This window comes from Streptomyces caelestis (genome assembly GCF_001279005.1).
GTDB classification, from domain to species: Bacteria; Actinomycetota; Actinomycetes; order Streptomycetales; family Streptomycetaceae; genus Streptomyces; species Streptomyces heliomycini.
The window spans coordinates 1-54,071 of the sequence record NZ_LGCN01000236.1; the positions used below are offsets into that span (position 1 = coordinate 1).

At 72.5% G+C, this 54,071-nt stretch carries 41 protein-coding genes, 9 tRNA genes, 2 pseudogenes and 1 riboswitch; of the genes and pseudogenes, 23 read left to right on the forward strand and 29 right to left on the reverse strand.

Features of this window, described 5'->3' with window-relative positions; all coding sequences use genetic code 11:
• Positions 1-266 precede the first annotated feature (266 nt).
• The gene (locus ADK41_RS30965) at positions 267-2,393 is read right to left on the reverse strand and encodes an asparagine synthase-related protein (protein ID WP_030820459.1); all 2,127 of its coding nucleotides are present in this window, start codon (positions 2,391-2,393) and stop codon (positions 267-269) included.
• 715 nt (positions 2,394-3,108) lie between these two features.
• Here ADK41_RS30965 and ADK41_RS30970 point away from each other — a divergent pair.
• From ADK41_RS30970 to ADK41_RS30985, 4 genes are all read left to right on the forward strand, one after another.
• Positions 3,109-4,533, forward strand: a complete 1,425-nt coding sequence (locus tag ADK41_RS30970) for a hypothetical protein (protein ID WP_030820456.1) — start codon at positions 3,109-3,111, stop codon at positions 4,531-4,533.
• Positions 4,534-4,587: 54 nt separating this feature from the next.
• On the forward strand, positions 4,588-5,844 hold the full coding sequence (gene lhgO / locus ADK41_RS30975) for an L-2-hydroxyglutarate oxidase (protein WP_078661811.1): 1,257 nt from the start codon (positions 4,588-4,590) through the stop codon (positions 5,842-5,844).
• A gap of 453 nt (positions 5,845-6,297) precedes the next feature.
• Entirely contained in the window at positions 6,298-7,152 is an 855-nt protein-coding gene (trmB, locus tag ADK41_RS30980) for a tRNA (guanosine(46)-N7)-methyltransferase TrmB (RefSeq protein ID WP_030820452.1), read from the forward strand.
• 29 nt (positions 7,153-7,181) lie between these two features.
• Positions 7,182-8,507 (forward strand): PrsW family intramembrane metalloprotease, encoded by a 1,326-nt coding sequence (locus tag ADK41_RS30985; RefSeq protein ID WP_030820450.1) that lies wholly within the window; start codon positions 7,182-7,184, stop codon positions 8,505-8,507.
• Positions 8,508-8,609: 102 nt separating this feature from the next.
• Here ADK41_RS30985 and ADK41_RS30990 read toward each other — a convergent pair whose 3' ends face one another.
• The 5 genes from ADK41_RS30990 to ADK41_RS31010 all read right to left on the reverse strand — a co-directional run bounded on the left by ADK41_RS30990 (position 8,610) and on the right by ADK41_RS31010 (position 13,156).
• Complete coding sequence (locus tag ADK41_RS30990) at positions 8,610-9,629, reverse strand: M23 family metallopeptidase (protein ID WP_030820448.1); 1,020 nt, start codon at positions 9,627-9,629, stop codon at positions 8,610-8,612.
• Positions 9,630-9,640: 11 nt separating this feature from the next.
• Positions 9,641-9,798: riboswitch (cyclic di-AMP (ydaO/yuaA leader) on the reverse strand.
• 328 nt (positions 9,799-10,126) lie between these two features.
• Positions 10,127-10,200: transfer RNA gene (locus ADK41_RS30995), tRNA-Met, on the reverse strand.
• A gap of 62 nt (positions 10,201-10,262) precedes the next feature.
• Positions 10,263-11,396, reverse strand: coding sequence for a dihydrofolate reductase family protein (locus ADK41_RS31000; protein ID WP_030820446.1), 1,134 nt, complete (start codon positions 11,394-11,396; stop codon positions 10,263-10,265).
• A 73-nt stretch (positions 11,397-11,469) separates the two neighbouring features.
• Positions 11,470-12,129 carry a response regulator transcription factor gene (locus ADK41_RS31005; protein WP_030820444.1) on the reverse strand — a complete coding sequence of 220 codons (660 nt, stop codon included), beginning with the start codon at positions 12,127-12,129 and terminating at the stop codon, positions 11,470-11,472.
• A gap of 31 nt (positions 12,130-12,160) precedes the next feature.
• Entirely contained in the window at positions 12,161-13,156 is a 996-nt protein-coding gene (locus tag ADK41_RS31010; RefSeq protein ID WP_030820443.1) for a HAMP domain-containing sensor histidine kinase, read from the reverse strand.
• 415 nt (positions 13,157-13,571) lie between these two features.
• Between ADK41_RS31010 and ADK41_RS31015 the strand changes: the two genes are divergently transcribed.
• Positions 13,572-13,844, forward strand: a complete 273-nt coding sequence (locus tag ADK41_RS31015; protein ID WP_030820441.1) for a DUF3040 domain-containing protein — start codon at positions 13,572-13,574, stop codon at positions 13,842-13,844.
• Positions 13,845-14,877: 1,033 nt separating this feature from the next.
• A complete protein-coding gene (locus ADK41_RS31020) occupies positions 14,878-15,237 on the forward strand; it encodes a hypothetical protein (protein ID WP_030820439.1) in 360 nt (119 codons plus the stop codon).
• 97 nt (positions 15,238-15,334) lie between these two features.
• On the opposite strand, the gene ADK41_RS31025 is transcribed toward ADK41_RS31020, so the two are convergent.
• From ADK41_RS31025 to ADK41_RS31060, 8 genes and pseudogenes are all read right to left on the reverse strand, one after another.
• Entirely contained in the window at positions 15,335-15,643 is a 309-nt protein-coding gene (locus tag ADK41_RS31025) for an SCO5918 family protein (RefSeq protein WP_030820437.1), read from the reverse strand.
• 50 nt (positions 15,644-15,693) lie between these two features.
• Entirely contained in the window at positions 15,694-16,098 is a 405-nt protein-coding gene (locus tag ADK41_RS31030) for a CBS domain-containing protein (protein WP_030820435.1), read from the reverse strand.
• A gap of 45 nt (positions 16,099-16,143) precedes the next feature.
• Positions 16,144-17,599, reverse strand: a pseudogene (locus ADK41_RS31035) (DEAD/DEAH box helicase).
• Positions 17,600-17,945: 346 nt separating this feature from the next.
• Positions 17,946-18,149, reverse strand: coding sequence for a cold-shock protein (locus tag ADK41_RS31040; protein WP_014145516.1), 204 nt, complete (start codon positions 18,147-18,149; stop codon positions 17,946-17,948).
• A 966-nt stretch (positions 18,150-19,115) separates the two neighbouring features.
• Positions 19,116-19,188, reverse strand: a tRNA-Lys gene (locus tag ADK41_RS31045).
• Positions 19,189-19,341: 153 nt separating this feature from the next.
• On the reverse strand, positions 19,342-21,492 hold the full coding sequence (locus ADK41_RS31050; RefSeq protein ID WP_030820432.1) for a DEAD/DEAH box helicase: 2,151 nt from the start codon (positions 21,490-21,492) through the stop codon (positions 19,342-19,344).
• A gap of 249 nt (positions 21,493-21,741) precedes the next feature.
• Complete coding sequence (locus ADK41_RS31055; protein ID WP_030820430.1) at positions 21,742-22,284, reverse strand: hypothetical protein; 543 nt, start codon at positions 22,282-22,284, stop codon at positions 21,742-21,744.
• A 98-nt stretch (positions 22,285-22,382) separates the two neighbouring features.
• A complete protein-coding gene (locus tag ADK41_RS31060) occupies positions 22,383-22,733 on the reverse strand; it encodes a metallopeptidase family protein (RefSeq protein WP_030820428.1) in 351 nt (116 codons plus the stop codon).
• Between the two features lie 84 nt (positions 22,734-22,817).
• Here ADK41_RS31060 and ADK41_RS31065 point away from each other — a divergent pair, with 84 nt between their 5' ends.
• The 7 genes from ADK41_RS31065 to ADK41_RS43610 all read left to right on the forward strand — a co-directional run bounded on the left by ADK41_RS31065 (position 22,818) and on the right by ADK41_RS43610 (position 29,685).
• Complete coding sequence (locus ADK41_RS31065; RefSeq protein WP_030820426.1) at positions 22,818-24,395, forward strand: metallophosphoesterase family protein; 1,578 nt, start codon at positions 22,818-22,820, stop codon at positions 24,393-24,395.
• A gap of 80 nt (positions 24,396-24,475) precedes the next feature.
• Positions 24,476-24,548, forward strand: a tRNA-Glu gene (locus ADK41_RS31070).
• A gap of 37 nt (positions 24,549-24,585) precedes the next feature.
• Positions 24,586-24,660: transfer RNA gene (locus tag ADK41_RS31075), tRNA-Asp, on the forward strand.
• A 24-nt stretch (positions 24,661-24,684) separates the two neighbouring features.
• Positions 24,685-24,758 (forward strand) — tRNA-Phe (locus tag ADK41_RS31080).
• Between the two features lie 108 nt (positions 24,759-24,866).
• On the forward strand, positions 24,867-28,847 hold the full coding sequence (hrpA, locus tag ADK41_RS31085) for an ATP-dependent RNA helicase HrpA (protein WP_030820424.1): 3,981 nt from the start codon (positions 24,867-24,869) through the stop codon (positions 28,845-28,847).
• Positions 28,848-28,966: 119 nt separating this feature from the next.
• Positions 28,967-29,041: transfer RNA gene (locus tag ADK41_RS31090), tRNA-Asp, on the forward strand.
• 446 nt (positions 29,042-29,487) lie between these two features.
• Positions 29,488-29,685, forward strand: a complete 198-nt coding sequence (locus ADK41_RS43610; RefSeq protein ID WP_078661809.1) for a DUF6274 family protein — start codon at positions 29,488-29,490, stop codon at positions 29,683-29,685.
• A gap of 450 nt (positions 29,686-30,135) precedes the next feature.
• Here ADK41_RS43610 and bldC read toward each other — a convergent pair whose 3' ends face one another.
• Both bldC and ADK41_RS31100 read right to left on the reverse strand, forming a co-directional pair.
• On the reverse strand, positions 30,136-30,342 hold the full coding sequence (gene bldC / locus ADK41_RS31095; RefSeq protein ID WP_003949541.1) for a developmental transcriptional regulator BldC: 207 nt from the start codon (positions 30,340-30,342) through the stop codon (positions 30,136-30,138).
• A 539-nt stretch (positions 30,343-30,881) separates the two neighbouring features.
• Positions 30,882-31,724 (reverse strand): hypothetical protein, encoded by an 843-nt coding sequence (locus ADK41_RS31100; protein ID WP_030820422.1) that lies wholly within the window; start codon positions 31,722-31,724, stop codon positions 30,882-30,884.
• Between the two features lie 220 nt (positions 31,725-31,944).
• Here ADK41_RS31100 and ADK41_RS31105 point away from each other — a divergent pair, with 220 nt between their 5' ends.
• Both ADK41_RS31105 and ADK41_RS31110 read left to right on the forward strand, forming a co-directional pair.
• Positions 31,945-33,033 carry a Leu/Phe/Val dehydrogenase gene (locus ADK41_RS31105; RefSeq protein WP_030820420.1) on the forward strand — a complete coding sequence of 363 codons (1,089 nt, stop codon included), beginning with the start codon at positions 31,945-31,947 and terminating at the stop codon, positions 33,031-33,033.
• 318 nt (positions 33,034-33,351) lie between these two features.
• Positions 33,352-33,600, forward strand: a complete 249-nt coding sequence (locus ADK41_RS31110) for a DUF3073 domain-containing protein (RefSeq protein ID WP_030820419.1) — start codon at positions 33,352-33,354, stop codon at positions 33,598-33,600.
• Between the two features lie 127 nt (positions 33,601-33,727).
• Here the strand turns inward: ADK41_RS31110 and purM are convergent, their stop codons facing one another.
• The 8 genes from purM to purS all read right to left on the reverse strand — a co-directional run bounded on the left by purM (position 33,728) and on the right by purS (position 42,640).
• The gene (gene purM / locus ADK41_RS31115; RefSeq protein WP_030820418.1) at positions 33,728-34,795 is read right to left on the reverse strand and encodes a phosphoribosylformylglycinamidine cyclo-ligase; all 1,068 of its coding nucleotides are present in this window, start codon (positions 34,793-34,795) and stop codon (positions 33,728-33,730) included.
• Positions 34,796-34,828: 33 nt separating this feature from the next.
• A complete protein-coding gene (purF, locus tag ADK41_RS31120) occupies positions 34,829-36,355 on the reverse strand; it encodes an amidophosphoribosyltransferase (protein WP_030820417.1) in 1,527 nt (508 codons plus the stop codon).
• 62 nt (positions 36,356-36,417) lie between these two features.
• A complete protein-coding gene (locus tag ADK41_RS31125) occupies positions 36,418-37,203 on the reverse strand; it encodes an META domain-containing protein (RefSeq protein ID WP_030820416.1) in 786 nt (261 codons plus the stop codon).
• A gap of 49 nt (positions 37,204-37,252) precedes the next feature.
• Positions 37,253-38,050 carry a maleylpyruvate isomerase family mycothiol-dependent enzyme gene (locus tag ADK41_RS31130; RefSeq protein WP_030820415.1) on the reverse strand — a complete coding sequence of 266 codons (798 nt, stop codon included), beginning with the start codon at positions 38,048-38,050 and terminating at the stop codon, positions 37,253-37,255.
• 9 nt (positions 38,051-38,059) lie between these two features.
• The gene (locus tag ADK41_RS31135; RefSeq protein ID WP_030820414.1) at positions 38,060-39,283 is read right to left on the reverse strand and encodes a hypothetical protein; all 1,224 of its coding nucleotides are present in this window, start codon (positions 39,281-39,283) and stop codon (positions 38,060-38,062) included.
• A gap of 137 nt (positions 39,284-39,420) precedes the next feature.
• The gene (purL, locus tag ADK41_RS31140; protein WP_037803497.1) at positions 39,421-41,679 is read right to left on the reverse strand and encodes a phosphoribosylformylglycinamidine synthase subunit PurL; all 2,259 of its coding nucleotides are present in this window, start codon (positions 41,677-41,679) and stop codon (positions 39,421-39,423) included.
• Positions 41,676-42,380: a phosphoribosylformylglycinamidine synthase subunit PurQ gene (gene purQ / locus ADK41_RS31145; RefSeq protein WP_030820413.1), complete on the reverse strand. Its 705-nt coding sequence runs from the start codon at positions 42,378-42,380 to the stop codon at positions 41,676-41,678. The genes purL and purQ overlap by 4 nt, the downstream gene beginning before the upstream one ends.
• Positions 42,377-42,640 carry a phosphoribosylformylglycinamidine synthase subunit PurS gene (gene purS / locus ADK41_RS31150; RefSeq protein ID WP_030820412.1) on the reverse strand — a complete coding sequence of 88 codons (264 nt, stop codon included), beginning with the start codon at positions 42,638-42,640 and terminating at the stop codon, positions 42,377-42,379. Before purS ends, purQ begins: the two co-directional genes overlap by 4 nt.
• A gap of 352 nt (positions 42,641-42,992) precedes the next feature.
• Between purS and ADK41_RS31155 the strand changes: the two genes are divergently transcribed.
• From ADK41_RS31155 to ADK41_RS31190, 8 genes are all read left to right on the forward strand, one after another.
• Positions 42,993-43,310 carry a histone-like nucleoid-structuring protein Lsr2 gene (locus tag ADK41_RS31155; protein WP_030820411.1) on the forward strand — a complete coding sequence of 106 codons (318 nt, stop codon included), beginning with the start codon at positions 42,993-42,995 and terminating at the stop codon, positions 43,308-43,310.
• Between the two features lie 136 nt (positions 43,311-43,446).
• Positions 43,447-43,518: transfer RNA gene (locus tag ADK41_RS31160), tRNA-Gly, on the forward strand.
• Positions 43,519-43,598: 80 nt separating this feature from the next.
• A tRNA-Gly gene (locus ADK41_RS31165) sits at positions 43,599-43,671 on the forward strand.
• A gap of 132 nt (positions 43,672-43,803) precedes the next feature.
• Complete coding sequence (locus ADK41_RS31170) at positions 43,804-44,766, forward strand: ABC transporter ATP-binding protein (RefSeq protein ID WP_030820410.1); 963 nt, start codon at positions 43,804-43,806, stop codon at positions 44,764-44,766.
• Positions 44,763-45,539 (forward strand): ABC transporter permease, encoded by a 777-nt coding sequence (locus ADK41_RS31175; RefSeq protein ID WP_030820409.1) that lies wholly within the window; start codon positions 44,763-44,765, stop codon positions 45,537-45,539. The genes ADK41_RS31170 and ADK41_RS31175 overlap by 4 nt, the downstream gene beginning before the upstream one ends.
• Positions 45,540-45,566: 27 nt before the next feature.
• Positions 45,567-46,808 carry a sensor histidine kinase gene (locus ADK41_RS31180; RefSeq protein ID WP_030820408.1) on the forward strand — a complete coding sequence of 414 codons (1,242 nt, stop codon included), beginning with the start codon at positions 45,567-45,569 and terminating at the stop codon, positions 46,806-46,808.
• Positions 46,805-47,419 (forward strand): response regulator transcription factor, encoded by a 615-nt coding sequence (locus tag ADK41_RS31185; protein WP_030820406.1) that lies wholly within the window; start codon positions 46,805-46,807, stop codon positions 47,417-47,419. Before ADK41_RS31180 ends, ADK41_RS31185 begins: the two co-directional genes overlap by 4 nt.
• 22 nt (positions 47,420-47,441) lie before the next feature.
• Positions 47,442-47,517, forward strand: a tRNA-Gly gene (locus ADK41_RS31190).
• Positions 47,518-47,568: 51 nt separating this feature from the next.
• On the opposite strand, the gene ADK41_RS31195 is transcribed toward ADK41_RS31190, so the two are convergent.
• From ADK41_RS31195 to ADK41_RS31215, 5 genes and pseudogenes are all read right to left on the reverse strand, one after another.
• Complete coding sequence (locus ADK41_RS31195) at positions 47,569-48,468, reverse strand: phosphoribosylaminoimidazolesuccinocarboxamide synthase (RefSeq protein ID WP_030820404.1); 900 nt, start codon at positions 48,466-48,468, stop codon at positions 47,569-47,571.
• Positions 48,469-48,551: 83 nt separating this feature from the next.
• A complete protein-coding gene (locus tag ADK41_RS31200; protein WP_030820402.1) occupies positions 48,552-50,078 on the reverse strand; it encodes a N,N-dimethylformamidase beta subunit family domain-containing protein in 1,527 nt (508 codons plus the stop codon).
• A 233-nt stretch (positions 50,079-50,311) separates the two neighbouring features.
• Entirely contained in the window at positions 50,312-52,090 is a 1,779-nt protein-coding gene (locus tag ADK41_RS31205; protein ID WP_030820400.1) for a membrane protein, read from the reverse strand.
• 290 nt (positions 52,091-52,380) lie between these two features.
• Positions 52,381-53,634 carry a phosphoribosylamine--glycine ligase gene (gene purD, locus ADK41_RS31210; RefSeq protein ID WP_030820398.1) on the reverse strand — a complete coding sequence of 418 codons (1,254 nt, stop codon included), beginning with the start codon at positions 53,632-53,634 and terminating at the stop codon, positions 52,381-52,383.
• Between the two features lie 99 nt (positions 53,635-53,733).
• Positions 53,734-54,071 (reverse strand): annotated as a pseudogene (locus tag ADK41_RS31215) (DNA polymerase III subunit gamma and tau); the annotation flags it as partial.

The following is a 54,071-nucleotide window of genomic DNA, read 5'->3' on the forward strand; positions in this document are numbered from 1 at the left end:
GGGTGGCCGCGTACGGCGGGAAGGGGGCGGGGCGGGGGGGGCCGCCCGCAGCGGCCGGCGCGTCCGCGCCCTCGCCCTCCCGGGACACGTGATCCGCGCCGGTCCGAGGACGGACACCCCCGACACGCCCCCGACCCACCCACCCGCCGCAGGCGCCACCCGAGCCCCACCGAGGCCGCAGCGGCGCCGCAGGCACAAGACCCGCACCCCATCGGGCCGAAAGCCGCACCACAGGCACAACACCCGTACCCCGCCGCAGGCGAGACTCAGCGGGCGCCACTCGCGCCGGCGCCCAGGGCGCCGCGCTGGGGGGCGATTCCGCCCGGGACCGCGCGCTGACGGGCCGGGGTGCCCGTCCAGCAGGTTCCCCTGCGGGCCAGCAGACGGCGCAGCCACACCTCCAGGGCGACCAGGTCCGCCAGGCCGTCCAGGGGCAGCGGCTCGCCCTCCGCCGCGCCCCGCAGTGCCTTCCGCACCACCCGTGCCTCGACCAGCCCCGCCTCCGCCAGCAGCGGCGTGTCGAACAGTGCCACCAGCGAGTCGGCCGCCACCCGCAGCCCCGTCCGCGCCGCTGCCGCCGCCGAGCCGGCGACCCCGGGAGCCCCCCACCCCGCCGGCAACTCCCGCACCCCCGCCCCCTCCAGCACCGACCGCAGGATCGACGCCCGCGCCCCCGGCCGCACCCGCAGCGCCTCCGGCAGCGCCCGGCACGCCCGCACGACCTGGTTGTCGAGGAACGGCGCGTGCAGCCGCTGGAACCGGATCTCGGCCGCCTGCTCCAGCACCCGCAGATCCGCCGCGTGCCGGGCCAGCGCCGCCCGCGCCCGGAAATCACCGGGCCGCTGCCCCGGCCCCACCTCGGACCGCCACGTCGACGCCTGCAGGCGAACCGATACTTCGGCCAGCGCCTCCCCCGTCAGCCAACGCGCCGCCGGCCCGGGTCTCCCCCAGGTCAGCGCGGCCAGCGAGGCGTCCGCCGCGCCCGCGGTCCCGTCGTCGTCCAGCCGCCGCTGCAGCAGCCGCTCGGCCAGGCTCTCCAGCCCCGCCCGGTACGGCGTGCGCGCCAGCCGGCGCGCCGCCGCGTACACGCGCGCGGGAACCATCACGGACCCGTCCGCCTTGGCCAGTGCCGCCACCGGCCGCACCAGATGCCGCCGCTTGCGGTCCATCAGCAGATCGGCCAGCCGCGCCGGATGCGCGTCCAGCACCTGCTTCGCCCCGTACCCGGTGAAGTGGTCCGCGCTGCCCGCCGCCAGTCGCGCCCGATGGCGCGCGGCCGACACCAGCGAGGGGCCTGGCTCGTCCGTCAGCGGCCCGTCCAGATCGACGTACGGAAGCGTCGACTCCGCACCGGCCACCACCACGTGGTGCAACCGGGGATTGGCGGCCAGCGCCCCCGCCCGTTCCAGCTCGTCGTCGTCCCGTCCTCCGCCGGACCCGCCCGCGAGGTCGTTGAAGGTGACGGCCAGCAGCCGCTCCCCCGCCCCCGTCCCGTGCCCCAGCACGGTCCCCGGCATCCCGGGCAGTCCCGCGGCCAGCAGCGCCAGCGCCCCGGACGCCGGCCCGCCGGACAGATCGGCCCCGATCCCCGGCACCGGCGTGCCACGGGCCGCCCGCCGCTCGGCGGGCCCCATCCCGGGCACGGGCCCGGGGTCGATACCGGCGCCGGGAACGTGCCGGGGCGCGGCCAGCCGCGTCCGTACGGCCTCGACCAGCGCGTCCCGCACGCCGTCCACCGCGTGGTCGGGGTCGGCCGGCGGCGCGGCGACGGCGAGCGAGGCGACGGGTTCGTACCCGGCGATCTCACGTGCCCCGGCGCGCAGGATCAGCGCATGTCCCGGCGGAATGCGTTTCACGCCGTCGTACGGGGTGGAGTCGTGGAGCGCAGCCGGCACGTCGGGGGCGGCGAGCAGCGCGGCGAGGTGCCCGAAGTCGAGGTTGGCCTCGATCAGGTCGGCGAGCGGCAGCGCGGCGGTCGCGTACGCCGTGCCGCCCGCCCACGGGGTGTGGAAGACCGGCCGGGCGCCGGCGAGATCGCCGCACACGGTGACCCGGCGTCCCACCTGAACGACCGCCGTGTAGCTCCCCGGCCAGGCGGTCAGGTGCCGCAGCGCCCCGCCCCGCGCGGCGAACAGCGCGACGCGCAGTTGCTCGTCGGAGGCCCCGCACGTGCCGAGGACGGCGATCCTGGTCTGTTCGTCGGCCTCGACCACCCGCACCTCGTCGGGCCGCCAGTCGCCGACCGCCCAGAGCGGGTCGGGGTCACCCCACAGCGGCTGGGACCCCACGGGGTGCACGGTCTCGCCGTCCACCCCGGTGGCGCCGGCGGAGCCGGTGGGGCCGAACCCCATCGCTCCGGCGGCGGTGCTGCTCCATCCCACCAACCACCGCATCGCCGCCTCCACAAGCTGTGGACAACCAGTGCACCGTACGAACCGGTTCCCCATGCTGCCATGAAGGAGGCGCTCAGGAGGGGTGCCGGAGCCGTATGCGCTCCGGCGAATGCGCCCCGGCGGAGACACGCGCCCCGCCTCGAACAGGCGCCCGCGACAGAGGAGTCGCCGTACCGACGCCGCACAACCGACCACGACGCCCGACGCGAATGCGCCCCCATAACGCGCCCTTTAAACCTCCAACGCGCCGTCAATGAGCAGGATAGAAGCAGTGATACACCCGAAAGGAGGGAGTCGATTTTCAGCCAAATCGGAGCGGTGAGACCCACCTCGAACACGCTCCGTACAGGCTCTGCGCACCGCTGGACGGTCGCGCGGTCCGGGAGACGGAGCACGCCTCCCGGACCGTTCCGCCGCCCGCGGGGATGAAGGCGGCGGTGTCCCCCAGCCCACTGGATCCAGTACAGCGGGCCGACCCACGCACAGCCATGGAACCGCTCCCGCGGTGGCCGGAGAAGAGCGCACGCACGGGCGCACGGCCACATGCCGGGAGCGCGCCGCAACTGCGCGTATCGGACCCGTACTTCAGTACGGACCACAATCCCGCCATCCGGAAGAATGCCCCTTAACGCTTGGGATGCGGCGAACTACGCTGGGTTTACGAATGCCGCGTGGTTATGCCAGCGCGACAGCCGTCTGTGTCGAGGGGTGGCGCATGTCCAGGGAGCAACGCGGGCCGAACGAAAAGCTCGGCGCCGTTCTCGCCCTCGCGGGCATCTCCAACGCGGGCCTCGCGCGACGCGTCAACGACCTCGGCGCCCAGCGAGGACTGACGCTTCGCTACGACAAGACGTCGGTGGCGCGCTGGGTGTCGAAGGGCATGGTGCCGCAGGGCGCCGCCCCGCACCTGATCGCCGCCGCCATCGGCCAGAAGCTGGGCCGTCCGGTGCCGCTCCACGAGATCGGCCTGGCGGACGCGGATCCCGCACCCGAGGTGGGCCTCGCCTTCCCCCGTGACGTCGGACAGGCGGTGCGCTCCGCCACGGAGCTGTACCGGCTGGACCTGGCGGGCCGCAGAGCCGGCTCCGGCGGCATCTGGCAGTCGCTCGCCGGGTCGTTCGCGGTGAGCGCGTACGCGACGCCCGCCTCGCGCTGGCTGATAACCCCGGCCGACAGTTCGGTGGCGCGTGAGGCGAGCCCCGTCGACGGCTCCGGCGCACCGGCCAAAGTCGGCCACAGCGACGTGCGGAAACTACGGGAGGCCGCCGAGGACGCCCGGCGCTGGGACTCCAAGTACGGCGGTGGCGACTGGCGTTCGTCGATGGTCCCCGAATGCCTCCGGGTCGAGGCGGCCCCGCTGCTGCTCGGCTCCTACTCCGACGACGTCGGCCGCTCCCTCTTCGGCGCGGCGGCCGAACTCACCCGGCTGGCCGGCTGGATGGCCTTCGACACCGGCCAGCAGGAGGCCGCCCAGCGCTACTACATCCAGGCCCTGCGCCTGGCCCGCGCGGCGGCCGACGTCCCCCTGGGCGGCTACGTGCTCGCCTCGATGTCCCTGCAGGCGACCTACCGCGGCTTCGGCGACGAGGGTGTGGACCTCGCCCAGGCCGCGCTGGAGCGCAACCGGGGCCTGGCCACCGCCCGCACCCTGAGCTTCTTCCGCCTGGTCGAGGCCCGCGCGCACGCACGCGCGGGGGACGCCCATGCGGCCGGGGCCGCCCTGAGGTCGGCGGAGAGCTGGCTGGAGCGCTCCCGTCCCGGCGACAGTGACCCGACCTGGCTCGGCTTCTACTCCTACGACCGTTTCGCCGCCGACGCCGCCGAGTGCTACCGCGACCTGAAGGCGCCCCGCCAGGTCCGCCGCTTCACCGAGCAGGCGCTGTCCAGTCCGACGGAGGAGTTCGTGCGCTCGCACGGACTGCGCCTGGTCGTCTCGGCGGTCGCCGAACTGGAGTCGGGCAACCTGGACGCGGCCTGCGAACAGGGCGTCCGCGCGGTGGAGGTGGCGGGCCGCATCTCGTCCGCCCGCACCACCGAGTACGTCAAGGACCTCCTGCACCGTCTGGAGCCCTACGGCGACGAACCCCGCGTGGTCGAACTGCGCGAACGCGCCCGCCCGCTGCTGATGACCACGGCCTGATCCGCATCGCGCCACGCACCGCCTGCCGGGTTTGAAGGCGTTGTCAGTGGCGCAGTGCACTATCGGACACGGGAGGTGGTGCGGGTGGTGACGGGGCGGTCGTACGACTGCGACGTACTGGTGATCGGCGGGGGGATCGTCGGCCTGTCGACGGCGTACGCGCTCACGCGCGCGGCGCCGGGCACGCGGGTCACGGTGCTGGAGAAGGAGTCCGGCCCCGCCCGGCACCAGACGGGCCGCAACAGCGGCGTCATCCACAGCGGCGTCTACTACCGCCCCGGCTCGCTGAAGGCCCGGTACGCGGTGTCGGGCGCCGCGGAGATGGTCGAGTTCTGCGCGGAGCACGACATCCCGCACGCGGTGACGGGCAAGCTGATCGTGGCCACGACCCGCGAGGAGCTGCCCCGGCTGCACGCCCTGGTCCAGCGCGGCCGGGAGAACGGCATCGCGGTCCGCGAGCTGTGCGCCGCGCAGATCGCGGAGTACGAGCCGGAGGTCGACGGCCTGGCCGCCATCCACGTCGGCACCACCGGCGTCTGCGACTTCACCGCGGTCGCCCGTCGGCTCGCTCAGGCGTCGCGGGCGGCGGGCGCGGAGATCCGCTACGGGGCGCGGGTGGTGCGCGTCGACCGCCGTCCCGACCGGGGAGTCGCCGTCCTGACGGCCGCCGGCGACGTCGTCCGCGGCCGGGTGCTGGTGAACTGCGCCGGTCTGCACTGCGACGAGATCGCCCGCCGCACCGGCGACGAGCCCGGCGCCCGCATCGTGCCGTTCCGCGGCGAGTACTACGAGCTGGCCCGGCCGGAACTGGTGCGCGGCCTGGTCTACCCGGTTCCCGACCCGGCGTTCCCCTTCCTCGGCGTCCACCTCACCCGGGGCGTCGACGGAGGCGTCCACGTCGGCCCCAACGCGGTCCCGGCGCTGGCCCGCGAGGGCTACGACTGGCGCACGGTGCGTCCGCGCGAGCTGGGGGCGACCCTGGCCTGGCCGGGCTCCTGGCAGCTGGCCCGCCGCCACTGGCGGTACGGCACGGGCGAACTGCACCGCTCGCTGTCCAGGGAGGCCTTCACCCGGGCCGTACGCCGGCTGCTTCCCGCGGTGCGGGAGGACGACCTGGTGCCGACGGCGGCCGGGGTGCGGGCCCAGGCGGTGCTGCGGGACGGCACCCTGGCCGACGACTTCCTGATCCAGGAGACCGCCCGCGCGGTCCACGTGCTGAACGCCCCCTCACCGGCGGCGACGGCCTCCCTGCCGATCGGCCGCGAGGTCGCGCGACGGACGCTGGCGGCCCTGGAGACGGCGGGGCGCTGAGCCGTCGGGCGCTCCCGGGCCCCGAGAAGCCGGACGGGTCCCGGGCCGTCCCGGAGAACCGTCGGGCCCCCGGGCGGCCCCGGGAGCCCGACGGGTGCCGGCGTCGGGCCGAGCCGATCCCACCGGCCCCCGAACGAGCCGCCCGCCCCCGCCCAGGGCACCCGTGTTCCTCCCCAGCCCGAAACCGCTCCCCGCACAGCGGATCCCGGCACCGGAAAAAGCCGACCCTCCGGATCCCGAGAGCCCTCCGCCCCGCCCGACCCACCCGAACCCCCTTACCAAGCCCGGCCCCCACGCCCCCACAGCGGATCCCGACGTCGGAAAGAACCGGCCCACCCGGAACCCGAGCGAGCCCTCCGCCCCGCCCGGAGCACCCGGATCCCCTCCCCGCGCGGGGCCGTCCCTTTTCCGTTCGGGGGTTCGGTGCGTGCGCCCCGTAAAATCGGAGGCACTGTGTCTGACACCGTTAACGCCTCCGAAGCCCCTCGTCCCGCCTCCGGCCAGGAACCGCCGCACCCGCCCGGGACGTCCGTCCGCCCTGCCCGGGCCAAGGGGGAGCCCCGGTTCCCGGACGGGCCGAAGGCCGATCCCGCCGGGTCGCACTTCGAGCGGCGGATCCGGAGCTTCCAGCCGCGGCGCAGCCGGGTGACCGCCGGGCAGGCGGACGCCCTGCAGCGGCTGTGGCCCGCATGGGGCTTCGACATCGACGGCAGCCGGCGCCTCGACCTCGCGGAGTTCTTCGGCAACGACCGCCCCGTCGTCCTGGAGATCGGCTTCGGCATGGGCGAGGCGACCGCCCGGATGGCCGCCGCCGACCCGGCCACCAACATCCTCGCCGTGGACGTCCACACGCCCGGTCAGGGCAATCTGCTCAACCTCGCCGACCGGCTCGGGCTGACCAACGTACGGGTCGGCAACGGCGACGCGATCATCCTGCTGCGCGAGATGCTCGCCCCGGGCTCCCTCGGCGGGCTGCGCGTCTACTTCCCCGACCCCTGGCCGAAGAAGCGGCACCACAAGCGGCGGCTGATCCAGCCGGAGTTCCTCACCCTCGCCGCGACCCGTCTGGCGCCGGGGGCGGTGCTGCACTGCGCCACCGACTGGGAGCCGTACGCGGAGCAGATGCTGGACGTGCTCACCGCGCACCCCGACTTCGAGAACACCCGGGCGGACGGCGGTTTCGCGCCGCGTCCCGCCTTCCGGCCGCTCACCCGTTTCGAGGGGCAGGGACTGGAGAAGGGTCATGTCGTGAACGACGTGCTCTTCCGCCGCGTACCGCGGGAGGAGCAGGCAGCAGACCGAGCCTGACACAGCCCCGCCTCGTGAGGGTCGATCCCTTGGTCACCAGTCCTCCGTACCCGGTGCCTCCCGGCGCCGCCCCCGGTGGAGCGCCGCGGCCCGCGCGCTGGTGGCAGCGGCCCCGGGTGCGGTACGGCGCGCTGATCGCGCTGCTCGCGCTGTCCGGTCTGGTCATCCTCGCGCTGGTGCGCGAGCAGACCGGGACGCAGGGGTTCCTGGTCGGGCTCGGTCTCGCCGTCCTGCCCGTGCCACTGCTCGTCGCCGCCTTCCGGTGGCTGGACCGGGTCGAGCCGGGCCCCTGGCGGAACCTGCTGTTCTCCTTCGCCTGGGGCGCCTGTGCGGCGGCGCTGATGGCGATCGTCGCAAACAGCTTCGCCACCCGGTGGATAGCGACGGCGACCGCCGACCCGACCGGCGCCGACACCCTGGGCTCGACCGTCATAGCGCCGGTGGTGGAGGAGTCCGCGAAGGCCGCGGCCGTCCTGCTGGTGTTCCTGTTCCGCAGACGCGACTTCACCGGCATCCTCGACGGCGTGGTGATAGCCGGGGTCACCGCCACCGGCTTCGCGTTCACCGAGAACATCCTCTACCTCGGCACCGCCTTCGGCACCGACCGGCTCACCGGCGACAGCGGCATCGCCTCGGTCACCGCGGCGACCTTCTTCGTCCGCATCGTGATGTCGCCGTTCGCGCACCCCCTGTTCACCGTGCTCACCGGGATCGGCTTCGGCGCCGCCGCGCTGTCCACCGACCGGCAGCGGGTCCGGCGCGTGCTGCTGCCGCTGGGCGGGCTGCTCCTGGCGATGGGCGTGCACGCGCTGTGGAACGGCTCCTCGACGCTCGGCCGGTACGGCTTCCTCGTGGTGTACGCGGCGTTCATGGTGCCGGTGTTCGGGCTGCTGACCTGGCTGGTGGTGTGGACGCGGCAGCGGGAGCTGCGGACCGTGCGGGCGGAGCTGCCCGCGTACGCGACCGCCGGGTGGCTCGACGCGGCGGAGCCGTTCGCGCTGGGCTCGATGCGGGCGCGGCGGGTCGCCCGGCAGTACGCGCGCCGCCGCGGCGGGAGGGCGGCGGCGCGGTCGGTCGCCGCGTACGAGGCGTACGCGACGTCGCTGGCGTTCCTGCGGCACCGGGGGAGGCTCGGTCGGGCGGGGCCGGACTTCACCGTCCGGGAACGGGAGCTGCTGCTGGAGCTGTGGCACCGGCGGGGAGCGGCCCGGCCGGCCCTGGAGCACGCGGTCCGCGTCACCGCGCCCCGGATTCCGGTCGCCGCGGCGCCGTGGGCCGGGTACGGCGGCTACGGGCCTCCGCCGTACGGGGGGCCTCCGTACGGCGCGTACGACCCGAACGCCCGCCGGTTCTGACCGCTCCGCCGCGCACCGCCCCGGGGAACACCCGACCGGCAGCCCTGACGTCGGGGGGCGTCGTCGGGACTGCCGGGGTTCGGGGCGTGCGGGTCCGTCCGCTCAGACGGTGAGGCCCTTGCCGCGCAGCCACGCCATCGGGTCGATGCCCGCGGAGGAGCCGCCGGAGTGGACCTCCAGGTGGAGGTGGGCCCCGGTGGAGTTGCCGGTGGAGCCGACGCGGCCGATCACATCGCCGGTGTTGACCTTCTGGCCGACGCTGACGCTGATGGAGGACTGGTGGGCGTACCAGATCTCGGTGCCGTCGTCGAGGGTGAGGACGGTCTTGTAGCCGTAGGAGCCGTCCCAGCCGGCGGAGGTGATCGTGCCGGTGTGGACGGCCTTGATCAGCGTGCCCGTGGGGGCGGCGAAGTCGAGGCCGGTGTGCTGGCCGGAGGACCAGTAGGCGCCGGCCTGACCGAAGGTCGAGGTGATGGTGTACGAGGAGGTCGGCAGCGCGTACTGCTTGGCCAGCTCGGCGAGGCGCTCGGCCTCGGCCTTCTTCCTGGCCTCCTCCTCGGCCTTCTCCTTGGCGGCCTCGGCCTTGGCCTTGGCCTCCTTCTCCGCCTTGGCGGCGGCCTCGGCGGCCTGCTTCTCGGCGGCGGCGACCGCCTCGGCCTCCGCCTTGCTCTCGGCCTGGGCCTGCTGCTGCTCGACCTGCGCCATGATCCGGGTGCGCAGCGCCTCACCGGCGCCGGCCGTGCCCTGCTCGGTGTCGGCGGCGGTCACGCCGAGGGTGCTGAGGGGGGTGGCCGATCCCTGGGGGGTTTCCTCGTCGGAGATGAGGGAACCCACGTTGGGGAGGTCGGGCATGGAGATGGACACCGGCGGCTTGCCGGTCTGGGCGCTCGCCATGCCGCCGGCGCCGACGGCCGCTATGACGCCGACGCCCAGGACGGTGGAGCTGCGGGCGAGTCCGCCGCCGCGCTGCTTGGCGACACGGTGCCGGCCGCGTACGGGACGAACGGACTCCGCGGTGGGGTTCCACTCCTCGAAGGGGCCCTCGTCGGCGCGGCCGCCGCCGTAGGCGAAGGTGTCGCTCGGCTTGAACGGGGCCTCGGGGGCAGGCGGGTTGGACGCCACGTGGGCGCGCTCCTTCCTTCCGTCTTCGCCTACCGGGTTAGCTGACGGGTTCGGAGCGGGAAGGTCTCCTACGCGCGTATACGAGCCGTGTGGCCACGGCGGTATTCACGCGATTCACCCCATGGTGGTGGTTCCCCGGTTCCCTCGCGGGATTCGGCGCGTGCGCACGGAGCCGCCTTCTGTGACGGCTGGGACGACCGCGCTGCGTTATCGAACGTTAATAGACGCGAGGGGCTGATTCCAAGCCGTTCCTCTTGATCATTAACGATTTCCGGGGGGACTTAAGCGCCACGGGCGGCCAAAAACGGGCGAGTTGACCGCACCTCGGGCGGCGGACGGTTTCTGACCGTGCGTCAGTTGTTATGCGCTGCGGGGTGGCTCGCTCACGGTGGGTCAAGAACCGGGGGCGGAGGACGAAAACAACCGGAGGACGAAAACAACCGGAGGGCACAACACCGAGGGCCGGAATCCTTTGGATTCCGGCCCTCGGCCTTCAGTAGCGGGGACAGGATTTGAACCTGCGACCTCTGGGTTATGAGCCCAGCGAGCTACCGAGCTGCTCCACCCCGCGTCTTGAGACCAGTGTACGCCATCCGCGGGACACGGCGCACACCCGTTACCGGCGGCCCGGTTTCAGCGGCCGAGCAGGTGGCCGTTCGGCGCCTTGGCGCGGTCCTCGTGCTCGGGCAGGACGACGACGGTGGCGCCCTCGCCGGTGAGCACGCCGGTGCCGTCGGCGCCCGCCACGAACGTGTCCGGCTCCCGCCAGGCCGTGACCACCCGCCGTACCCCCGCGTCCAGGACGAGCCGGGCGCAGGGCGCCGGCCGGGACGCGCGGTGGGCGCAGGGCTCCAGGCTGGAGTACACGGTGGCGGTGGCGAGCCGGGGGTCCGTGGGATCGGCCTTGGCGAGCGCGGCCTCCTCCGCGTGCACCACCGGGTCGGCGCCCTCGCGGGAGTGGCCGCGCGCCAGCTCCGTGCCGTCGGCGGCCACCACGACCGCGCCCACGCTGAACGCCGTCTCCGAGGGCGGGCACTCCGCGGCCAGCTCGCAGGCGAGGGCCAGCCAGTGGTGGTCGGCGGCGGAGGGCAGCGGGCCGGCGCCGGGTGCGGTGGGTTCGTAGCGCATCAGGACGACGTCGCCGACCGGGCGGCTCTCGACCAGTCGCAGCCGGCCGCCCTGGTAGGAGCCGGGGCCGAAGAGGCGGGGGGCCCGCGGGTCGCCGACGAACAGCGGGGCGAGGACCAGCTGGAGCTCGTCGGCCAGTCCCTCGGTGAGGAGCTGGGTGTGGATCGTGCCGCCGCCCTCGACCATGAGCCGCCGGACCCCTCGCTCGGCGTACAGGTGCTCAAGGAGTCGCCGCCAGTCGAGCCCGGCGCCGAGCGGGACGACGTCGGCGGCGAGACCGAGGGCGTGGGCGCGCCCGGCGCCCTCGTCGGTCGTGTAGAGGACCTTCTCGCCGCCGGTGTGCCAGAACCGGGCCGCCGGGTCCAGGTCGCCGGAGCCGCTGACGGCGACCTTGAGCGGGTACTCGGTCTGGCCCCCGGCGAGGCGGGCGGCGCGCCGCTCTGGCGAGTTGACCAGCAGCCGGGGGTTGTCGGCGCGGATCGTGCCGGCGCCGACCAGGATGGCGTCCACGGACGCCCGTACCTCGTCGACCCGGTCGAAGTCGGCCGGGCCGGACAGCAGCAGCCGTTCGGGGCCGGTGTCGTCCAGGTAGCCGTCGAGGGAGACGGCGGCGGACAGCAGGACGTACGGGTGGGGCATCGGTTCCTACTTCCAGGGGGCGGGCCTGTGGGCGTCCAGTCTGACAACGGGTGCGGCAGGCCCTCGCGCCGGTTCAGGGCTCGATCAGCCCCACGCGGATGGCGTACCGGGTGAGTTCCAGGCGGTCCCTCAGGCCGAGCTTGGCCAGCAGGTTGGCGCGGTGCCGCTCCACGGTCTTCGGGCTGATGACGAGGAGACCGGCGATCTGCTGCGAGGTGTGGCCCTCGGCGACCAGCTTCAGGATCTCCTCCTCGCGGTCGGTGATCGCCTTGGCCGGCAGGGTACGGCCCTCCCGCGCCAGATCGAGGTAGTTGTGGATGAGGGCGTTGACGGCGCCGGGATAGAGGAACGGCTCGCCGCGCATGGTGGCGTGACAGGCCTCGACGAGGTCGCGGTCGGCCACGGACTTCAGGACGTAGCCGGAGGCCCCGGCGGCGAGCGCCTCGAAGAAGAACTGCTCGTTGTCGTACATGGTCAGGATGAGGATGCGCGTCTCCGGCAGGGAGCGGGAGAGCTCGCGGGCCGCCTGGAGGCCGGTGCGGCGGGGCATCGCGATGTCCAGGATGGCCAGGTCGGGGCGGTGCTCCTGGGCCTGCTCGAGGGCTTCGGCGCCGTCGGCGGCCTCGGCGACGACGGTCAGGTCCGGTTCGCCGTCGAGGATGAGGCGGACCCCCCGGCGGACCAGCGCGTGGTCGTCGGCGAGCAGGATGCGGGTGGGGGCCGGGTCGGTCATGTGTCAGCGTTTCCGGTCGAGGGGGCGTCGGTCACGGTGGTGGGGCGTGCGCGGATTCCCGTACGGGGACGAGGGCGTGTGCGGGGAGACGGGCCGGGACGGGAACGGCCAGGCGTACCTCGGTGCCGCCGCCGTCGGCGCGGTCCACGGTCAGGCGGGCGCCGACGAGCAGGGCGCGCTCCCGCATGCCGCGGATGCCGGCGCCCTCCTGGGCGACGCCGATGCCGCGGCCGTCGTCCCGGACGCGGAGTTCGACACCGCCGGGCGCGCGGCGCAGGGCGAGCTCGGCGCGGCGGGCCCGGGCGTGGCGGGCGGTGTTGGTGAGGCCTTCCTGGGCGACCCGGTAGAGGACCAGTTCGGTCTCCCGGTCCAGCTCGGGCAGGTCCGCGTCGAGGCAGTGCTGGACGCTCAGCCCGGGCCCGCCGAACTCGGTGGCGAGGGCCTTGAGCGCGCTGGCGAGCCCGAGCTCGTCCAGCACGCCGGGGCGCAGCCGGCGGGCGATGCGCCGGATCTCCTCGAGGCTCGCCCGGGTGGTCTCCTGCACCTGGCGCAGTTCCTCGCGCAGTCCGGGCGGGGCGTGGTCGGCGGTGCGCTTGAGCTGGAGCAGCACGGCGGTGAGGGACTGGCCGACCTCGTCGTGCAGCTCGCGGGCGACGCGCCGGCGCTCGGCCTCCTGCGCGGACAGGGCGCGGGCGCTGCTCGTGGCGCGCTCGTCCTCCAGCCGGTCCAGCATGGTGTTGAACGTGGTGATCAGCTCGGCGATCTCACCGCGTCCGCCGACCGCCGGGCGGTGTCCGGGGCGGAGCAGGTCCGTCGTCGTCATCGCGCGGGTCAGGCGCTGGAGCGGGGCGAGGCCCACGCGGAGCAGCAGCGCGTTGGCGACGAGCATGGCGGCCAGCCCCGCCGTGAGGACCGCGGCCTCGGTGAGCAGGACCGGGGTGGACACGGTGACGGGTCCCAGCAGCAGGGCCGTGGCCACGATGAGCACGACGGCGTTCAGCAGGAAGATCCGCCAGAACAGAGGCACCCCGTACCGCCTCCTCGCCGTCGGCCGCTCGCCACGGGCTCCCGGTGCGGGAGCCCGACGGCCCGCGGTCCGGGGGCGCGGCGCGGGCCGTCACTCTTAGCGTGTGCGCCGAGCGGTCCCCGCGCCATCGGTGACAACCCCCATTTCTCCCCGGCCGCCCGGCCGGCCGGGCGGCCCGTGCAGGCAGTGGCCCCCGGGGCGGATGGGGCCCGCGACGGATGGTGGCGGGCGGTGGTGGTGGGCGACGCTGGAGTCTGTCGCACCGGGTGGGTGACGACGTCGGCGGGCGGGCAAACTCCTTTGTACCGCGCCGAGTTCGCGGCAGGCCGACGGTCGGGCCGATGACGCCCCGGTGTCACGGACCGATGGCCGTCGACGGTGCCACCGGGCGGCCGCCCCCTGGGAAGGAGGAGCCGTGCCCCAGTCCGACGACGAGCGTCTGGTCGACCTCGCGGCCCGTCTCGAACGCGAGGACCCCCGTTCCGTCCGCCCGCTCCCCGAAAGCCGTCCGGTGCGCCCCCGCGCGTACCGGCGCACGGGCGCCTGGTGCGCGCTGGCCATCGGGGTGGTCATGCTCGCCGCGGGTGTCGTCGTCCCCGACGGCCTCCTCATCGCGGCGGGCCTGGTCCTCGCCGGGATCGCCGTGCAGCTCCTCGACCCGGACCGGGACGGGCGCCCCGTGGAATGACGCGGCGCCCGAGCCGGCCGAAGCCGGTTCGGGCGCCGCGCGGCAGGTCGGGGGCGATGTGCCGTTCCTGTCATCGGCAGGACCTGGGGACTCGAACCCACTGCCCATGGGTCAGAAGCCCTGGTGGGGGTGGGGTGGCGGCCCCTCGTGCGGTCGGGGCAGTCGTCGTCGGGACGGCTCGGCGACTCACCCGCTGTCGTCTCACCTCTCCGTGGAACACGTGGAGGGGCCTCGGTGCCGTACGGCACCGAGGCCCCGAAGGAACTGCAACACCATCTGCCGGCCCTAGTACTGCGCCGGCCTTCTGTTTCCGCACAGCCGCCCGATACTCCGGCGGGGGTGCGGGGATCGCGGATACGTGACCGGAGACCACCTGCCTATCGATGTCCTGCGGTACCCGGGCTCACGCCTTCCGCCCGGGCGATCCTGATGGCGCTCGACTCCTCCGTTCTTCCCTCTGAACCCATCACGTGCGAACGGGACCGTGTACTGCTTGTCCCGCCGATACTGCGGCCGCGTCCACCGCGGCCCTGCTCATGGCGGCCCCTCATCACTGCGGGCCGCCCGGTCCGGTCGTCAGTCCCGTCGCCGTCATACGACCACCTGGCTTCGAAACTCCACCACCGCACCGTCATGCGGGTACCACTGCCCGGCAGTTCGTGTCTGCCGGGCCTTGCTCGATCTCGGCTACGGGAAAAACCATAATCATGCGAACACCGAATGTCTACTTCGACAAGCACAGATTTTGGCGCGTCCGATCATGAGGTATCCCCCTGGGCCGGTCCGCGAACGCTCGGGGCCGCCCGTGGCGCAGGTCCGGCGGACGGGGGAGGCCCGGAGCCGTCCGCCGGACTTCCCGTGACGCCGTCGGTCGGCGCGGCACCCGGGGTTCTCAGCCCTCCACGGTCCTGATCGCGCCCTATGGCCCGTGACCGACGCCCCGCGGTGCCGGAGGAGCCGTGTGCGCCCCGTCTTGCCGGACAGTGTCACCACCCGAGCCGCCCGGACGGGCCGACGCATAGAATGCGATCTCATGCCGAAGCCTGACGATCTGATCATTGACATCGCCGCCCTCGTGGAGTCCGGGCAGAGCAATCAGATGTCCCTGACCGTGGTCGCCGGTGGTGCTGTCATCACCGGTCGCCTGGCCCCGGAAGCCGTGTGGCGGCAGAGGGTGTCGGAGGTGCTGACGGATTCCGCGCAGCTGGGCGATTTCTCCGTCGTCTTCGGCGCCCCCGCGAAGAAGGACGGACCGCCCACGCATCTGCACTTCCACGTCGCGCGGATCCTTCAGGGCACGGTGGGGATCCCGGAGACGGGCGGGATGTACCGCATCGCGATCGAGGACGTCAGCGCCTGGACCGTGGGCGACTTCAGCTACTCCGACCACTGACCCACCGCCGCGCCGAGAGCGGCACGTCACGCGGTGAGGGCCCTGCCGGCACGTGCCGGCAGGGCCCTTTCTGTTCGACTCCCGCTCGTCCCGCCGATCAGCCGGACAGGGGGATGCCCAGCATCGCGGAAGCCCGCTGCACCGGGCTTTCCTCGCACGCGGGTGCGGCCTCGGGAAGGACCCGGCAGGTGAAGCCGAGCCGGGACATGGCCCGGAGCACCTCGCCGGCGCTGAAATCGCGGCGGTCCTGGCGGGTGACGACCTCGCCGACCTGCTTGACGGGGTAGTGGCGTCGTCCGATGATCACGGACTCGCCGGTGACCGGTTCGGGCTTGACGCCCTTCATCGATTCCAGCACGCCGCTCTTGGTCAGATCGAACGGGAAGCGGGCGATGACACAGCGCATGATGCCTCACGGGGGAGAAGGGGAGACGGGACCGACCGCCGTGAAGCGGTTCAGCGGGAGAGTGCGAGGACGCCCAGGGCATTGCCTTGTTCGTCGACCACGGGCAGGGCGCCGAGCCGACGGCGCCGCATCGCACGCTCGGCTTCGGTCCTCGTGGTCAGCGGTGAGGCGAAGGGAGCGATGACGTCGACGATGTCACGCAGACGGATCCGGTCCGTGGATCCGGAGCTGTCACGGACGACCGTGAGCCGGGCCCGGGTGACCAGGCCTGTGCACAGACCGTCATCGTCGCAGACGACCAGGTGCCCCGTACGGGCGGCGGCCATCACGGCCAGTGCCACCTCCACGGTCATGTCCTCCCAGACCTGCGGTCCGGCCGCGTCCATGGTGTCGGCCACCGTGCTGTGCACGCGGTGGGCGCTTGCCGGGCGGAACTGCGTCTGGACCAGCGTCAAAGGGTGCCTCCTGCGGGGTGGGTCGGCTTCCTGCTCTCGAAGGTTCTATGCCGCCGTACCGATGGACGACTGTCGTGCCGGCGCGCGGCGGGCCGCCGAAGCGGGGCGGCGTCGGCCACGTGAGGTCGCGCCGCGCCTCTTGGGGCGTTCGGCCACCGGTGCGGTGATGACGACCGGGACTCCGGAGGGGGTCTGGGCGCCGGTGATGCGGTGCAGGGCCTCCTCGCCGACGCGGACCCGGGTGGTCCGCGGGACGACGCCGGCCGCTGCCATGAGGCGGTTCATGGCGCGGCGCTGGCTCGGGGTGACCAGGGTGACGACGCTGCCGGACTCCCCGGCGCGGGCCGTACGGCCGCCGCGGTGCAGGTAGTCCTTGTGGTCGGTGGGCGGGTCCACGTTGGTGAATGCCGCGCGCCGCGACGTTGGTCGCCACCAGCACGTTGACGTGCCCGGTCTTGAACTGCGTCAGCGTGCGGGTGCGCTGCGGCTGCGACTTCCCGCCGTGCAGGGCGGCGGCCCGTACCCCGCTGTTCAGGAGGTGCTCGGTGAGGCGGTCGACGGCGTGCTTGGTGTCGAGGAACATGATCACGCGGCCGTCGCGTGCGGCGATCTCGGTGGTGGCCGTGTGTTTGTCGGCGCCGTGGACGTGCAGCACATGGTGTTCCATCGTCGTGACCGCACCGGCCGAGGGGTCGACGGAGTGCACGACGGGGTCGCTGAGGTAGCGGCGCACGAGCAGGTCGACGTTGCGGTCGAGGGTGGCGGAGAACAGCATGCGCTGGCCCTCGGGGCGGACCTGGTCGAGGAGGGCGGTGACCTGCGGCATGAAGCCCATGTCGGCCATCTGGTCGGCCTCGTCGAGGACGGTGACGGAGACCTGGCTCAGCCGGCAGTCGCCGCGGTCGATGAGGTCCTTGAGGCGTCCCGGTGTGGCGACGACGACCTCGGCGCCACCGCGCAGCACGCTCGCCTGCCTGCCGATCGGCATCCCGCCCACCACCGTGGCCAGCCGCAGCTTGACGGAGCGGGCGTACGGGGCGAGCGCGTCGGTGACCTGCTGCGCCAGCTCACGCGTCGGCACGAGGATCAGCCCCAGCGGCTGCCGGGCCTCGGCGCGCTGCCCGGCCGTACGGGCCAGCAGCGCCAGACCGAAAGCGAGGGTCTTGCCGGAGCCGGTGCGGCCCCGGCCGAGGACGTCCCGCCCGGCGAGGGAGTTCGGCAGGGTCGCGGCCTGGATCGGGAACGGTGCGGTCACGCCTTGTGAACCCAGCGTGGCCAGCAGTTCCCGGGGCATGTCGAGATCGGCGAAGCCCTCCACGGCGGGAAGCGCGGGAGTGACCGCCTCGGGGAGGGCGAACTCTCCCTGGAGCGCGGCAGGCCGGCGGCCGTAACCGCCGGAACGGCTCGGGGCGGACGGCTCGAATCGGCCGCCGCCCCTTCCGGAGTCGGCACGGCCCTTACGGGTGCGGGCGAAACGGTCGTTCGTACGTGTGCGGTTCATGCGGAACCTTCCTCGATGCGGCACATATCAAGGAACTCCCGCAGCGATGAGCGGCACGGAGAATTGCAAGAATGGGCCGATGGAACGCGACAGCGAATCCGGCCGGCGGGAAATCCGTGCGGGCGCAGGAGCTGAAACGAGTGGTGCGATGTGGACGCACCGTCCGGACGTCCACGGTGATGCGGCCATGAAGGGATGCGTCCGCACCCCCGAAGGGCGATCCGTGTGCGGTGGGCCCACGAATTTCCTGGTCGTCGTCCGCAGGGGAAACCACTGCGGAAAACGCGAGCAGCTGGGACCCGCACCCCAAAGGATGCGGGTCCCAGCTACGTAGTGCGCGTCAGCGTCAGGCGAGAACGATGTTCTCGGCCGTCGGGCCCTTCTGACCCTGCGCGATGTCGAAGGTCACCTTCTGGCCCTCGAGCAGCTCGCGGAAGCCCTGGGCGGCGATGTTCGAGTAGTGGGCGAACACGTCAGCGCCGCCACCGTCCTGCTCGATGAATCCGAAACCCTTTTCCGCGTTGAACCACTTCACGGTACCAGCAGCCATGTCATTTCTCCTTTGGGGCAGTGCATCGACGTCCGCACTGCGCGGACACCGTGTCGCCGCGATGATCACCCCATCCGGAAAAAGACCGGATACACAAAAGCACTTCCAGCGGCACAGAAACCGACCGGAGAGCATGTGAAGTTTCGGGAACCACAACTGCAACTTGGACCGACAGTAGCACGCCCCAGCAGCTTGTGCGTGATGAAGAATTCCACCCCCTTTATTGCGACAGAGAACCTGTCCGCATGTCCCGTTAAAACCTCAGCTCCCGGGAACAGCTATTGACGAACCCGGAGCTCAGCGTTTCCGGGAGCATGGGGCGTGCCCGGCGCGAGGACTGCCCCCCGGAGGGTTCTGTCTGCCTCGTGGGAGAAAGTACGGAAGGAAGGGCCGGTCCGCTGTGCCTCCGGCGGTCGGGCCATGCCCGGGACCACGGGTCTGCCGTCCGCCGTCGCGAGCAGACGGCCCGTTGGAAGGCGAGCAGTTCCGAACGCCCGGCGGAGGGGCCGAGCGGGCCGAGCCTGCGGAGATGTGGCCGTCCCAGAGGATCGCCGGCCCGGCCGCCCGGCAGGCGATCCGTCGCGCCCTCCGCGCGCTCCTGAACTCCGCGGTCGCCCGGCGGTCGACCACCCGGCGCCGGCATGAGACGAGCGGGGGCCCCGGCCAGGTCGTGGCGTGGACACCGCAGCGGTTCGGCGCCTTCCTGGACGTGGCCGAGGGCGACCTGCTGTGCGCGATCTTCCACCCGATGGGCATCGCGGTTTCGTCATCGCGGGGCGGTCGGTCAGGACGGGCACGAAACCGGACTCGACGCCGGCCTCGCCGTCCCCGGCCGCAGCCGATCCGTGGGCGATGGGCGCATCCGCTCACGCGCGGGACCGGAAAACGAGTCGGCGTCCGGGTCGGCCGAAGCCGACCCGGACGCCGCATAGCAGGTCAGAGGCTGTTCGCCTCCCCTGCCACCGGTAGGCCCTGTGGGACTCGAACCCACAACCAATGGATTAAAAGTCCACTGCTCTGCCAATTGAGCTAAGGGCCCCTGGCGATGTTGCCTCCCCGAGCATAGCGGGACGCGGCCGGGACTCCGATCGGGTATCGCCGAGGCGGGTCCGGACGTGTCCCGCGCGGAACGCGGGAGGGCCCGCACGACGGGTGTCGTGCGGGCCCTTCCGGTCGGCCGGGTGAGGCCGCGTCAGCCGTTGCGCTTCCAGCGCGGCTTGTCGTCGCGGCGGCCGAAGGAGCCGCCGCGGTGGTCGTCACGACGGCCGTACGGGCGGTCGTGGGAGCCGGAGTGGGAACCGGGGCGGTCGCCCTGGCGGTCGCGGTTGAACGGACGGTCGCTGCCGCGGTGGCCGCCGCGGTCGTCACGGCGGAAGCCGCCGCGGTCACCGCGGTCGCGGTTGAAGCCACCGCGGTCGTCACGGCGCTCGAAGGAACGCCCACCACGGTCGTCACGACGGTCGTCCCGGCGGAACCCGCCACGGTCGTCACGGCGGTCACCGCGGTCGCGGTTGAAGCCGCCACGGTCGTCACGGCGCTCGAAGGAACGCCCACCACGGTCGTCACGACGGTCGTCCCGGCGCTCGAAGGAACGCCCGCCACGGTCGTCCCGGCGGTCGTCCCGGCGGAACCCGCCACGGTCGTCACGGCGGTCACCGCGGTCGCGGTTGAAGCCGCCGCGGTCGTCCCGGCGCTCGAAGGAACGCCCGCCACGGTCGTCACGACGGTCGTCCCGGCGGAACCCACCGCGGTCGTCACGGCGGTCGTCACGGCGCTCGCGCCGCTCGTACGGCGCCGGGGCCTCCGTACGCTCCGCGCGCTCGGTCCGCTCGACGTCCCGCGCGGTCGGCTGCTCCGGCAGCGTGACCTCGGCCTCGGCGGCCTCGGCGGCCTCGGCCGCCTCGGCGACCACCGTCTCGACGTCCTCGCCGCGCTCGCGCGCGACCCGGGCCAGCAGGCGGTCGGCCTCGTCGCGCAGCTCGGAGGCGCGGCGCTGGGCCCGCTCCAGCTCCTTGGTGAGCTGGGCGACCTCGCGCTCGGCCTGCTGCGCCGCGTTGCCGGCCGACTCGGCCTGCACCTCGGTCATCGACCGGGCGCCGGTGATCTCGGCGACCTCCGGCTCGAAGGCGGCGCCGCCCTGGATGATGTGGCGCGTGGCGTCGACGCCCGCGTCCTCCATCAGCCGGAAGATCTGGCGGCGCTGGTGCGGCAGGGACAGGGAGACGACGGTGCCGGTGCGGCCGGCGCGCGCCGTGCGGCCCGCGCGGTGCAGGTAGTCCTTGTGGTCGCCGGCCGGGTCCACGTTGAGGACCAGGTCGATGCCGTCGACGTGGATGCCGCGCGCGGCGACGTCGGTGGCGACCAGGACGTTGACGTAGCCGTCCTTGAAGTCGGCCAGGGTGCGCGTCCGCGCGCCCTGCGTCATGCCGCCGTGCAGCGCGTCCGCCTTCACCCCGGCGTCCCGCAGCTGCTCGGCGACGCGGTCGGCGCCCAGCTGGGTGCGGACGAAGATGATGGTGCGGCCCTTGCGGGAGGCGATCGCGGCGGTGACCGGCGCCTTGTCCTTGGGCTTCACGACGAGGATGTGGTGCGACATGGTCGTCACCGCGCCCTGCGCCGCGTCGACCTCGTGCGTCGCCGGGTTGTCGAGGTACCGGTCGACGAGGGTCTTGATCTCGTTCTCCATGGTCGCGGAGAACAGCATCCGCTGACCGCCCGCCGGGACCTGGTCGAGCAGTTCGGTGACCTCGGGCAGGAAGCCCAGGTCGGACATCTGGTCGGCCTCGTCGAGGACGGTGATCTGCACGTTCTCCAGCGAGCAGGCGCCGCGGTTGATGATGTCCCGCAGCCGGCCCGGGGTGGCGACCAGGACGTCGACGCCGCGCTCGAGGGCGTAGATCTGGTTGCCCATGGACGTGCCGCCGCAGACGACCTTCATCTTCAGGCCGAGGACGTCGCCGTACGGCTGGAGCGCGTCGGCGACCTGCATGGCCAGCTCACGCGTCGGCGTCAGGATGACGGCGCGCGGCTTGTGCTTCTCGGTCCGCCCGCCGGCCAGCGTGGCCAGGGTCGGCAGACCGAAGGAGAGGGTCTTGCCGGAGCCGGTGCGGCCCCGGCCGAGGATGTCCTTGCCGGCCAGGGCGTCCGGGATGGTCGCGGCCTGGATCGGGAAGGGGGTGGTCACGCCGTTCTGCGCGAGCTTGCGCACGACGCCCTCGGGCAGGCCGAGGTCGACGAAGGTGGTCTCGGGGGCCGCCGTCGTCTCGGTGGTGACGTCGGTGCGGGTGTCGGTGTCCTCGGTGTTCTCGGGCACGACGACGTGATCAGTACTGGCGATGGGCATACGAATGCGAAACCTTCCGGAGTCTCTTCGGCACGCGCCCGTCAACTCCGTGATTCGCAGTTCGCAATTACGACCGCCTCGATGCGGTCCACCACGGCAAGGGAGAGAGTACGCGCCACACGGCGCGCTCTGCAGTGGCGCCGGGCAAATAGGATCAAACGATCTGCCACCATACGCACCCGGACCCCCCGAAAGCAAACCAGCAGGTGAGCGCGAGGTTCGGTGGGCGGGGAGGCACGGGAGAAGGGCTCAGTAGACCGGCTCCCCCGCTTCCGGCGCCGGCTCCCGCCGCGCCAACTGCGTCTCGGGCGACTGGTGCGCCGACGAGGACGGCTCCGCCTGTGTCGGCTCCGGTTCCGCCGACGGCTCGGGCGGTGGCGACGAGGGCTGCGGCTCCGGCGTGTGCGAGGGCTCCGGGGGCACGGGCCCGTCGTCCGGGGTCGGCCCCGCGGGCCCGTCCGGCCCGCCGTCGGCCGGCGCGGGCCGGCTCGCCCCCGCGGACGGCGAGGCCTGGGCGGACGCCGCCTTCCCCGCCCCGCCCTTCTTCCTCCTGCCCTCGCGCCGCTCGCCCTCGGCGTCTCCGCGCGCCCCGCCGGCCGACACGGCGCCGTACCCGCCGCCGCCCGGGACCGCGGCGCCCCCGTCCGGCGCCTCACCGCCCGGCTTCCCCGCGGAGTGCGACGGTCCGGCGGCCCCGCCCGCACCGTCCCCGCCCACGCTCATGCAGCCGGCGGCAGCGGCGACGGCCACGACCGTGGCGGCCAGGCGGGCGGGTACGTACAAGCGGCGCACGGGGCCACCTCCGGTCGGAGTGCAGGGTCGACAACCCCAACTCCCACCACCCGCGAGAAGACACGCGAACGGCACGGGGGTGTCGTCCGGATCACGCCCTATCCGTAGCCGAGCGCGTGCAGCCGGGCGTCGTCGATCCCGAAGTGGTGGGCGATCTCGTGCACCACCGTGATCTCCGTCTCGGCGACGACGTCCTCCCGGGACTCGCACATCCGCAGCGTCGGTCCCCGGTAGATGGTGATCCGGTCCGGCAGCACCCCCGCGTACCACTCGCCCCGCTCCGTCAACGGAGTCCCCTCGTACAGCCCGAGCAGCTCCGGATCGTCCGCCGGCGGCTCGTCCTCCACGAACACCGCGACGTTGTCCATCAGTCGGGTCAACTCCGGCGGGATCCGGTCCAGCGCCTCGGCGACCAGCTCCTCGAACGTCTCGCGCGTCATCTCCAGCACAGAGCCATTGTCGGGCACGGGGCGTCCGTACGAGTCGCGCGCGGGCCCCGCATATCCGGCCGTCGACGTGGGCATACGGGACCAATGGCCCGCGTCCCCTCCGCAGTGACGAACGTCCTCCACCGCGTCCGACGGGTCCCGCGGGCCCACACGAGCCCCCGCCGGCCGGCCCCGTCGCCCGCCCTCTCCCCACGGCCACGTCCCTGGACGCGCGCGCTCGGCCTCGTCGCCGTGGTCGTCCTCGGTTCCTGGCTCGGGCTGCTGGTCGTCGGCAACGTCCGGGTCCCCGTGGGCCCCATGGACACCACCATGACCCTGCGGCCCTCCGTCACCGGCGGCACGAAGATCAACGTCTCGCCCCTCGGCGACCTCCGGCTCGCCAGCCACATCGCGCCCGTCCGCCTGGACGTCAACGTCGACCAGCTCGACCCCGAGCGCTCCCAGGCCCTCGTCGACCACCCCGAACGCCTCTCCGGCCTCCAGGACGAGGTCACCCGGGACATCACCCACGGCGCCACCGACCTCGCCGTGCGCTCCTGCGTCGCCGTGGTCACCGGCGCCACCGCCCTGGGCCTCCTCGTCTACCGCCGCCCCCGTCGGGCCCTCGCCGCCGGCGGCCTCGCCCTCGGCCTGCTGGCCGCGTCCGGCGGCACGGCGTACGCCACCTGGAACCCCGACTCCGTCCTGGAGCCCAAGTTCTCCGGCCTGCTCTCCTCCGCGCCCTCGCTCGTCGGCGACGCGCGCAGCATCGTCGCCGAGTTCGACGTCTACCAGCAGGAACTGGCGCGCCTGGTCACCAACGTGACCAAGCTCTACGACGCCACCTCCACCCTCCCCGCCTACCGGCCCGACCCGACCACCCTCCGCGTCCTGCACGTCTCCGACATCCACCTCAACCCGGCCAGCTGGAAGATCATCGCCTCGCTGGTGGAGCAGTACCGGGTGGACGTGATCGTCGACTCGGGCGACACGATGGACCACGGCACCGCCGCCGAGAACGGCTTCCTGGACCCCATCGAGGACCTGGGCGCCCCCTACGTCTGGGTCCGCGGCAACCACGACTCGCTCGCCACCCAGCGCCACCTCGAAGGCATGGAGAACGTCCACGTCCTCGACCACGGCAGGGCGAAGACCGTCGCCGGCCTGCGCTTCGCCGGCATCGGGGACCCGCAGTTCACCCCCGACCGCTCGAAGCGGACCGGGGCCGAGCAGTCCCAGGAACTGGCGGGAGCCCGTCTCGCCTCCGCCCTGCGCGACCAACGGGCCGCCGGCACCCCGGTGGACGTGGCGGTCGCCCACGAGCCGTCCGCGGCCCGCGAGGTCGACGGCACCGTGCCGCTGGTGCTGGCCGGGCACATCCACCACGAGGAGACGGAGGTCATGAAGTACGGCACCCGGCTCCGCGTCGAGGGCTCCACCGGCGGCAGCGGCCTGCGCGCCATCGAGGGGAAGTACCCGGACCCGATCGAGACGTCGATCCTCTACTTCGACCGCGACACCCGCCGCCTCCAGGCCTGGGACTCGATCGAACTGGGCGGCCTCGGCCTCACCACGGCGGAGGTCAGCCGCCACCTCCCGAAGGAGAACCAGCCGGGCGCGACCACCTCGCCGTCCCCCTCCTCCGGGACCCCGTCGGTCACCCCCTCGACGCCCGCGCCGTAAACCGTTTTGGCGAACGCCCCCGACAGCACGTATGCTTCTCACGTCCCCGACGCGCTGAGAAGCGCCCAGGCGGGCCGATAGCCCTCATCGTCTAGCGGCCTAGGACGCCGCCCTTTCAAGGCGGTAGCACGGGTTCGAATCCCGTTGGGGGCACGCACCACCCTGTGCGACACTGTCGTACGACACGCTTGGTCCTGTGGAGCAGTTTGGAGTGCTCGCCACCCTGTCAAGGTGGAGGCCGCGGGTTCAAATCCCGTCAGGACCGCTGGTGTTTCACGTGAAACACCGCGGCTGGGTAGCTCAGTTGGTACGAGCGATCGCCTGAAAAGCGATAGGTCGCCGGTTCGACCCCGGCCCCAGCCACAGCAAAGGCCCCGATCCTCGATCGGGGCCTTGTTGTGTGTCCCCGCACCCGCACCCCGGCAAAATCATTGGCCGCGAATTTTCGCGGGATGAGATCCTGGAGTCCGTATGTCTACGCACTCTGCCCCCGCTTTCGGCCCCCTCGCCTCCCGCCTCACCGAACTGTCGCTGCGCGACGCGCACCGGCTCGGACGCAGGCTCGAAGGCGCACGCAAGATCCGCAAGCCCGAGGCCCGCGCCGCCGTGCTCGCCGAGATCGAGGCGGAGGTCGCCGGGGCCGAGGAACGGATGGCCGGGCGGCGCGCCCGGGTGCCCGCGGTCACGTACCCCGAGCAGCTGCCGGTCAGCCAGAGGAAGGACGCGATCGCCGAGGCGATCCGTGATCACCAGGTGGTGATCGTCGCGGGTGAGACCGGTTCCGGCAAGACCACGCAGATCCCGAAGATCTGCATGGAGCTGGGCCGGGGCGTGCGGGGCATGATCGGGCACACGCAGCCCCGCCGGATCGCCGCGCGCACGGTCGCGGAGCGGGTGGCGGAGGAGCTGGACACGCCGCTGGGCGAGGCCGTCGGCTGGAAGGTCCGCTTCACCGACCAGGTGAACCCGGACGCCACCTTCGTCAAGCTGATGACGGACGGCATCCTGCTCGCCGAGATCCAGACCGACCGCGAGCTGCGCGCCTACGACACGATCATCATCGACGAGGCCCACGAGCGGTCGCTCAACATCGACTTCCTGCTCGGCTACCTCGCGCAGCTGCTGCCGAAGCGGCCGGACCTCAAGGTCGTCATCACGTCCGCGACCATCGACCCGGAGCGTTTCTCCCGGCACTTCGGGGACGCGCCGATCATCGAGGTCAGCGGGCGCACCTATCCGGTGGAGGTGCGGTACCGGCCGCTGCTTGAGGAGGACTCGGAGGACGCCGACCGCGATCAGATCACCGCGATCACGGACGCCGTCGAGGAGCTGATGGCGGAAGGGCCCGGCGACATCCTGGTGTTCCTCTCCGGTGAGCGGGAGATCCGGGACACGGCGGACGCGCTGACGAAGAAGCGGTACCGGTCGACCGAGGTGCTGCCGCTGTACGCCCGGCTGTCGCACGCCGAGCAGCACCGGGTGTTCCAGCAGCACAGCGGCCGCCGGATCGTCCTGGCGACCAACGTGGCCGAGACGTCCCTGACCGTGCCGGGCATCAAGTACGTCATCGATCCCGGGTTCGCCCGCATCTCCCGCTACAGCCACCGCACCAAGGTGCAGCGGCTGCCGATCGAGCCCGTCTCGCAGGCCAGCGCCAACCAGCGCAAGGGCCGCTGCGGCCGTACCTCGGACGGCGTCTGCATCCGGCTGTACAGCGAGGACGACTTCCTGGCCCGTCCGGAGTTCACGGACGCGGAGATCCTGCGTACCAACCTCGCCTCGGTGATCCTGCAGATGACGGCGGCCGGCCTGGGCGAGATCGAGAAGTTCCCGTTCATCGACCCGCCGGACCACCGCAACATCCGCGACGGCGTGCAGCTGCTCCAGGAGCTGGGCGCGCTCGACGCGGCGCAGAAGGATCCCCGCAAGCGGCTGACGCAGACCGGGCGGAAGCTGGCGCAGCTGCCGGTGGACCCGCGGCTGGCCCGCATGGTGCTGGAGGCGGACAGGAACGGCTGCGTCCGCGAGGTCATGGTCATCGCGGCCGCGCTGTCGATCCAGGACCCGCGGGAGCGGCCCGCCGACAAGCAGACGCAGGCCGATCAGCAGCACGCCCGGTTCCGGGACGAGTCCAGCGACTTCCTCGCGTACCTCAACCTGTGGCGGTACGTCCGCGAGCAGCAGAAGGAGCGCGGTTCGTCGTCGTTCCGCCGGATGTGCAAGCAGGAGTACCTGAACTTCCTGCGGATCCGCGAGTGGCAGGACATCTACACGCAGTTGCGCACGGTCGCCAAGCAGATGGGCATCCACCTCAACGAGGAGGACGCCGCCGAGGACCGGATCCACGTCTCCCTGCTGGCCGGTCTGCTGTCGCACATCGGCATGAAGGACGTGAAGGAGTCCAAGGACTCCGGTCCGGGCGCCGGCCGCAAGGACGGCGGGCGCAACGAGTACCTGGGCGCGCGGAACGCCAAGTTCGCGATCTTCCCCGGCTCGGCGCTGTTCAAGAAGCCGCCGCGGTTCGTGATGTCGGCCGAGCTGGTGGAGACGTCCCGGCTGTGGGCGCGGGTCAACGCGAAGATCGAGCCGGAGTGGGTGGAGCCGCTCGCGGAGCACCTGCTCAAGCGCACGTACAGCGAGCCGCACTGGGAGAAGGACCAGGCGGCCGTGATGGCGTACGAGAAGGTGACGCTGTACGGCGTGCCGATCGTGGCGCAGCGCAAGGTGAACTACGGCCGGATCGACCCGGAGGTCTCCCGGGAGCTGTTCATCCGCAACGCCCTGGTCGAGGGCGACTGGCGGACGCACCACAAGTTCTACGCCGACAACCGGAAGCTGCTGACCGAGGTCGAGGAGCTGGAGCACCGCGCCCGGCGCCGGGACATCATGGTCGACGACGAGACCCTGTTCGACTTCTACGACCAGCGGATCCCCGAACACGTGGTGTCGGGGGCGCACTTCGACTCGTGGTGGAAGCACAAGCGGCACGAGCAGCCGGACTTCCTCGACTTCGAGCGGGAGATGCTGATCCGTGAGTCGGCGGAGGCGGTCACCAAGGCCGACTACCCCGACTCGTGGCGGCAGGGTCCGCTCACGTTCCGGGTGACGTACCAGTTCGAGCCGGGTGCGGACGCCGACGGTGTGACGGTCCACGTTCCGCTCCAGGTGCTGAACCAGGTGACGGACGAGGGCTTCGACTGGCAGATCCCGGGACTGCGCGAGGAGGTCGTCACGGAGTTGATCCGTTCGCTTCCCAAGCCGATCCGGCGGAACTACGTGCCGGCGCCGAACTACGCGAAGGCGTTCCTGGAGCGGGCGGTACCCCTGCAGGAGCCGCTGACCGTGACGATGGCCCGTGAGCTGAAGCGGATGGTCGGGGTGCCCTTCGAGGCGGAGGACTTCGACTGGTCCCGCGTCCCGGACCACTTGAAGGTGACGTTCCGGATCGTTGACGAGCGGCGCCGCAGGATCGCCGAGGACAAGGACCTGGAGGCGCTCAAGCTCCAGTTGCGGCCGAAGGCCCGCAAGGCGCTCTCCCAGGCGGCCGCCGCCACGGCGCAGCGCCGGGGCGGCGAGTCGCTGGAGCGCGGGGGGCTGACGGACTGGACGATCGGCTCGCTCACCCGTGTGTTCGAGACCCGTCGTGCCGGTCAGCCGGTGAAGGCGTATCCGGCGCTGGTCGACGACGGCGACACGGTGTCGGTCCGGCTGTTCGACACGGAGGCCGAGCAGGAGCAGGCGATGTGGAAGGGCACGCGCCGGCTGATCCTGCTGGGGATTCCGGTGAACCCCGCCAAGTTCGCTTCCGAGAAGCTGACGAACGCGCAGAAGCTGGCGCTGTCCGCCAATCCGCACGGTTCGGTGCAGGCCCTGTTCGACGACTGCGCGATGGCCGCGGCGGACCGGCTGATCGCCGACTTCGGCGGTCCGGTGTGGGACGAGGAGTCCTACCGGAAGCTGTACGACAAGGTCCGCGCGGAGATCGTCGACACGACGGTCCGCGCGGTGGGTCAGGTGCAGCAGGTGCTGGCGGCGTGGCAGGCCTGTGAGCGCCGTCTGAAGGGCGTACGGAGCCCCGCCCTGCTGCCCAACCTGCGGGACGTACGGGAGCAGCTGGACGGGCTGGTGCGGCCCGGTTTCGTGACGGAGGCGGGACTGCGGCGGCTGCCGGACCTGATGCGCTATCTGGTGGCCGCGGACCGGCGCCTGCAGCAGATGCCGACGAACGTGCAGCGGGACACCACGCGCATGGCGAAGGTCCACGAGATGCGGGACGAGTACGCGTGGCTGCTGGAGCAGATGCCGCGGGGGCGGCCGGTGCCGCGGCAGGTGCTGGACATCCGCTGGATGATCGAGGAGCTGCGGGTCAGCTACTTCGCCCACGCGCTCGGTACGGCGTACCCGGTGTCGGACAAGCGGATCGTGAAGGCGATCGACGCGGCGGTGCCGTGACGGGACCCGCACGCAGGGTGAGTTCGACCAGGGGGCTCCACCTCCTGTAGAGTCCTTCTCGCAGCGCAACGCAGACGGAATCCAATATGCGACTCCGTCGTGTGAGTGCCGCGAAACCTGGTCCTGTGGAGCAGTTTGGAGTGCTCGCCACCCTGTCAAGGTGGAGGCCGCGGGTTCAAATCCCGTCAGGACCGCAGCAAGGAGAAGGCCCGCACCCCGCGAGGGGTGCGGGCCTTCCGCATGAGGGCACGCCGACGGGCGACGAAGGCCGCGCCCCGCGCGGAGCCGCGCATGACCACAGCACAACACCCCGTCAGGACCGCAGCCGACGCAGAGCCCGCTCCCACGACGGACAGGGCCCTTCCGCATGCGAACACGCCCGCGACGGAGGCCGCGCCCCGCGGCGGGGCCGCCGTGAACACAACGCATCCCGTCAGGACGGCGGTTCCGGAAGGCCGGTGGCCCGCGGCCGACGCGGGCCTTGCGCATGCGCGCCGCGCTCCCCGGCCCCGGACTCCCGCGCGTGGACGGGGCGCTGTACGCCTCCCTGCGTCCTCCCCGCCGTCTTGACGCACCCGTCGGGCCCCCGGTACTCCAAGAAGCAGGGCACCGCCCCGTGTGGCCCTCCTGGAGGTGGCGTATGGCGACATCGGCTGGGCACGCGACATGGGCGCCGCTCCGCGCACACCTGTCGGCCGCGTCGTCGTACCGGCGCCTCACCCGCCACTGCCCCGTCCACCACCGCCCCCTGCGACGGGAGACGGGCTCCGTACCCCGCCCCTCGGACCCCTCCCGGCCGGCCGGGGAACACCTCGGTCCCAACGCCCGTTCCCTCTAGCGCATATGCCGCAGGCTCAACAAGCCAACCAGTATGTGACGGGTGTCACCCCATGAGTTTCAGGAAGTGCGGTACTTACACCTCTCCTACAACAAGCCAATTTAATATGTGCAATTGCACCACTCGGAGAGGTCCGCGCCGGCCGGCGCACAGGTGATCCCCCACTCGTCCCCAGAGTCCGACAAGCCCGCGCACGGAGCGTCCCGTGAACCTCGACGGGACCGGGCCGGTCCCCCACGAACGCACAAACACGAGCGCACAAAAAAGATCGCGCTGGACTCGGCGGAGTCCAGCGCGATCGACGACGCACCCTTGTTCAGCTGCCTGCAAAACTCTGATCGGCTTGGGCGAGGGGCCTGTTGGGGCAGTCCCCGCGTCGCTTGGAGCCAGGGTTCCCGGGCGCCTCGGCCGGTGGGGGACCGGCCGGTCGTGCCCGGTTCATGCGGTGGTTCAGGCCTCGCTGCGCTGCTGCGGAATGCCCGCGAGCAGTGCGCGGACCTCGGCTTCGCGGTAGCGGCGGTGCCCGCCGAGCGTGCGGATCGACGTGAGCTTGCCTGCCTTCGCCCAGCGCGTGACCGTCTTCGGGTCGACGCGGAACATGGTGGCGACCTCAGCCGGGGTCAGCAGCGGCTCGGCATCAGGGGTGCGAGCGGTCATGAGCGGCCTCCTCGGGAGAACCGAACCTTCTCGGTTCTTTCCTCTAAATTCTGCACCTTGACCCGCGTTGCCCGAAATGGCGGACGCGAGTCGAGTCGGTTATAGGACGAACGGCTTGTCCTCGGCACTACAACTACACCATCTGTCCAGCCACGTCGGCCAAACCGATGGAATTGCCCTCCCAGGTGTTCATCAGCCGCGGAAGCCGATGGACCGTGCCATAGCGGACAGTCACGCCACTGTGACGATCAGTCACAGCAGCGATCAGGAGTCACCAGACCCCCCAAAGCATGCATTGCCGAGATTCCGCCCGTAGTCGAGCACATCAGGACGGAAGAGTCCTCCCCGGACTCCTTGTCCTATTTTGGCATGAGGGTGGGCAAGGGGCGCAAGGGGCGTGTAAGTGCGGTCCGTCACGCTTGACGCGCTTGGGACATACGCCCGGATCGACGCCTACGTCCGTTCCCGGACCCGTACTGACAGAACCTCAGGCACCTCAGGGCGAAGACGAAACCCCAAGAACGGCGTTTGGTCAAACGTCAGTTCGCCGAACGCAGGTCGCGGACCGACCGCCAGCGCTCCACGAGACGCCCGTAGGCCGCCCCGGCGCCCTCCTCGTCGCCCCGGCGCAGCGCCGCGATCCCTTCGGCCACGTCCGCCGCCGAGCGGTCGCCCTCGAGCGCGCCGGCCGGCAGGGCGTGCACCAGTCCGCCGTAGTCCAGCTCGACCAGCGAGCGCGGGTGGAACTCCTCCAGCCAGCGCCCGACGTCCACGAGTCCGTCGATCAGCAGGCTCTCGTCCACGGCCTCCCTGAGCGCCCGCAGCCCCCGCGCCACCCGCCGGCGGGCCTGGACCATCGGGGTCCGGTACCGCAGGGCGGGTTCCTCGTCGGCGGAGCCCTTGACGTACTCCCGCTCGTCGTCCGCGAACAGCACGAACCAGTTGATCGGCACCTGCCAGGTCGCGGTGCGGATCCACGGCCGGGCGTCGGGGTGGTCGGCCAGCCAGCGCTCGTAGTCCCGGGTCGCCTGGTGCCGTACGACCGGGGGCAGGAGGGCGTCCAGGACCGGCGGCGGGAAGTCCTCGGCCAGCTCGCCCAGGGCCCGCCAGCCGCGCAGCCGGGTGCGCCAGGGGCAGACGCGGACCACGCCGTCGGCCTCCAGCACGAACGCGTCGTCGCTCTCGTGCACCGGCACCGGCACCGGCGGGGTGGGCACGAGGTCGGCCAGGGAGCGGCGGAGTTCGTCCTGGTGGGAGGGGCGGTCGGGGCGGCGGGCGTAACGGGCCCAGTGGCCGCGTTCCGGTTCCGGGAAGGCGGTCAGCGGTTCGTACACGCGCAAGTAGGTCGCGTAGGGGACGATCACCGAGGACACCTTGGGCACGCCTGCTCCCTCCCCCGAGGACCGTCGCGAAAACCTGCCGGGCCCCCGCCCGGACGGGTGGGAAATCCCCGCGAACCGCCGCACGGCGGTACTCCGGACGGAGGTGATCCGGGTCACGGTACCGCCGGCGGGCGTCCGAGGATCTAATCTCGTGCCACAGCTCCCGCCACCTCTACGGGGGCCGACCCCGCCCGCCGCTACTTACTCAGGAGTCACCACAGTGACCGACGTATCTGACGGCGTCCTGCACACCCTGTTCCGCTCGGACCAGGGAGGCCATGAGCAAGTCGTGCTCTGCCAGGACCGCGCCACCGGCCTCAAGGCCGTCATCGCCATCCACTCCACCGCGCTGGGCCCCGCCCTCGGCGGTACGCGCTTCTACCCGTACGCCTCGGAGGGGGAGGCCGTCGCCGACGCGCTGAACCTCGCGCGCGGGATGTCGTACAAGAACGCCATGGCCGGGCTCGACCACGGCGGCGGCAAGGCCGTGATCATCGGCGACCCGGAGCAGGTCAAGTCCGAGGAGCTGCTGCTGGCCTACGGCCGGTTCGTCGCCTCGCTCGGCGGCCGGTACGTCACCGCCTGCGACGTCGGCACCTACGTCGCCGACATGGACGTCGTGGCCCGCGAGTGCCGCTGGACCACCGGCCGCTCCCCGGAGAACGGCGGCGCGGGCGACTCCTCCGTGCTCACCTCCTACGGCGTCTACCAGGGCATGCGGGCCGCCGCCCAGCACCTGTGGGGCGACCCCTCGCTGCGCGACCGCAAGGTCGGCGTCGCCGGCGTCGGCAAGGTCGGCCACCACCTGGTGGAGCACCTGCGCGCCGAGGGCGCCGAGGTCGTGATCACCGACGTGCGCGAGGACGCCGTGCGACAGGTCCTCGACCGGCACCCCCAGGGCGTGTCGGCCGTCGCCGACACCGAGGCGCTGATCCGCACCGAGGGCCTGGACGTCTACGCCCCGTGCGCGCTCGGCGGGGCGCTGAACGACCACAGCGTGCCGGTGCTGACCGCCAAGGTGGTCTGCGGCGCCGCCAACAACCAGCTCGCCCACCCGGGCGTGGAGAAGGACCTCGCCGACCGCGGGATCCTCTACGCGCCGGACTACGTGGTGAACGCGGGCGGCGTCATCCAGGTCGCCGACGAGCTGCACGGCTTCGACTTCGACCGGTGCAAGGCGAAGGCGTCCAGGATCTTCGACACCACGCTCGCCATATTCGCACGTGCGAAGGAGGACGGGATCCCGCCGGCCGCCGCGGCCGACCGGATCGCCGAGCAGCGGATGGCGGAGGCGCGCCCGGTGCGATGACGCGTACGGGGACGTCCCGACTCGGGGCACCTTCGTACATGTGTGCGGTACCCGCCGGGGGGCACTTGGAGAGAACTCTCACTTCTCCCGGCGGGTCGGCCGCCGAGAAGTGGTTAAAATCGCGGTTGACCAGCGAGGACGGGGCGCCTCGAAGGTCCTGGGCGCGGGCACGTCATGCGGGCGACGTACCGTATGGGCGTGGGCTCAGGTACCGTGGAAGCCCTACGGACCGGACTCTCCGATGAGAGTCCGTTCTGGACCATGAACGCGTGTCAAGACTCTGGGGCCGTCGAGCCCCGTCGTTGAGGGGGTCGAGCCATGGGGCGCGGCCGGGCCAAGGCCAAGCAGACGAAGGTCGCCCGCCAGCTGAAGTACAACAGCGGTGGGACTGATCTCTCCCGCCTGGCCGAGGAGCTGGGCGCATCGCCGTCGAACCAGCCACCGAATGGTGAGCGTTTCGAGGACGATGAGCAAGACGACGACCTGTACGCACGGTACGCCGACCTCTATGAGGACGACGACGAGGACGAGGGTGACCCGTCCTCGCAACAGCGCCGCGGCGCTTGACCTTGCGACACCAGCCCGGTCGGTGACTCCGGTCACCGACCGGGTTTAGTGCTGCCTCGGCTGCTCCGGCGGCACCGGCCGCCCGGGCACCGCCCGCACGTTCACCGTGCGGGCGGCACGCCGTCGCTCACTTCGCGTAGTCACCGACGAGGGCCGCGCCCGTGGTGTGCTCGCCACGGTCGGTGATCTCACCGGCCACCCAGGCGTCCACCCCGCGGTCGGCCAGCGTCGCCAGCGCCACGTCGACGGACTCCTGCGGCACGATCGCGATCATGCCGACGCCCATGTTCAGCGTCTTCTCCAGCTCCAGCCGCTCGACCGAACCGGTCCGGCCGACCAGGTCGAACACCGGTGCGGGGGTCCAGGTGGAGCGGTTCACGGTCGCGTGCAGTCCGTCGGGGATCACACGGGCCAGGTTGGCCGCGAGTCCGCCGCCGGTGACGTGGCTGAACGCGTGCACCTCGGTGGTGCGGAGCAGGGCCAGGCAGTCCAGCGAGTAGATCCTGGTGGGCTCCAGGAGCTCCTCGCCGAGGGTGCGGCCCAGCTCGTCGATCCGGGCGCCCAGGGCGAGCCCCGCGCGGTCCAGCAGCACGTGGCGGACGAGGGAGTAGCCGTTGGAGTGAAGTCCGGAGGACGCCATGGCGATCACCGCGTCACCCGTGCGGACGCGGTCCGCGCCGAGCAGCCGGTCGGCCTCCACGACGCCCGTGCCGGCCCCGGCGACGTCGAAGTCGTCCGGACCCAGCAGGCCGGGGTGTTCGGCCGTCTCGCCGCCGACCAGGGCGCATCCGGCCAGCACGCAGCCCTCCGCGATGCCCTTGACGAGGGCGGCGACACGCTCGGGGTGGACCTTGCCGACACAGATGTAGTCGGTCATGAAGAGCGGCTCGGCGCCGCACACCACGATGTCGTCCATGACCATGGCGACCAGGTCGTGGCCGATGGAGTCGTAGACGCCCATCTGCCGCGCGATGTCGACCTTGGTGCCGACACCGTCCGTGGCGGAGGCGAGCAGGGGCCGCTCGTAGTTCTTCAGGGCGGAGGCGTCGAAGAGGCCGGCGAATCCGCCGAGGCCGCCGAGGACCTCGGGGCGCCGCGTCTTCTTCACCCACTCCTTCATCAGCTCGACGGCGCGGTCGCCCGCCTCGATGTCGACGCCCGCCGCTGCGTAGCTGGCACCAGTGTTCTGGGACATGACTGTGAGAGCTTTCGTGTCGTCCGTCAGGGCTTACGGGCGGCGGATCGCGTCGACCGAGGCCGGGGCGGCGGTGCCGGCGGCCAGCTCGGTCTCCAGGAGCTGCTTGCCGAGGAGCTCGGGGTCGGGCAGCTCCATCGGGTACTCGCCGTCGAAGCAGGCGCGGCACAGGTTCGGCTTGGCGATGGTGGTCGCCTCGATCATGCCGTCGATGGAGATGTACGACAGGGAGTCGGCGCCCAGCGAGGTGCCGATCTCGTCGATGCTCATGCCGTTGGCGATGAGCTCGGCGCGGGTGGCGAAGTCGATGCCGAAGAAGCAGGGCCACTTCACGGGCGGCGAGGAGATCCGGATGTGGACCTCGGCGGCGCCCGCCTCGCGGAGCATGCGGACCAGGGCGCGCTGGGTGTTGCCGCGCACGATCGAGTCGTCGACGACGACCAGGCGCTTGCCCTTGATGACTTCCTTGAGCGGGTTCAGCTTCAGGCGGATGCCGAGCTGCCGGATGGTCTGCGAGGGCTGGATGAACGTACGTCCGACGTACGCGTTCTTGACCAGGCCGGCGCCGAAGGGGATGCCGGACGCCTCCGCGTAGCCGATGGCGGCCGGAGTGCCGGACTCCGGGGTCGCTATGACCAGGTCGGCCTCGACCGGGGCTTCCTTCGCGAGCTTGCGGCCCATCTCGACGCGCGAGAGGTACACGTTCCGGCCGGCGATGTCGGTGTCCGGGCGGGCCAGGTACACGTACTCGAAGACACAGCCCTTGGGCTTCGCTTCCGCGAACCGGGAGGTGCGCAGTCCGTTCTGGTCGATGGCGACGAACTCGCCCGGCTCGATCTCGCGCACGAAGCTCGCGCCGCAGATGTCGAGGGCGGCGGACTCGGAGGCGACGACCCAGCCGCGCTCCAGGCGGCCGAGGACCAGCGGGCGGATGCCCTGCGGGTCGCGGGCCGCGTACAGGGTGTTCTCGTCCATGAAGACGAGGCTGAAGGCGCCCCTGACCTTGGGGAGGACCGCGTGCGCGGCCTGCTCCACGGTCACCGGCTCGCCGTCGGCGGCGCGCTGGCCGGCCAGCAGGGCGGTGATCAGGTCGGTGTCGTTGGTGGCCGCCACCTTGGGGGCGCGGCCGTTCTCCTTGGGGAGTTCGGAGACCATCTCGGCGAGCTGCGCCGTGTTGACCAGGTTGCCGTTGTGGCCGAGCGCGATGGATCCGTGCGCGGTGGCGCGGAACGTCGGCTGGGCGTTCTCCCACACGGAGGCGCCGGTGGTCGAGTAGCGGGCGTGTCCGACCGCGATATGACCCTGGAGCGAACCGAGAGAGGTCTCGTCGAAGACCTGGGAGACCAGGCCCATGTCCTTGAAGACGAGGATCTGGGAGCCGTTGCTGACCGCGATTCCCGCGGATTCCTGGCCCCGATGCTGGAGGGCGTAGAGCCCGAAGTACGTGAGCTTGGCGACCTCTTCGCCCGGAGCCCAGACACCGAAGACGCCACAAGCGTCCTGGGGGCCCTTCTCGCCGGGGAGCAGGTCGTGGTTGAGTCGTCCGTCACCACGTGGCACGCCACCGAGTGTAGGCGAGATCGACCACTGGTCCGAATGCGGGATACGGCCCCGGTGGTGGATCAGCGTTCGGCGACGGCCCGCACACTGGTGCCGTTTTCGCTGGTCAGCGTGAGGGTCCGGCCGTCGATCGCGTAGTCCGCGGTGCCGTTGAACAGCTTCGTCAGCGCCTTCTCGCCGTCCATGAGTGAGTCTTCGCACATCATCCGGGTCAAGGCCGGCGCGCCGAGGGTGATATGGCCGTCGCGCACGGTGGCGTCGGCGTTCACCCGGTTGCAGCCGAGGCGGCCGGAGACGGTGCCCTCCTTCCGGTCGAAGGTGAGGTGGGCGCGCCCGTCGACGGCGGGCGTGGTGACGGTCCACTTGGTGCCGTACAGCGGGCTGTCCTCGGTCCGGCTCAGGCGCACGGTGTCGCCGGACCCGTTGGTGAGGGTGAGGCGGCCGTCGTCCACCTCGGACGTCAGGGCGCTGTCGGAGAGCGTGCGGGAGAGGGCCCGTTCGACGTCCATGGACGTGTCGTCGCAGGCCATCTCGGTGGACGTGGTGTCGCTGAGCGTGATCCGGTCGCCGTCGACGACGGCGTCGGCGCTGAAGGTGTTGCAGCCGTAGCCGCCCTCGGCCCGGCCGTTGTCGTCGAGGGTGAGGTGCGCCCCGTCGGGGGCGCGGTGGGCGGTGCCGTCGGCGGTGAGGCCGTCGATGCTCCAGCGGACGCCGGTGACCGGCTGCTCCGCCTCGGCGGTGTCACTGCCGGCGCCCGCCTTCTCGCTGCCACAGGCCGCCGCGAGCGGGACGACGAGCACGGCGAGGGCCGTCAGGGTCATGCGCTGCTGGTGCTTCTGCCTGTACATGCCGATTCGACGGGGGCGGGGAGCGAGTGGTTCCCCTCGCGCCCCGGACTCATCCCAGCAGCGGCAGGTACGGTCCGAGGTCCGCCCGTTCCCCACTGGCGCTCACCTTCGCGTCGGTCACCGCGTCCTGCCAGGCCGTCCGTCCGCCGGCCAGCCGGATCCAGGTCAGCGGGTCGGTCTCGACGACGTTCGGCGGAGTGCCCCGGGTGTGCCTCGGCCCCTCCACGCACTGCACGACCGCGTACGGCGGGATCCGCACCTCCGTGGAGCCGCCGGGGGCCTTCACGGCGAGCGCGTCGGCCAGCAGCCGGGTGCAGGCGGCCAGGGCCCGACGGTCGTACGGGACGTCGAGGCCGGGGACGGCGGCGTTCAGGTCGTCGGTGTGCACGACGAGCTCGACGGTGCGGGTGACGACGTAGTCGGCCAGCGGCAGCGCGCCCGCGCCGGTGGGGAGCAGCCGGCCGCCGGGGGCCTCGTCGAGGCGGGCGGTGAAGCGCCGCTCGGCGTCCGCGAGGTGGGCGTCGAGGTCGGGGTGGTCCGCCGCGAGCCGGCGGGCGGCGCCGGCGACGGCGTCCGCGTCGGCGGCGACGGCGGACGGCCAGTCGGCCAGCCGCCCGTCCTGCCGCGCGGGCTCGGGCTCCTCCAGCAGCCGGTCCACGGCCGTCAGCGCCGTCCCGATGTGCGCCACCAGCTCCCGTACGGTCCAGTCGCCGAGCCGGGTCGGCAGCGCGAGCTGTCCGGGGTCGAGGGTGCGCACGGCCGCCCGTACGTTCCCGAACTGCGCCAGCACGGCGGCACGGGTCTTGGCGGGGTCGTAGGAACGGGCGCGCTTCTTGGCCGGGGGCATGGGGTGAGCCTATGCGGGCCGGAAGGGGAAGTCGGAGGGCTTCGGGAGGACGACGTCCGTGCAGTGTCGGCGCTCGGTGACGTCGGTGACGTAGGCGCGGAAGGCCTTCTCGATCTCGGACGAGATCACCTTGTCGTAGCCGTGGGCGAGGGTCATGGTGTGGATCTGCGGCTGTCCGGCGCAGACGGAGGACGCCCACCAGACCGGATCCTCGCTGCTGCGGCCCGCCTCGCCGGGCTCGGCGGGTTCCGGCGTCTCGTCACCGTGGGCGCTGGTGAGCAGGACGTTCTTCGCCCTCTCCCCGGAGTAGGTGTGGAGGGAGACGAACCACTGGCCCGGCATCGTCGGCCGGGTGAGGTGGGAGTGGTCTTCGACCTCGGCGTGATAGAGGCCGGCCGCGCGCTCGGGGCCGAGCACGAGGACGCACCGCTCGTCCCAGAGCCGGTCGTCCGTGCGGCTCTGGAGAACCTGGTCCGGGAACCGGCTGCTTCGGGCGAAGCCGGCCTCGCGGTACCAGGCACAGGTGCCCTCGGCGCGGGAGGCCGGGACGGGCCCCTCGGGCAGCGCGGGGACGTCCTCCGGCGGGTCGGGCAGCCGGTCGGCGCAGCCCAGCCGGCCCGCGAGGTTGTTGGCGGTGGTCACGGCGGTCTCGGCGAGGACGTCCCGGTCGTGGTCGGTGAGCTGGCCGTTCTCCGAGAAGGGCGGCTTGGTGACCATCAGCTCGGCCCGCGCCCACAGGGCGGTGACGGGTCGCCCGTCCGCCTCGCCCCCGGCGCACGGGAGCTCGACGACGACCCCGGAGTCCGTGACGATGCCCGTGATGCCGCCGCCGAGCGGCTGGTACGGGTGGGTCGGACCGCCGTGGGGATCGAGGAGTACTTCCATCGGGTGGTCGGCGACCCGGGGTCCGTCCGCCGGCAGGACGCCCACCGCGCCGGTGAAGAACCAGCGCTCCCCGGTCCTCGTGCCGTACGCCTCGCCCGCCTCGGTGCTGAAGACCTCGCAGTCCTGCGGCAGCCCGTCGTCGAGGTCGATCGTGCCTTCCTCGGAGGAGCGGTGGGTGAGGGCGCCGCCCGCCGGGGACAGGGACAGCACCCGTCCGGCCGGGACGAGGCCCGCGCAGGCAGCGTCGATCTGCCGTCGGCCGTCGACCATCTGCCAGAGGTCCCGCCCGCACCAGCCGATGGCCACGACGGCCGCCAGACAGAGCAGCACGTTCACGGACTTGCGCACAGTGCTCGGTGTCCCCACCGTTCCCCCGGTTCCCCTCCCGCGGCCCGTCGACATGAGCGGCGACGGGCGCCGGTACTTCACGGCGGTGACCCCGCACGGTGTCGTGCGGGGTCACCGTCGGCGTACGCCCGTGCCGGTCAGGCCAGCAGGGCCGGGATCGTGGCCTCGTGTGCCTCGCGCAGCTCGGTGAGGGTGAGGGCGAACTCGCCCTGGACCTCCACCGTGTCGCCGTCGACGACGCCGACGCGGGTGGCCGGGAGGCCGCGCGCGCCGCACATGTCGGTGAAGCGGACCTCCTCCGAGCGCGGCACGGCGACGACCGCGCGCCCCGCCGACTCGGAGAACAGGAAGGTGAAGGCGTCGAGCCCGTCCGGGACGACCAGGCGCGCGCCCTTCCCCCCCAGCAGCGCCGACTCGACCACGGCCTGGACCAGACCGCCGTCCGACAGGTCGTGCGCGGAGTCGATCATGCCGTCGCGGGACGCGGAGATCAGGATCTCGGCGAGCAGGCGCTCGCGCTCCAGGTCGACCTTGGGCGGCAGGCCGCCGAGGTGGTCGTGGACGACCTGCGACCAGGCCGAGCCGCCGAACTCCTCGCGGGTGTCGCCGAGGAGGTACAGCAGGTGGCCGTCCTCCTGGAAGGCGGCCGGCGTGCGGCGGGCCACGTCGTCGATGACGCCGAGGACCGCGACCACCGGGGTCGGGTGGATGGCGGCCTCGCCGGTCTGGTTGTACAGCGAGACGTTGCCGCCGGTCACCGGGGTGCCGAGCTGCAGGCAGCCGTCCGCCAGGCCGCGTACGGCCTCCGCGAACTGCCACATGACGGCCGGGTCCTCGGGCGAGCCGAAGTTCAGGCAGTCGGAGACCGCGAGGGGCTTGGCGCCGGTGGTGGCGACGTTGCGGTACGCCTCCGCGAGGGCCAGCTGCGCGCCCGCGTACGGGTCGAGCTTGGCGTAGCGGCCGTTGCCGTCGGTGGCGATCGCGACGCCGAGGCCGGACGCCTCGTCGATGCGGATCATGCCGGAGTCCTCGGGCTGGGCGAGGACGGTGTTGCCCTGCACGAAGCGGTCGTACTGCTGGGTGATCCACTGCTTGGAGGCCTGGTTGGGCGAACCGACCAGCTTGAGGACCTGGTCCTTCAGCTCCTCGCCCGTCTCCGGGCGCGGCAGCTTGTTCGCGTCGTCCGCCTGGAGCTCGTCCTGCCAGGACGGGCGGGCGTAGGGGCGCTCGTAGACCGGGCCGTCGTGGGCGACCGTGCGCGGGTCGACGTCGACGATCTTGCCGCCGTGCCAGAAGATCTCCAGCCGGTCGCCGTCGGTCACCTCGCCGATGACGGTGGCGATGACGTCCCACTTGTCGCAGATCTCGAGGAAGCGGTCGACCTTGTCGGGCTCGACGACCGCGCACATGCGCTCCTGCGACTCGCTCATGAGGATCTCCTCGGGGGAGAGCGTCGAGTCGCGCAGGGGGACGTCGTCGAGGGTGACGCGCATGCCGCCGGAGCCGTTGGAGGCCAGCTCGGACGTGGCGCAGGACAGGCCGGCCGCGCCGAGGTCCTGGATGCCGACGACCAGCTTCTCCCGGAACGCCTCCAGGGTGCACTCGATGAGGAGCTTCTCCTGGAAGGGGTCGCCGACCTGGACGGCGGGGCGCTTGGAGGGCTTGGCGTCGTCGAAGGTCTCGGAGGCCAGGATCGAGGCGCCGCCGATGCCGTCGCCGCCGGTCCGGGCGCCGTACAGGATGACCTTGTTGCCCGCGCCGGACGCCTTCGCGAGGTGGATGTCCTCGTGCCGCATGACGCCGATGGCACCGGCGTTGACCAGCGGGTTGCCCTGGTAGCAGGCGTCGAAGACGACCTCGCCGCCGATGTTGGGCAGGCCCAGGCAGTTGCCGTAGCCGCCGATGCCGGCGACGACGCCCGGCAGGACGCGCTTGGTGTCGGGGTGGTCCGCGGCGCCGAAGCGCAGGGGGTCCACGACGGCGACCGGGCGGGCGCCCATGGCGATGATGTCGCGGACGATGCCGCCGACGCCCGTGGCCGCGCCCTGGTAGGGCTCGACGTAGGAGGGGTGGTTGTGCGACTCGACCTTGAAGGTGACCGCGTAGCCCTGGCCGACGTCGACGACACCGGCGTTCTCGCCGATGCCGACGAGGAGGGCGTCGGACTCGGGGGCCTTCTCGCCGAACTGGCGGAGGTGGACCTTGCTGCTCTTGTACGAGCAGTGCTCGGACCACATGACGGAGTACATGGCGAGTTCGGCGCCGGTCGGGCGGCGGCCGAGGATCTCCACCACCCGCTCGTACTCGTCCTTCTTCAGGCCCAGCTCGGCCCAGGGCAGCTCGACGTCGGGGGTCGCGGCCGCGTGCTCGACCGTGTCCAGAGGCGTCCGGCTCATGCGTTGACCAGCTTCTTGAGGATCGAGGTGAAGAACGGCAGGCCGTCGGTACGGCCCGTACCGATCAGCGGCTCGACGGCGTGCTCGGGGTGCGGCATCAGGCCGACGACGTTGCCGGCGGCGTTGGTGATGCCGGCGATGTCGTTGAGCGAGCCGTTGGGGTTACCGCATCCATCAGCGGCTTCGCCGCGGACCACGTAGCGGAAGGCGACCCGGCCCTCGGCCTCCAGCTCGTCCAGCGTCCGCCGGTCGGCGACGTAGCGGCCGTCCATGTTCTTCAGCGGGATGTGGATCTCCTGGCCGGCCGTGTAGTCGGTGGTCCAGGCGGTGTCCGCGTTCTCCACCCGCAGCTTCTGGTCGCGGCAGATGAAGTGCAGGTGGTCATTGCCCAGCATGCCGCCGGGGAGCAGGTGCGCCTCGGTGAGGATCTGGAAGCCGTTGCAGATGCCGAGCACGGGCATGCCCGCCCTGGCCTGGTCGATGACGGTGTCCATCACCGGCGAGAAGCGCGCGATGGCGCCGGCGCGCAGGTAGTCGCCGTAACTGAAGCCGCCGCAGAGCACCACGGCGTCGACCTGCTTGAGGTCCTTGTCCTTGTGCCAGAGGGCGACGGGCTCGGCGCCGGCGACGCGGATCGCGCGCCGGGTGTCCCGGTCGTCCAGGCTGCCCGGGAAAGTGACGACGCCGATACGAGCGGTCACTTCGCGGCCTCCGCGACGTTCTCGACCCGTACGGTGAAGTCCTCGATCACGGTGTTGGCGAGGAAGGATTCCGCAAGATCGTGGATACGGGCGAGCGCGGCCTCGTCGACCGGCCCGTCAACTTCCAGTTCGAATCGCTTTCCCTGGCGGACGTCCGAGATCCCTTCGAAACCCAGTCGCGGCAGTGCGCGCTGCACCGCCTGGCCCTGGGGGTCGAGGATCTCCGGCTTGAGCATGACGTCGACTACGACGCGTGCCACTGGCACTCCCGGTGTGTGGTGCTGAGCAGGTTCCTTCAGACTACCCGCACAAAATTTCTACGCGAGTAGAGTTGGAGGAATCTACGTGACCGCCATCACGATTCGGCATCGTCGGAGACGTCAGGGAAAAGATCCGGGAAAGATCCCCGTTCACTCGCACATCTCTATTGCGTCCCGGACACGCGGGGAGATTTAGTCGGGCTTCACAATGCAATGCCGGGCACTGTACAAATGAATTGTCATTAGCAGATACTTTGCCCGATTACAGGCGGACAGCCGACATCTCGGCGATGTCCCGGCACGTCATCACGGACGTCCGGACGAGAGGTGTCGCACGAAGGGACCGATATTCGTGGCGCAGAAGGTCGTGGTCACTCTCTTTGACGACATCGACGGCTCGGAAGCGGCGGAAACGATCGCCTTCGGTCTGGACGGCACGTCGTACGAGATCGACCTCAACGAAGCCAATGCCAGGAAGCTGCGTGCGGCCCTCGAGCCCTACGTGGACGCCGGCCGCAAGCGGTCGCGCTCCGGCAAGGCGTACCGGCAGACGGAGGTCGCCCCGGACCCGGCCGCCGTGCGCGCCTGGGCGCAGGCGAACCGGATGGACGTCCCCGCGCGCGGGCGGATCCCCAAGAAGGTCTACGAGGCGTTCGCCGCGGCGCGGTGAGCCGTCCGGGTGACCCGCCCCGACGGCCGGTCACCCGTCCCCCTCGGCAACCGACTTGCGCAGCACCCCCGCTGATCAGCTAGAGTCTGGAGCACGCCGAGGGGCGAGGCCGAAAGGCCCGGCTCACGGAGTACTTGCGGGTGTAGTTCAGTAGTAGAACATCCCCCTTCCAGGGGGAAGGCGCAGTGTGCAATTCCTGTCACCCGCTCTGCACCGCCGTACCGACCACCGCTGTGGATCAGGTAGGCTGGTGAACGCGCCGATCGGTGAGAGCCGGTCGGAGGCAATGCGGACGTAGCTCAGTTGGTAGAGCGCAACCTTGCCAAGGTTGAGGTCGCGAGTTCGAGCCTCGTCGTCCGCTCTCTGATCAAAGGCCCCGGTCATCGACCGGGGCCTTTGTCGTGCGTTCCCCGAGGCCCCGTCTGACATTTGTCATGTCCGGCGATGACACCCCGCACTGCCGGGCCGTCCCGCCCGCCGGGATGCTCGAAGCATGGAAGCGAACGAACACGAACACGTGATTGAGGTCACCGGCCTGCGACGTGTCTACGGGGGCGGGTTCGAAGCGGTCCGCGGGATCGACTTCTCCGTGCGGCGCGGGGAGGTCTTCGCCCTGCTGGGCACCAACGGCGCCGGCAAGACCTCCACCGTCGAACTGCTGGAGGGGCTCGCCGCCCCGGCCGGCGGGCGGGTCCGGGTGCTCGGCCACGATCCGTACACCGAGCGCGCCGCCGTACGGCCCCGCACCGGCGTGATGCTCCAGGAAGGCGGGTTCCCCTCCGAGTTGACCGTCGCCGAGACCGCCCGGATGTGGGCGGGGTGCGTCAGCGGGGCCCGCCCCGAACGGGAGGTGCTGGCGCTGGTCGGACTGGAGGCGAAGGCCGGCGTCCGGGTGAAGCAGCTCTCCGGGGGACAGCGGCGCCGCCTGGACCTGGCGCTCGCGCTGCTCGGCGACCCCGAGGTGCTCTTCCTCGACGAACCCACCACCGGGCTCGACGCCGAAGGCCGCCGGGACACCTGGGAGCTGGTGGGCGCGCTGCGCGACGCCGGTACGACCGTGCTGCTCACCACGCACTACCTGGAGGAGGCCGAGCACCTCGCCGACCGGCTCGCGATCATGCACGAGGGGAGCATCGCCGCCACCGGCACCCCGGCCGAGGTGACCGCCTCCGAGCCGTCCCGGATCACCTTCGAACTGCCCGAGGGCTACTTCCTGGGCGACCTGCCGCCCCTCGCCGAACTGGGCGTGAGCGACCACACGGTCGACGGCCGGACCGTCCGGCTGCGCACCCGCGAGCTGCAGCGGGCGGCCACCGGACTGCTGATGTGGGCGCACGGCGCCGGAGTGGAACTGCGCCGGCTGGACGTGCGGTCGGCATCCCTGGAGGAGGCGTTCCTCGGGATCGCCAAGGACGCGTCGGCGGGGACGACGGCGCCGAAGGAGTACGCGGCATGAGCACGACCACGACCACACCGGTGAGCCGGATGACCTCCCTCGCCCGCGCCGAACTGACGCTGCTGGGGCGGAGCAAGGGCACGCTCGTCGCCGCGCTGTTCGTCCCGCTGGTGCTGCCGCTCAGCGTGCGGTCGGCGGCCGAGGAGATGGACCTCGCCGAGGTGGGACTGACCCCCGGCGCCGTGGTGCTGCCCGCCGCCGTCGGCTTCTCCCTGCTGTTCGCCGTCTACTCCGCCCTCGTCGGCGTCTACGTCGTCCGCCGCGAGGAACTCGTCCTCAAGCGGCTGCGCACGGGTGAGCTGCGGGACGCCGAGATCCTCGGCGGGTCCGCGCTGCCGTCCGTGCTCACCGGGCTGGCGCAGTGCCTGGTGCTGATCACGGCCTGTGCGGTGCTGCTGGACATGTCCGCGCCGTCCGCGCCGCATCTGGCCGTCCTCGGCCTGCTGTCGGGGCTCGTGATGTGCGCCGCGCTCGCGGCCGTCACCGCTTCCTTCACCCGGACCGCCGAGAGCGCGCAGGTCACGCCGATGCCGCTGTTGATGATCTCGATGATCGGCTCCGGCATGTTCGTCCCGCTGGAACTGCTCCCCGACCAGGTGGCCTCCGTCTGCGAACTGCTGCCCCTGACCCCGGTCGTCACCCTGGTGCGCGGCGGCTGGACCGGCGACCTGTCGGCCTACGAGTCCCTCGGCGCCCTCGCGACGGCGGTGGCCTGGACCCTGCTGGCGGTGTTTGCTGTACGGCGGCGGTTCCGCTGGGAGCCGAGGCACTGACGCACGCGAGGGCGGGAGAGACGGGCCATGGGCAGGCCGGGCGGCTGGTGGGGGCGCAAGAGCACACCGGCGAAGATCGAGACGTACACGCGGTGGTCGTTCCACTTCATCTGCCTCAGTGAGCTGGCCGCGATCGGGCTGCCGGCCTTCGGGCGGGTGGGAGGACGGCTCGCGCTCGTCCTGTCGCTGCTGGTCGCGGCGCACACCGCGCTGGGCATGGTGGTCGTCTCCCGGGCCCTGGACTGGACCCGCGGACGGCGTCCCCAGCCGCTGCGGCTGCTGTGGGCGCTCGGCGTGCTGACCGCGGCGCTCGCGGTCGCCGCCCTCGGCATCGCGGAGCACGGGCCGTCCGGTGACGGCGTCGACGCCGCCGCCGGCTCGCTCTTCGGGGGCGTGCTCTGCTTCGGCACGGGCGTCATCGCGCTCGGGATACGCGACCGGCGGCGCGTCCTCGCCGTCGTCGGCGGGTTCGGGACCGGGACGGCCCTCGTGACCTGGCTGCTGGGCGCGCCCGTTCCCACCGCGCTGGGAACGGCCGCGCTCGTGCTGGCCGGCTCCGGTTTCATCGCCTTCACCGCGGTCTTCTCCGTCTGGCTGCTCAACGCCGTCTACGCACTCGACGAGGCGCGCGAGACCCGTGCCCGGCTCGCGGTGGCCGAGGAGCGGCTGCGGTTCGGACGGGACCTGCACGACGTGATGGGGAGGAACCTCGCCGTGATCGCGCTCAAGAGCGAGCTGGCCGTCCAGCTGGCGCGGCGCGGGCGGCCCGAGGCGGTGGAGCAGATGATCGAGGTGCAGCGGATCGCCCAGGAGTCCCAGCGGGAGGTGCGCGACGTGGTGCGCGGCTACCGGGAGATCGACCTGGAGGCCGAACTCAGCGGGGCGCGGGGGGTGCTGAGGGCGGCCGGCATCGACTGCGAGGTGAGCGGCGGGACGGGCGGGCTGCCCAGTGAAGTGCAGTCGGCCCTTGGCTGGGTCGTGCGGGAGGCGACCACCAACGTGCTGCGGCACGGGGACGCGAAGAAGTGCACCGTGTCGGTGCGGATGCCTGAGGGGCGCGTGGTGTTGACGGTGCAGAACGACGGGGCGGCGGCCCGGTCCGGGCCGGCCGGCCCGGTCGGCGTGGGCGGCTCGGGTCTGGCGGGACTGCGGGAGCGGCTGGTGGCGGTGGGCGGCACGCTGGACGCCAGGGGCGTCGGCAAGGGTGTGTTCCGGCTGGTCGCGGAGGTTCCGCTGACGGCGGAGCCGGCGCTGGAGGTCGCGTCGTGACGGACGTCGTCCGCCTGCTGCTCGCCGACGACGAGCATCTGATCCGCGGGGCGCTGGCCGCCCTGCTGTCCCTGGAGGACGACCTCCTCGTCGTCGCCGAGGCGGCCACCGGGCCGGAGGCGCTGGCGATGGCGCGGGCGCACGCCCCCGACGTCGCCGTCCTGGATCTGCAGATGCCCGGCGCGGACGGTGTGAAGGTCGCCACATCCCTGCGGGCGGAGCTGCCCGACTGCCGGGTGCTGATCGTGACCGGCCACGGGCGGCCCGGGCATCTGAAGCGGGCGCTCGCGGCGGGTGTGCGGGGGTTCGTCCCCAAAACCGTCAGCGCCCAGCGGCTCGCGGAGATCATCCGCACGGTGCACGCGGGAAACCGTTACGTCGACCCCGAGTTGGCCGCCGACGCGATCGCCGCCGGCGACTCCCCGCTGACCGCGCGCGAGGCCGAGGTGCTGGAACTCGCGGCGGACGGGGCGCCCGTGGCGGAGATCGCGGAACGGGCCGCGCTGTCCCAGGGGACCGTGCGGAACTACCTCTCCTCGGCCGTCTCGAAGCTCGGGGCGGAGAATCGCCATACGGCGGTCCGTCTCGCACGGGAGCGAGGTTGGGTATAGTGGGTGTCGCGCCACGGCGCATGCGAACGTAGCTCAGTTGGTAGAGCGCAACCTTGCCAAGGTTGAGGTCGCGAGTTCGAACCTCGTCGTTCGCTCCAGATCAGGGCCCCGGTCATCGACCGGGGCCCTCGTCGTGCGGCCCGGGGCGCTCAGCTCCAGGTGGTGCCGGTCAGGCGCTCGTACGCCTCCACGTACTTGGCGCGGGTCGCGTCCACGATGTGCTGCGGCAGCGGCGGCGGGGGCTGCTCGCTCCCGCGGTCCCAGCCCGACTCGGCGGAGGTCAGCCAGTCCCGCACGAACTGCTTGTCGTACGACGGCTGCGCGCGGCCCGGCTCCCACCGCTCGGCCGGCCAGAAGCGGGAGGAGTCCGGGGTGAGCACCTCGTCCGCGAGGACCAGTGCCTCGCCGTCGAAGCCGAACTCGAACTTGGTGTCCGCGAGGATGATCCCCCGGTCGCGGGCGACGTCCCGGGCGCGGGAGTAGGCGGCGAGGGTCGCCTGGCGCAGCTGGGCGGCGGTCTCCGCGCCGACCTGGCGGGCTACCTCCTCGTAGGGGACGTTCTCGTCGTGCTCGCCGACGGCGGCCTTGGTGGCCGGGGTGAAGATCGGGGCGGGCAGTTCGGAGCCGTCGACCAGGCCCTCGGGGAGGGCGAGGCCGCAGACCGTGCGGGACTCGTCGTACTCGGCCAGGCCCGAGCCGGTGAGGTAGCCGCGGGCCACGCACTCCACCGGGACCATGTTCAGGGACTTGCAGACCAGGGTGCGGCCCGCCCAGTCGTCGGGGGCGCCGGCCGGCGGCTCGGTGCTCAGGACGTGGTGCGGGAGCAGGTCGGCGAGCTGGTCGAACCACCACAGGGAGAGCTGGGTGAGGACCCGGCCCTTGTCGGGGATCTCGGTCGGCAGCACCCAGTCGTAGGCGGAGATGCGGTCACTGGCGACCATCACGAGGTCGCCCGCCTCGTTCCGGTACAGCTCGCGCACCTTGCCGGTGTGCAGATGCACCAGACCCGGAACCTGGATCGGCTCGGGCTTTTCGACGAATCCGGACACGGTTTCTCCCTGTGGTTCTGTCCAAGTGACTCGATTCTCCCGTATGCGCGGGTCGGATCGCGTGCGGGGTGGCGGCGGACGGGTCAGTCGCGTTTGCAGATGCGGTCCAGGAGGTTGGCGGTGGCGCGCTGGACGCGGGGGTCGGTGTGGCCCGGGCGGTCCAGGGCGGGGGACCAGGCGAAGGTGCCGGAGGCGAAGACCCAGGCGCCGGAGGGGGCCCGGTAGAGGGACGTCTCCTGGTGGCGGCGGACGCCCCGGCGGTCGGTGTACGGGGAGTGGGCGAGCAGCACGCGCTCCTCGTGCTCCGGCAGCGGGGTGCGCGGGTGGTAGCGGTCGGCCTCGGCCGCGACCAGGCCCTCGATGCCGTCGCCCTCGTGCGCGCCGGTCGCCTCCCACATCCAGTGGCCGGCGTTGCGGACGATCAGCGGGTGCGGCTCCGGGACGGGACCGGCGTACTGGATGCCCAGCAGTTGCTGCTCGGCGCGGTCCTGCTCCCGCCACAGCGCGGGTCTGCCCGGGCCCCGGCGCTTGCGGCAGGTCAGCAGGCGGGCGGGGCCGGACGGCGAGGGGGCGAGCTCCACCTGCCAGTACAGGGTGTTGGCGGAGAGGAAGACCAGGGACGTGCCGTGCTCACGGGCGTGTTCCACGGCGGTGCGCATGGGCGCCGACCAGTACTCGTCGTGGCCGGGGAAGATCAGGCCCCGGTAGCGGGTGGGGTCGATCCGGCCGGCGTGCAGGTCGCGGGCGTCCGCGTAGGCGAGGTCGTAGCCGTAGCGCTCGGCCCAGCGGATGACGTCGTAGGCGTGGCCGACGTGCAGCGGGAGGCCGGCGCCCGCGTACGGGCGGTCGAAGGAGACGGTGGTGGCGGCGTCCGCCTCGCCGAGCAGCCGGCCCTGCTCGTCCCAGGCGTGGTAGAGGCTCGCGCCGGTACGGCCGTCCTCCGGGTAGAGGTTGTACGCCTGCCAGGTGATGTCGGGCAGGACCAGGAGGAGGTCGGCCGGGCGGTTGTCGCGGACGGTGAACGGGATGTGCGAGCGGTAGCCGTCGGCGGTGGTGAGGACGGCGACGTACGCGCCGACGCTCCAGTACGACGGGACCGGCAGCCGCCAGGACAGCCACCAGTGGTGGCAGGAGACGGTGCGGTCGGCGGTGAGCGGCGCCGGCTGCACGATGCCGGAGAGGCGGGGGCTGGAGGTGATCTTGGTGGCGCCGTGGCCGCCGTAGTGGCCGATGCGGTAGACGTCGACGTCGAACGGCTGGGGCGGATCGACGGTGATGTGGAAGTCGATGGACTCACCGGGGGCGACCGCGCCGGTGGAGGCGAAGCCCTTGATCTGGCGGTGCACGTCGTCGGCGGCGCGGGGTCCGACGGAATCGGAGGCACGGGGGCCGGGGATCCTCAGGCCGCCCTGTTTCGGGACGCGGGCGGCGGCGGCCCGTTCCGCGTCCGTGTACGGCTCCGGTTCCACGTACCAGGGGACGACCCGGCCGCTGTCGTCGACGTACGTCTCGCTGCCGCGCAGCCACGGGAGGGGGCCCTGCCCGAAGGGATCGTTCACGGCGTGTGCCAGTGCTCCCGACTCCCAGCGGCGGATCTGCTCCGAGCCCATGGTCGCTCCCCTCCCTCGTGCCCCCGGTCGCGGTGCGGTGCGTGGTGCTGTCCGGCAGTCGGCCGGCGCCTGCCGCCAGTTATGTGCTTGTCGTATGTCGCGCGCTCTTGCCCGTGAGCGCGAACGGTCCAAGCACACCACATTGCGCGCGCACTACGTCACCGTTCGTTTTGAATTGACCGAAAGCGGAAGGGTGAGCTCCAAGGGCTCCGGGACGGGGGCGGGCCGTCGGTTCAGACGAGCCGTACGGGCTTCTCGGGGCGTATGCCCTGCCGGGTCAGCCACCGCCGGAGGGCCGCCGGGTCGCCGTCCTCGATGAGGGCCAGGATCCGGGGGGAGAGGTCCGCGGCGCGCACCCCGCCGAGGAGCAGCGTGGGCCCGTCGAGCCAGTCCAGTCCGGGGACGGCGCCCGCGGTGTCCATCGCCGCGCAGCAGATCATCGCCGCGATGTGATCGGCCAGCAGCTCCCGGCCGGCCCGCGGGGGCTGGAGGGGGAAGAGGGGGAGCGCCTGGTCGTCCCGGAGGGGGAGGGGGTCCGGGGCGCCGTCCGTGCGGACGCCGGATGCGGAGGACGCCACCGCCGCCTCCTCCCGGGCCAGCTCGGCACTCAGCCGGGCGGCGAGGGCGGCACTGCGGGGGGTGGCCGCGGCCTGGTCCTCGTCGTCGGGGGCGGGAGCCGACGGCAGGCCGAGGCCCGTGGACGGTGTGGGCGCGTGGGCTTCCTCACGGGTGGTCAGGTGGGTCAGGACCCGGGAGAGGGTGGGGGCGCCGGGGGCGAGGGGCTCGCCGGGGGCGGCGGGGACGTGGAGCGCGTCCAGGACGCGGTGCAGGCGGGCGGTGTCGGTGCGCCACTTGCGGTCGACGACCTCCTCCGGATAGTCGCCCCAGTGGACCGGGGACCACTCCGGACCGGTTTCCGCGGGCCCGCCGTGGAAGAGGCGGGCGGCGAGGAGCGACGTGGCCTCGTCCACCGTGCCGGGCTCTTCCAGCAGGTCACACGCCGGACGCTCGCCGAGGCGGGAGGCGAAGCCCTCCGCCAGCCGGTCCCGGCGGGACAGCTCGGTCAGCGCCGCCACCACCCCCGCGTTGAGCCGCGAGGGCCAGCGGCCCATCCGCCAGGCCGGCAGCGCGACCCGGGTGAGCAGCCGGTCCCAGCCCGCGTACGCCAGACCCACCTGCTCCTGGGCGACGATCCGCAGCCCGTGGTCCACGGTCTGCGCACGCGCGGCCGCCGCCGCGGCGACCCCGCGCTCCATCTCCACGGCGTGCGCCCGGCAGCCGCGCAACAGCAGACGGGCGACCCGGCCGACGCCCGCGCGCACCCCGCGGGCCACCGGTCCCCGGCGGGGCGCCGAGGTCACGGCCACCGCGGCGTCCAGCCCCCGCACGAAGCGCCGGGCGGCGGCTATGTCCGGGTGCGCCGACGGTCCCGTGCCGGCGACGACCGGGGCGAGGACCGCGCGCAGCTCGCCCACCCGCATCCACCACAGGAACGGGGAGCCGATCACCAGCACGGGCGCCGCGGCGGCCCCGCCCCGGGCGGACCGCCCCCCACCGGCCATGCCGCCGTGCTCCTCGGCGGACAGGGGGCCGTGGGCCGGGTGGGTGCGGTCCTCCAGCCAGCTGTCGCAGTCCGGGGTGAGCGCTATCGCGGAGGGGGCGGGAACGCCGAGCCGGTCGGCGAGGTCGCGCACCATCCGGTACAGGTCCGGGGCCGCGTCCTCGGCGACGGGGACCGTGGGGCTCATGGCGGGCCGGGCCCGCGCGACGACCAGGGCGACACCGGCGGCGACGAGCAGGACCAGCACCGCGACCGGTGTGAGGATCCGGCGGGCGAGGTCCCAGCCGCCGCCCGGCAGATGGCCGGTGGACCCGCCGACGAGCAGGATCACGGCGCCGGCGGCCGGCAGCAGCGCGACGGCCAGCGCCCGGCTCCGGACGCGCAGCACGGCCAGCGCGTGCGACCGCGCGGTCCGCGCGCCCGCCTCCGCTCCCGTTCCGCTTCCGCTCATGGCCCGACCTCTCCCCCTCCCGGCGGTCGTGATGCTGTCCCGGCGTTGCCCACTCCCCCACTGTGGCACCCGCCACCGACATCGCAATGCCGATGGGCCAAGTGCCGGAACGCTTGCGCGGCACCATAGTTGGGGCCCCGGCTGCCGTCAGCCGGATGGCGCATCGCTCACCCGATGGAATGGCTTTGGGGAGAGGTGGAGGACGGACGGCAAGGGTCAGGCCCCGGATCCTGAGACGGATCCGGGGCCTGCGGGGTGCATCGGCGCCGGGAGCGGACCGGCCCGTACGGCTACGCCTCCCGCGCCGCCTTCGCCGCGATGTCCGTGCGGTGCTGGGAGCCGTCGAGGCCGATGCGGGACACCGCGCGGTAGGCGCGGTCGCGGGCCTCGGTGAGGTCCTTGCCGGTCGCGGTGACGGACAGCACGCGCCCGCCCGCGCTGACGACCGCGTCGCCGTCCCGTTTCGTCCCCGCGTGCAGCACGTACGCGTGCGGGGCGTCCTGGGCGGCGATCTCGTCCAGGCCCGTGATCGGGTCGCCGGTGCGCGGGGCGCCGGGGTAGTTGTGCGAGGCGACGACCACGGTGACCGCGGCCTCGTCGCTCCAGCGCGTCGGCTCCAGGTGGGCGAGGTTGCCGGTGGCGGCGGCCATCAGCAGACCGCCCAGCGGGGTCTTCAGCCGGGCCAGGACCACCTGGGTCTCGGGGTCGCCGAAGCGGGCGTTGAACTCGATCACGCGGACCCCGCGCGAGGTGATCGCCAGACCGGCGTAGAGCAGTCCGGAGAACGGGGTGCCGCGGCGCCGCATCTCGTCCACCGTCGGCTGGAGGACCGTCTCCACGACCTCGTCGACCAGCTTGGGGTCGGCCCACGGCAGCGGGGAGTACGCCCCCATGCCGCCGGTGTTCGGGCCCTCGTCGCCGTCCAGCGCGCGCTTGAAGTCCTGGGCGGGCTGGAGCGGTACGACCGTCTCGCCGTCGGTGATCGCGAAGAGGGAGACCTCGGGGCCGTCGAGGAACTCCTCGATGACCACCCGCTCGCACCCGCCGGCGTGCGCGCGGGCCGCCTCGAGGTCGTCGGTGACGACGACGCCCTTGCCGGCCGCGAGCCCGTCGTCCTTGACGACGTAGGGGGCGCCGAACGCGCTGAGGGCGGCGTCGACCTCCTCGGGCGTGGTGCAGACGTAGCTGCGGGCGGTGGGCACGCCGGCCCCCGCCATGACGTCCTTGGCGAAGGCCTTGGAGCCCTCGAGCCGCGCGGCCTCCTTGGAGGGGCCGAAGACCGGGATGCCCGCGTCGCGCACGGCGTCGGCGACACCGGCGACGAGGGGCGCCTCCGGGCCGACCACCACGAGGTCGGCGCCGAGCCGGGTGGCCAGCGCGGACACGGCCGCGCCGTCGAGGGCGTCGACCTGGTGCAGCTCGGCGACCTCGGCGATGCCGGCGTTGCCGGGGGCGCAGTGCAGCGCGGTGACGTCGGGGTCGAGGGACAGGGAGTGGCACAGGGCGTGTTCGCGGGCGCCGCTGCCGATGACGAGGACCTTCACGGGGGTCAGCCTAACGGGAGCCGGCGGGTTCGCCTTGTGCGGGCTTCCGAAGGAGCGGGAGGACGCCGTTCGTACGTTCCTCCCAACCGCTCCCGGTCGCTAGTCGTTCGTGAACTCCTCGACGACCGTCGCGCCCAGTTCGCGGACGAGCAGCTCCTGTCCGGAGAGGGCGGACTCGTCCAGGTCGGGGTCGTCGTCCTCGGGGACGTCGTCCTCGGGCGAGACGGGGGGCGGCGGCTCCGGGGCGGACGGGCGGGGGGCCGGGGCGGGCGTGGAGACCGCCGGGGCGCTCGCCGCCGGCTGCGCGGGCGCGGCGGCCGGGGCGCTCGGCGGGGGGGCGGAGGGCCGCTGGCCGCCTCCGGGGCCGCCGTACCCGCCGCCGGCGCGGCCGACGGCGGGCGCCCCGGCCGGGGCCGGCGCCGCCATGCCTCCCCCGC

Excerpts from the sequence above, each read along its gene's own strand:
- ADK41_RS31065 (WP_030820426.1), top strand. The coding sequence starts at position 22,818 with ATGGCCCGCGTCCCCTCCGCAGTGACGAACGTCCTCCACCGCGTCCGA.
- ADK41_RS31205 (WP_030820400.1), bottom strand. The coding sequence starts at position 52,090 with ATGAGCGGAAGCGGAACGGGAGCGGAGGCGGGCGCGCGGACCGCGCGG.
- ADK41_RS31175 (WP_030820409.1), top strand. The coding sequence starts at position 44,763 with ATGAGCACGACCACGACCACACCGGTGAGCCGGATGACCTCCCTCGCC.
- ADK41_RS31200 (WP_030820402.1), bottom strand. The coding sequence starts at position 50,078 with ATGGGCTCGGAGCAGATCCGCCGCTGGGAGTCGGGAGCACTGGCACAC.
- purM (WP_030820418.1), bottom strand. The coding sequence starts at position 34,795 with ATGTCCCAGAACACTGGTGCCAGCTACGCAGCGGCGGGCGTCGACATC.
- ADK41_RS31025 (WP_030820437.1), bottom strand. The coding sequence starts at position 15,643 with ATGCGCTGTGTCATCGCCCGCTTCCCGTTCGATCTGACCAAGAGCGGC.
- ADK41_RS31040 (WP_014145516.1), bottom strand. The coding sequence starts at position 18,149 with ATGGCTGCTGGTACCGTGAAGTGGTTCAACGCGGAAAAGGGTTTCGGA.
- ADK41_RS31170 (WP_030820410.1), top strand. The coding sequence starts at position 43,804 with ATGGAAGCGAACGAACACGAACACGTGATTGAGGTCACCGGCCTGCGA.
- hrpA (WP_030820424.1), top strand. The coding sequence starts at position 24,867 with ATGTCTACGCACTCTGCCCCCGCTTTCGGCCCCCTCGCCTCCCGCCTC.
- bldC (WP_003949541.1), bottom strand. The coding sequence starts at position 30,342 with ATGACCGCTCGCACCCCTGATGCCGAGCCGCTGCTGACCCCGGCTGAG.
- ADK41_RS31000 (WP_030820446.1), bottom strand. The coding sequence starts at position 11,396 with ATGCCCCACCCGTACGTCCTGCTGTCCGCCGCCGTCTCCCTCGACGGC.
- purL (WP_037803497.1), bottom strand. The coding sequence starts at position 41,679 with ATGAGCCGGACGCCTCTGGACACGGTCGAGCACGCGGCCGCGACCCCC.
- ADK41_RS30970 (WP_030820456.1), top strand. The coding sequence starts at position 3,109 with ATGTCCAGGGAGCAACGCGGGCCGAACGAAAAGCTCGGCGCCGTTCTC.
- ADK41_RS31005 (WP_030820444.1), bottom strand. The coding sequence starts at position 12,129 with ATGACCGACCCGGCCCCCACCCGCATCCTGCTCGCCGACGACCACGCG.
- ADK41_RS31130 (WP_030820415.1), bottom strand. The coding sequence starts at position 38,050 with ATGCCCCCGGCCAAGAAGCGCGCCCGTTCCTACGACCCCGCCAAGACC.
- ADK41_RS31020 (WP_030820439.1), top strand. The coding sequence starts at position 14,878 with ATGCCGAAGCCTGACGATCTGATCATTGACATCGCCGCCCTCGTGGAG.
- ADK41_RS31125 (WP_030820416.1), bottom strand. The coding sequence starts at position 37,203 with ATGTACAGGCAGAAGCACCAGCAGCGCATGACCCTGACGGCCCTCGCC.
- ADK41_RS31110 (WP_030820419.1), top strand. The coding sequence starts at position 33,352 with ATGGGGCGCGGCCGGGCCAAGGCCAAGCAGACGAAGGTCGCCCGCCAG.
- ADK41_RS31050 (WP_030820432.1), bottom strand. The coding sequence starts at position 21,492 with ATGCCCATCGCCAGTACTGATCACGTCGTCGTGCCCGAGAACACCGAG.
- ADK41_RS31180 (WP_030820408.1), top strand. The coding sequence starts at position 45,567 with ATGGGCAGGCCGGGCGGCTGGTGGGGGCGCAAGAGCACACCGGCGAAG.
- ADK41_RS43610 (WP_078661809.1), top strand. The coding sequence starts at position 29,488 with ATGGCGACATCGGCTGGGCACGCGACATGGGCGCCGCTCCGCGCACAC.
- ADK41_RS30965 (WP_030820459.1), bottom strand. The coding sequence starts at position 2,393 with ATGCGGTGGTTGGTGGGATGGAGCAGCACCGCCGCCGGAGCGATGGGG.